The sequence below is a fragment of the Polynucleobacter sp. KF022 genome (genome assembly GCF_027924105.1).
In the GTDB taxonomy this organism is placed as follows: domain Bacteria; phylum Pseudomonadota; class Gammaproteobacteria; order Burkholderiales; family Burkholderiaceae; genus Polynucleobacter.
Genome location: NZ_AP026972.1, coordinates 1,652,374 through 1,709,558, shown reverse-complemented (window position 1 = coordinate 1,709,558; position 57,185 = coordinate 1,652,374). Strand labels below are relative to the sequence as shown.

General features: G+C 45.8%; 56 protein-coding genes, 1 tRNA gene and 1 other RNA gene (2 of these 58 only partly in view). 32 read left to right on the top strand and 26 right to left on the bottom strand.

The genetic code is table 11. The features are described from left to right. The 13 genes from PKF022_RS08780 to rnpB form a co-directional block, all read left to right on the top strand. Positions 1–3,384: the 3' portion of an FAD/FMN-binding oxidoreductase gene (locus tag PKF022_RS08780; protein ID WP_281776640.1), read on the top strand. Its footprint begins 456 nt before the window's first position; only the last 3,384 of its 3,840 coding nucleotides appear in the window; the start codon falls outside the window, past its left edge; the stop codon is at positions 3,382–3,384. Then, positions 3,384–3,782, top strand: a complete 399-nt coding sequence (locus PKF022_RS08775) for a DUF971 domain-containing protein (RefSeq protein WP_281776639.1) — start codon at positions 3,384–3,386, stop codon at positions 3,780–3,782. Before PKF022_RS08780 ends, PKF022_RS08775 begins: the two co-directional genes overlap by 1 nt. Then, the gene (ubiE, locus tag PKF022_RS08770) at positions 3,782–4,525 is read left to right on the top strand and encodes a bifunctional demethylmenaquinone methyltransferase/2-methoxy-6-polyprenyl-1,4-benzoquinol methylase UbiE (RefSeq protein WP_281776638.1); all 744 of its coding nucleotides are present in this window, start codon (positions 3,782–3,784) and stop codon (positions 4,523–4,525) included. Before PKF022_RS08775 ends, ubiE begins: the two co-directional genes overlap by 1 nt. Positions 4,526–4,593: 68 nt before the next feature. Further along, positions 4,594–5,505, top strand: a complete 912-nt coding sequence (locus PKF022_RS08765) for a Tim44-like domain-containing protein (protein ID WP_281776637.1) — start codon at positions 4,594–4,596, stop codon at positions 5,503–5,505. 53 nt (positions 5,506–5,558) lie between these two features. Beyond that, positions 5,559–6,179 (top strand): hypothetical protein, encoded by a 621-nt coding sequence (locus PKF022_RS08760; protein ID WP_281776636.1) that lies wholly within the window; start codon positions 5,559–5,561, stop codon positions 6,177–6,179. A 2-nt stretch (positions 6,180–6,181) separates the two neighbouring features. Continuing rightward, on the top strand, positions 6,182–7,768 hold the full coding sequence (gene ubiB / locus PKF022_RS08755) for a ubiquinone biosynthesis regulatory protein kinase UbiB (protein WP_281776635.1): 1,587 nt from the start codon (positions 6,182–6,184) through the stop codon (positions 7,766–7,768). Between the two features lie 50 nt (positions 7,769–7,818). Continuing rightward, positions 7,819–8,472: a DUF502 domain-containing protein gene (locus PKF022_RS08750; RefSeq protein ID WP_281776634.1), complete on the top strand. Its 654-nt coding sequence runs from the start codon at positions 7,819–7,821 to the stop codon at positions 8,470–8,472. 16 nt (positions 8,473–8,488) lie between these two features. Beyond that, on the top strand, positions 8,489–10,288 hold the full coding sequence (gene aspS, locus PKF022_RS08745) for an aspartate--tRNA ligase (protein ID WP_281776633.1): 1,800 nt from the start codon (positions 8,489–8,491) through the stop codon (positions 10,286–10,288). 21 nt (positions 10,289–10,309) lie between these two features. Further along, the gene (gene nudB, locus PKF022_RS08740) at positions 10,310–10,753 is read left to right on the top strand and encodes a dihydroneopterin triphosphate diphosphatase (RefSeq protein WP_281776632.1); all 444 of its coding nucleotides are present in this window, start codon (positions 10,310–10,312) and stop codon (positions 10,751–10,753) included. 31 nt (positions 10,754–10,784) lie between these two features. Next, positions 10,785–12,608 carry an ABC transporter ATP-binding protein/permease gene (locus PKF022_RS08735; protein WP_281776631.1) on the top strand — a complete coding sequence of 608 codons (1,824 nt, stop codon included), beginning with the start codon at positions 10,785–10,787 and terminating at the stop codon, positions 12,606–12,608. Positions 12,609–12,617: 9 nt separating this feature from the next. Next, on the top strand, positions 12,618–13,970 hold the full coding sequence (locus PKF022_RS08730; RefSeq protein WP_281776630.1) for a glycerate kinase: 1,353 nt from the start codon (positions 12,618–12,620) through the stop codon (positions 13,968–13,970). A gap of 1 nt (position 13,971) precedes the next feature. Further along, positions 13,972–15,030 carry a dihydroorotase gene (gene pyrC / locus PKF022_RS08725; RefSeq protein WP_281776629.1) on the top strand — a complete coding sequence of 353 codons (1,059 nt, stop codon included), beginning with the start codon at positions 13,972–13,974 and terminating at the stop codon, positions 15,028–15,030. A gap of 58 nt (positions 15,031–15,088) precedes the next feature. Next, positions 15,089–15,395, top strand: an RNA gene (gene rnpB, locus PKF022_RS08720) — RNase P RNA component class A. Here the strand turns inward: rnpB and PKF022_RS08715 are convergent. Further along, complete coding sequence (locus tag PKF022_RS08715; protein WP_216230902.1) at positions 15,396–15,818, bottom strand: OsmC family protein; 423 nt, start codon at positions 15,816–15,818, stop codon at positions 15,396–15,398. A gap of 420 nt (positions 15,819–16,238) precedes the next feature. Between PKF022_RS08715 and rplM the strand changes: the two genes are divergently transcribed. The 4 genes from rplM to erpA all read left to right on the top strand — a co-directional run bounded on the left by rplM (position 16,239) and on the right by erpA (position 18,692). Further along, complete coding sequence (gene rplM / locus PKF022_RS08710) at positions 16,239–16,667, top strand: 50S ribosomal protein L13 (protein ID WP_011903721.1); 429 nt, start codon at positions 16,239–16,241, stop codon at positions 16,665–16,667. A 9-nt stretch (positions 16,668–16,676) separates the two neighbouring features. Next, positions 16,677–17,078, top strand: a complete 402-nt coding sequence (gene rpsI / locus PKF022_RS08705) for a 30S ribosomal protein S9 (protein WP_011903720.1) — start codon at positions 16,677–16,679, stop codon at positions 17,076–17,078. Between the two features lie 112 nt (positions 17,079–17,190). After that, a complete protein-coding gene (argC, locus tag PKF022_RS08700) occupies positions 17,191–18,249 on the top strand; it encodes an N-acetyl-gamma-glutamyl-phosphate reductase (protein ID WP_281776628.1) in 1,059 nt (352 codons plus the stop codon). A gap of 68 nt (positions 18,250–18,317) precedes the next feature. Then, the gene (erpA, locus tag PKF022_RS08695; protein WP_088526457.1) at positions 18,318–18,692 is read left to right on the top strand and encodes an iron-sulfur cluster insertion protein ErpA; all 375 of its coding nucleotides are present in this window, start codon (positions 18,318–18,320) and stop codon (positions 18,690–18,692) included. A 17-nt stretch (positions 18,693–18,709) separates the two neighbouring features. Here erpA and PKF022_RS08690 read toward each other — a convergent pair whose 3' ends face one another. Next, a complete protein-coding gene (locus PKF022_RS08690) occupies positions 18,710–19,837 on the bottom strand; it encodes an anhydro-N-acetylmuramic acid kinase (protein WP_281776627.1) in 1,128 nt (375 codons plus the stop codon). Between the two features lie 76 nt (positions 19,838–19,913). On the opposite strand from PKF022_RS08690, the gene tyrS reads away from it, so the two are divergent. Next, the gene (tyrS, locus tag PKF022_RS08685) at positions 19,914–21,146 is read left to right on the top strand and encodes a tyrosine--tRNA ligase (RefSeq protein WP_281776626.1); all 1,233 of its coding nucleotides are present in this window, start codon (positions 19,914–19,916) and stop codon (positions 21,144–21,146) included. Here the strand turns inward: tyrS and ruvB are convergent. The 10 genes from ruvB to PKF022_RS08635 all read right to left on the bottom strand — a co-directional run bounded on the left by ruvB (position 21,143) and on the right by PKF022_RS08635 (position 30,735). Continuing rightward, a complete protein-coding gene (gene ruvB, locus PKF022_RS08680) occupies positions 21,143–22,213 on the bottom strand; it encodes a Holliday junction branch migration DNA helicase RuvB (RefSeq protein WP_281776625.1) in 1,071 nt (356 codons plus the stop codon). The genes tyrS and ruvB overlap by 4 nt on opposite strands. A gap of 25 nt (positions 22,214–22,238) precedes the next feature. Next, positions 22,239–22,820, bottom strand: a complete 582-nt coding sequence (gene ruvA, locus PKF022_RS08675; protein WP_281776624.1) for a Holliday junction branch migration protein RuvA — start codon at positions 22,818–22,820, stop codon at positions 22,239–22,241. Between the two features lie 29 nt (positions 22,821–22,849). Continuing rightward, positions 22,850–23,368, bottom strand: coding sequence for a crossover junction endodeoxyribonuclease RuvC (ruvC, locus tag PKF022_RS08670; protein ID WP_281776623.1), 519 nt, complete (start codon positions 23,366–23,368; stop codon positions 22,850–22,852). 26 nt (positions 23,369–23,394) lie between these two features. Continuing rightward, positions 23,395–24,975, bottom strand: coding sequence for a bifunctional phosphoribosylaminoimidazolecarboxamide formyltransferase/IMP cyclohydrolase (gene purH, locus PKF022_RS08665; protein WP_281776622.1), 1,581 nt, complete (start codon positions 24,973–24,975; stop codon positions 23,395–23,397). 46 nt (positions 24,976–25,021) lie between these two features. Further along, positions 25,022–25,261 carry a helix-turn-helix domain-containing protein gene (locus tag PKF022_RS08660; RefSeq protein WP_281776621.1) on the bottom strand — a complete coding sequence of 80 codons (240 nt, stop codon included), beginning with the start codon at positions 25,259–25,261 and terminating at the stop codon, positions 25,022–25,024. A gap of 66 nt (positions 25,262–25,327) precedes the next feature. Continuing rightward, complete coding sequence (gene dusB / locus PKF022_RS08655) at positions 25,328–26,344, bottom strand: tRNA dihydrouridine synthase DusB (RefSeq protein ID WP_281776620.1); 1,017 nt, start codon at positions 26,342–26,344, stop codon at positions 25,328–25,330. Between the two features lie 128 nt (positions 26,345–26,472). Then, positions 26,473–27,630 carry an FAD-dependent monooxygenase gene (locus PKF022_RS08650; protein WP_281776619.1) on the bottom strand — a complete coding sequence of 386 codons (1,158 nt, stop codon included), beginning with the start codon at positions 27,628–27,630 and terminating at the stop codon, positions 26,473–26,475. Between the two features lie 13 nt (positions 27,631–27,643). Continuing rightward, positions 27,644–29,011 (bottom strand): aminopeptidase P N-terminal domain-containing protein, encoded by a 1,368-nt coding sequence (locus tag PKF022_RS08645; RefSeq protein WP_281776618.1) that lies wholly within the window; start codon positions 29,009–29,011, stop codon positions 27,644–27,646. Next, the gene (gene murU / locus PKF022_RS08640) at positions 29,004–29,720 is read right to left on the bottom strand and encodes an N-acetylmuramate alpha-1-phosphate uridylyltransferase MurU (protein ID WP_281777492.1); all 717 of its coding nucleotides are present in this window, start codon (positions 29,718–29,720) and stop codon (positions 29,004–29,006) included. Before murU ends, PKF022_RS08645 begins: the two co-directional genes overlap by 8 nt. Positions 29,721–29,733: 13 nt before the next feature. Then, a complete protein-coding gene (locus PKF022_RS08635) occupies positions 29,734–30,735 on the bottom strand; it encodes a phosphotransferase (protein WP_281776617.1) in 1,002 nt (333 codons plus the stop codon). Between the two features lie 33 nt (positions 30,736–30,768). On the opposite strand from PKF022_RS08635, the gene lptD reads away from it, so the two are divergent. From lptD to rsmA, 4 genes are read left to right on the top strand one after another with little or no spacing between them, the layout of a single operon-like run. Beyond that, entirely contained in the window at positions 30,769–33,291 is a 2,523-nt protein-coding gene (lptD, locus tag PKF022_RS08630; RefSeq protein ID WP_281776616.1) for an LPS assembly protein LptD, read from the top strand. Positions 33,292–33,299: 8 nt separating this feature from the next. After that, on the top strand, positions 33,300–34,745 hold the full coding sequence (locus PKF022_RS08625) for a peptidylprolyl isomerase (RefSeq protein WP_281776615.1): 1,446 nt from the start codon (positions 33,300–33,302) through the stop codon (positions 34,743–34,745). Next, positions 34,720–35,727 carry a 4-hydroxythreonine-4-phosphate dehydrogenase PdxA gene (gene pdxA, locus PKF022_RS08620; RefSeq protein WP_281776614.1) on the top strand — a complete coding sequence of 336 codons (1,008 nt, stop codon included), beginning with the start codon at positions 34,720–34,722 and terminating at the stop codon, positions 35,725–35,727. Before PKF022_RS08625 ends, pdxA begins: the two co-directional genes overlap by 26 nt. A 3-nt stretch (positions 35,728–35,730) precedes the next feature. Continuing rightward, a complete protein-coding gene (gene rsmA / locus PKF022_RS08615) occupies positions 35,731–36,507 on the top strand; it encodes a 16S rRNA (adenine(1518)-N(6)/adenine(1519)-N(6))-dimethyltransferase RsmA (protein ID WP_281776613.1) in 777 nt (258 codons plus the stop codon). Positions 36,508–36,519: 12 nt separating this feature from the next. On the opposite strand, the gene PKF022_RS08610 is transcribed toward rsmA, so the two are convergent. The 9 genes from PKF022_RS08610 to PKF022_RS08570 all read right to left on the bottom strand — a co-directional run bounded on the left by PKF022_RS08610 (position 36,520) and on the right by PKF022_RS08570 (position 46,497). Further along, on the bottom strand, positions 36,520–37,254 hold the full coding sequence (locus PKF022_RS08610) for a lysophospholipid acyltransferase family protein (protein ID WP_281776612.1): 735 nt from the start codon (positions 37,252–37,254) through the stop codon (positions 36,520–36,522). A 14-nt stretch (positions 37,255–37,268) separates the two neighbouring features. Continuing rightward, positions 37,269–37,835 carry a D-glycero-beta-D-manno-heptose 1,7-bisphosphate 7-phosphatase gene (gmhB, locus tag PKF022_RS08605; RefSeq protein ID WP_281776611.1) on the bottom strand — a complete coding sequence of 189 codons (567 nt, stop codon included), beginning with the start codon at positions 37,833–37,835 and terminating at the stop codon, positions 37,269–37,271. Then, positions 37,832–39,970 (bottom strand): glycine--tRNA ligase subunit beta, encoded by a 2,139-nt coding sequence (glyS, locus tag PKF022_RS08600; RefSeq protein ID WP_281776610.1) that lies wholly within the window; start codon positions 39,968–39,970, stop codon positions 37,832–37,834. The genes gmhB and glyS overlap by 4 nt, the downstream gene beginning before the upstream one ends. 27 nt (positions 39,971–39,997) lie before the next feature. Next, positions 39,998–40,888 (bottom strand): glycine--tRNA ligase subunit alpha, encoded by an 891-nt coding sequence (gene glyQ / locus PKF022_RS08595; RefSeq protein WP_281776609.1) that lies wholly within the window; start codon positions 40,886–40,888, stop codon positions 39,998–40,000. 59 nt (positions 40,889–40,947) lie between these two features. Continuing rightward, entirely contained in the window at positions 40,948–42,480 is a 1,533-nt protein-coding gene (gene lnt, locus PKF022_RS08590) for an apolipoprotein N-acyltransferase (protein ID WP_281776608.1), read from the bottom strand. Between the two features lie 8 nt (positions 42,481–42,488). After that, positions 42,489–43,328 (bottom strand): transporter associated domain-containing protein, encoded by an 840-nt coding sequence (locus tag PKF022_RS08585; RefSeq protein WP_281776607.1) that lies wholly within the window; start codon positions 43,326–43,328, stop codon positions 42,489–42,491. 33 nt (positions 43,329–43,361) lie between these two features. Beyond that, positions 43,362–43,832, bottom strand: a complete 471-nt coding sequence (gene ybeY, locus PKF022_RS08580) for an rRNA maturation RNase YbeY (RefSeq protein ID WP_281776606.1) — start codon at positions 43,830–43,832, stop codon at positions 43,362–43,364. Beyond that, positions 43,822–45,168 (bottom strand): tRNA (N6-isopentenyl adenosine(37)-C2)-methylthiotransferase MiaB, encoded by a 1,347-nt coding sequence (gene miaB, locus PKF022_RS08575; protein ID WP_281776605.1) that lies wholly within the window; start codon positions 45,166–45,168, stop codon positions 43,822–43,824. The genes ybeY and miaB overlap by 11 nt, the downstream gene beginning before the upstream one ends. A gap of 66 nt (positions 45,169–45,234) precedes the next feature. Then, positions 45,235–46,497: a putative Na+/H+ antiporter gene (locus PKF022_RS08570; RefSeq protein WP_281776604.1), complete on the bottom strand. Its 1,263-nt coding sequence runs from the start codon at positions 46,495–46,497 to the stop codon at positions 45,235–45,237. A gap of 57 nt (positions 46,498–46,554) precedes the next feature. Here PKF022_RS08570 and PKF022_RS08565 point away from each other — a divergent pair, with 57 nt between their 5' ends. Further along, positions 46,555–46,965 (top strand): rhodanese-like domain-containing protein, encoded by a 411-nt coding sequence (locus PKF022_RS08565; RefSeq protein WP_281776603.1) that lies wholly within the window; start codon positions 46,555–46,557, stop codon positions 46,963–46,965. 45 nt (positions 46,966–47,010) lie between these two features. Continuing rightward, a complete protein-coding gene (locus PKF022_RS08560; protein WP_281776602.1) occupies positions 47,011–47,400 on the top strand; it encodes an OsmC family protein in 390 nt (129 codons plus the stop codon). A 68-nt stretch (positions 47,401–47,468) separates the two neighbouring features. Here the strand turns inward: PKF022_RS08560 and PKF022_RS08555 are convergent, their stop codons facing one another. Next, positions 47,469–47,756 (bottom strand): glycine zipper domain-containing protein, encoded by a 288-nt coding sequence (locus PKF022_RS08555; RefSeq protein WP_281776601.1) that lies wholly within the window; start codon positions 47,754–47,756, stop codon positions 47,469–47,471. 46 nt (positions 47,757–47,802) lie between these two features. After that, a complete protein-coding gene (locus tag PKF022_RS08550) occupies positions 47,803–48,165 on the bottom strand; it encodes a Rap1a/Tai family immunity protein (protein WP_216230875.1) in 363 nt (120 codons plus the stop codon). A 137-nt stretch (positions 48,166–48,302) separates the two neighbouring features. On the opposite strand from PKF022_RS08550, the gene PKF022_RS08545 reads away from it, so the two are divergent. After that, positions 48,303–49,505, top strand: coding sequence for an ammonium transporter (locus PKF022_RS08545; protein WP_281776600.1), 1,203 nt, complete (start codon positions 48,303–48,305; stop codon positions 49,503–49,505). Between the two features lie 56 nt (positions 49,506–49,561). Next, positions 49,562–50,086, top strand: a complete 525-nt coding sequence (locus PKF022_RS08540) for a gamma carbonic anhydrase family protein (RefSeq protein ID WP_281776599.1) — start codon at positions 49,562–49,564, stop codon at positions 50,084–50,086. Positions 50,087–50,092: 6 nt separating this feature from the next. Here the strand turns inward: PKF022_RS08540 and maiA are convergent, their stop codons facing one another. Then, a complete protein-coding gene (maiA, locus tag PKF022_RS08535; protein WP_348773166.1) occupies positions 50,093–50,773 on the bottom strand; it encodes a maleylacetoacetate isomerase in 681 nt (226 codons plus the stop codon). Positions 50,774–50,863: 90 nt separating this feature from the next. Between maiA and PKF022_RS08530 the strand changes: the two genes are divergently transcribed. Beyond that, positions 50,864–51,493: a trimeric intracellular cation channel family protein gene (locus PKF022_RS08530; RefSeq protein ID WP_281776598.1), complete on the top strand. Its 630-nt coding sequence runs from the start codon at positions 50,864–50,866 to the stop codon at positions 51,491–51,493. Here PKF022_RS08530 and ggt read toward each other — a convergent pair. Beyond that, the gene (gene ggt, locus PKF022_RS08525) at positions 51,480–53,078 is read right to left on the bottom strand and encodes a gamma-glutamyltransferase (protein WP_281776597.1); all 1,599 of its coding nucleotides are present in this window, start codon (positions 53,076–53,078) and stop codon (positions 51,480–51,482) included. The genes PKF022_RS08530 and ggt overlap by 14 nt on opposite strands. A gap of 211 nt (positions 53,079–53,289) precedes the next feature. Between ggt and PKF022_RS08520 the strand changes: the two genes are divergently transcribed. Then, the gene (locus PKF022_RS08520) at positions 53,290–54,960 is read left to right on the top strand and encodes an MFS transporter (protein ID WP_281776596.1); all 1,671 of its coding nucleotides are present in this window, start codon (positions 53,290–53,292) and stop codon (positions 54,958–54,960) included. A gap of 53 nt (positions 54,961–55,013) precedes the next feature. Here PKF022_RS08520 and PKF022_RS08515 read toward each other — a convergent pair whose 3' ends face one another. Next, the gene (locus PKF022_RS08515) at positions 55,014–55,625 is read right to left on the bottom strand and encodes an MOSC domain-containing protein (protein WP_281776595.1); all 612 of its coding nucleotides are present in this window, start codon (positions 55,623–55,625) and stop codon (positions 55,014–55,016) included. Between the two features lie 46 nt (positions 55,626–55,671). Here PKF022_RS08515 and PKF022_RS08510 point away from each other — a divergent pair, with 46 nt between their 5' ends. The 4 genes from PKF022_RS08510 to recA form a co-directional block, all read left to right on the top strand. Continuing rightward, a complete protein-coding gene (locus tag PKF022_RS08510) occupies positions 55,672–56,082 on the top strand; it encodes a hypothetical protein (protein WP_216230866.1) in 411 nt (136 codons plus the stop codon). A 77-nt stretch (positions 56,083–56,159) separates the two neighbouring features. Beyond that, positions 56,160–56,236: transfer RNA gene (locus PKF022_RS08505), tRNA-Met, on the top strand. 52 nt (positions 56,237–56,288) lie between these two features. Next, the gene (locus tag PKF022_RS08500) at positions 56,289–56,831 is read left to right on the top strand and encodes a DUF2878 domain-containing protein (RefSeq protein WP_281776594.1); all 543 of its coding nucleotides are present in this window, start codon (positions 56,289–56,291) and stop codon (positions 56,829–56,831) included. A gap of 108 nt (positions 56,832–56,939) precedes the next feature. After that, positions 56,940–57,185 carry the beginning of a recombinase RecA gene (gene recA, locus PKF022_RS08495; protein WP_281776593.1) on the top strand. 846 nt of this gene lie beyond the right edge of the window, so only the first 246 of its 1,092 coding nucleotides appear in the window; the start codon lies at positions 56,940–56,942; its stop codon lies off the right edge, out of view.

Genomic DNA, 57,185 nt, shown 5'->3' with positions numbered 1-57,185 from the left:
ACTGCGGCAGACAATATTTGTTTTGATGGCGTATCGCGTGCTGCTCACGTTACTGATGCGACCGATTGGCGTGTTGAGTTCCCGCTCGTTGTCTTAAAGCCTGATTACGAATCCGAAATTCCGGGTTTAGTAAAAGCTTGCGTTGAATTAGGCTTGACCATTATTCCTCGTGGGGGTGGCACTGGTTATACCGGCGGCGCTATTCCACTGTATGCAATGTCTGCGGTAATTAACACTGAGAAATTACAAGATATTGGTGGCGTCAAAGCGCAAAAGCTTCCTGGCCTTGACCGTGAAGTATCTACAATCTTTACTGGTGCTGGGGTCGTTACCCGTCGTGTCTCAGATGCTGCAGAGCATGCCGGTCTTGTGTTTGCGGTTGATCCTACCTCTGCGGATGCCAGCTGTATTGGCGGCAATATTGCGATGAATGCCGGCGGTAAAAAAGCAGTTCTCTGGGGCACTGCTTTAGATAACCTCGCTAGCTGGCGCATGGTTGATCCTCAAGGTAACTGGTTGGATGTTGAGCGTCTTGATCACAACATGGGCAAGATTCATGATGTGGCAATGGTGCGTTTCCAATTGACGTGGTCTGATGGAAACAGTGAGCCTGGTCAGCGCATTCTCAAAAAAGAATTATTAGAAGTTGAGGGCAAACGTTTTCGTAAAGAAGGTTTAGGAAAAGACGTTACTGATAAATTTTTATCAGGATTGCCTGGTGTGCAAAAAGAAGGTTGCGATGGTTTAATTACCAGTGCGACTTGGGTATTACATCGCATGCCAAAATTCATGCGAACTGTTTGCTTGGAGTTTTTTGGACAAGCACGCGAAGCAATTCCCAGTATTGTGGAAATCAAAGCTTATTTAGATGGTTTAAGCAAGCAAGGTGGCCCAATTCTGGCTGGTCTTGAGCATTTGGATGACCGCTATTTAAGAGCGGTTGGTTATTCGACCAAATCAAAGCGCAATAGCTTGCCTAAGATGGTATTGATTGGCGACATTGCTGGCGATGACGAAGAGGCTGTTGCCGCTGCAACGAGTGAAGTGGTGCGTATGGCCAACTTAAGGGTTGGCGAGGGCTTTGTTGCCGTTAGCGCAGAAGCACGTAAGAAGTTTTGGCTAGATCGCGCTCGTACAGCTGCGATTGCCCGTCATACCAACGCATTTAAGATTAATGAAGACGTCGTAATTCCTCTGCCACGTATGGGCGAATACACCGATGGCATTGATCGCATCAATATTGAACTCTCACTTAAAAACAAGCTGCAAGTACTCGATGGCCTTGAAGCGTTCTTGAAAAAGAGCGCCTTACCACTTGGTAAGAGTGATGCTGAGTATGAGATTCCAACAGCAGAAATCTTGGGTGATCGAGTTCAGCAAGCTTTGGAGTTAATTGCTAAGGTACGTACCCGTTGGGCTGATTGGCTCACGCAGATGGATGCGCATTTCCCGCAACTACAAAATTACAGCTTGCGTGCTTCCTGGAAAGAGGAAGTCCGTTCAGAGTTACGCATCATCTTTGGTGGTCTGGCGTTTGAGCCTATTCTCACTGAGTTGGAAGCCATTCATAAAAACATTTTGCGCAAGCGCGTGTTTGTGGCTTTGCATATGCATGCTGGTGACGGTAACGTTCACACTAATATTCCCGTGAACTCTGATGACTACGAGATGTTGCAAGATGCACATCGCGCTGTTGATCGCATCATGAAGTTAGCGCGCTCTTTGGACGGTGTGATTTCAGGTGAGCATGGCATTGGTATCACCAAGCTGGAATATTTAACTGAAGCCGAGCTCAAAGACTTTCGCAGTTATAAGAATCGCGTTGATCCAGAAGGCCGCTTTAACAAAGGCAAATTGATGCCACATGCTGATCTGAGCATGGCCTACACACCAAGCTTTGGTTTGATGGGTCATGAGTCAATCATCATGCAGCAAAGCGATATTGGCGCCATTGCGGATAGCGTGAAAGATTGTTTACGTTGCGGCAAGTGCAAGCCCGTGTGCTCTACACATGTGCCGCGTGCAAACCTGCTCTACAGTCCGCGCGATAAGATTCTGGCAACCTCATTATTAATTGAGGCCTTCTTGTATGAAGAGCAGACGCGACGTGGTGTTTCGATTCGTCATTGGGAAATGTTTGATGACGTAGCTGCACATTGCACGGTATGCCATAAATGTTTAACACCTTGCCCAGTGAAGATTGATTTTGGTGATGTAACCATGAATATGCGTAATTTATTGCGCAAGATGGGTCAGCAGCGCTTCAATCCAGGCACCGCTGCATCCATGTTCTTTCTCAATGCTACTAGCCCAGAAAGCATCCATCTTGCCCGTAAGATGATGATTGGCTGGGGTTATAAGTTACAGCGCTTGGGTAATGATCTCTTGCGTAAGTTTGCCAAGCAACAAACAGCCCATCCTCCTGCAACGGTAGGTAAGCCGAGCGTCAAAGAGCAGGTGATCTTCTTTGTCAATAAGAAGATGCCAGGCAATTTGCCCAAGAAAACTGCTCGTGCATTATTGGATATTGAAGACGCTAACTACGTGCCCATTATTCGCGATCCTAAAACGACTTCTGCAGATACTGAGGCTGTGTTTTATTTCCCAGGATGTGGATCTGAACGTTTGTTCTCACAAGTTGGTCTAGCTACTCAGGCTATGTTGTGGAATGTAGGCGTGCAAACGGTTTTACCTCCGGGCTACCTATGTTGTGGTTATCCACAACGTGGCAATGGCGATTTTGATAAAGCCGAGAAGATGATTACGGATAACCGCGTGTTATTCCATCGCGTTGCCAATACTTTGAATTACTTAGATATCAAGACGGTTGTTGTGTCATGTGGTACTTGTTATGACCAGTTGGCCGGCTATCAGTTCGAACAGATTTTCCCGGGCTGCCGAATTATTGATATTCATGAGTTCTTGGCCGAGAAGGGCGTGAAGCTCTCTGGAGTTACTGGTGTGAAGTATATGTATCACGATCCTTGCCACTCTCCAATGAAGTTGCAAGATCCTTTGAAGACAGTAAACGAGCTCATTCAGTTAGAAGATGGCAAAGCCATTGCTAAAAATGATCGTTGCTGCGGTGAGTCCGGAACTTTGGCCGTGACTCGTCCCGATATTTCTACGCAAGTTCGTTTCCGTAAGCAGATTGAAATGGAAAAGGGCGCTAATGATTTACGTAAAGATGATTTCACTGGTGAAGTTAAGGTGTTGACCAGCTGCCCATCCTGTTTGCAAGGCCTAACGCGTTTTGATGCGGATAGCGATACGACAGCGGATTACATCGTAGTAGAAATGGCTCAGAAATTATTGGGTAAAGATTGGATGCAGGATTACGTAACTAAAGCTAATCAAGGCGGTATTGAGAGGGTCCTCGTTTAATGATTCCAAGTAATATTGTTGTGCATCAACAGTCCAAGGTATTAGAGCTCTCGTACGAGAACGGCCAGATCTACAAACTACCTTTTGAGTTTCTAAGAGTGCTATCCCCCTCTGCTGAGGTTCAAGGTCACGGGCCTGGACAAGAAACGTTGCAGACTGGAAAGCGTGACGTATTGATTGCAAACATCGAGCCCGTTGGTCACTACGCCCTCAAGCCGAGTTTTTCTGATGGGCATGACTCAGGTTTGTATTCATGGGATTTTTTATATTTCTTGTGCGAAAACCAAGAGCAATTATGGAAAGAGCATTTAGATAAATTGGCTGCTGCAGGTCTTGATCGTGATGCGCCTATGGCGCAAGCAGGTCAGTCAGGCGGCCATTCTTGTGGAAGTCATTAATGAGTAAAACGCATTTTGGTTATCAAAGCGTTGACGAAGCTGAAAAGGCCGGTAAGGTCGCTGAAGTATTTCATTCGGTAGCTAGTAAATACGATGTGATGAATGACCTCATGTCATTTGGCTTACACCGTGTTTGGAAGAAAATTACGATTGCGCGCGCAAATGTTCGTCCAGGTCAAAAGGTTTTAGATATTGCAGGTGGAACTGGCGACTTAGCTGCAGCATTTGCAAAAGCAGCTGACTGGGGTCGCAACCCCGATGCTCAAGTTTGGCTAAGCGACATTAATGCCTCTATGTTAGGAGTTGGTCGCGATCGACTCCTGGATCGCGGAATGGCTTTGCCTTGTGTGCAGTTTGATGCGGAAAAGATTCCATTTCCCAATAATCATTTTGATGTGGTGACTGTCGCTTTTGGCTTGCGCAACATGACTCATAAAGATGTTGCATTGGGTGAAATGCATCGGGTAATAAAGCCGGGTGGCCGTGTATTGGTATTGGAGTTTTCTAAGCCAGATGCCTTTCTACAGCCGGTATATGACACCTACTCCTTTAAGGTTTTGCCATGGTTGGGCGAGAAGATTGCACAAGATTCAGAGAGCTACCGCTATTTGGCAGAATCCATTCGCATGCATCCAGATGCCCAAACCCTCAAAGAAATGATGTTAGGAGTGGGTTTTGATGAAGTGGAAACCCATAGGATGACTGGGGGTATCGTTGCCCTACATATTGGTATTAAATACTGATGGTTGTATAGTTTTTAAAGTCTTAAAAACTAAAGAAATTTAGCGGTTATAAGAGGGAGCACAAAGTAATGAATAAACATTTTTTTAAAGCAACTCTATTAAGTCTGACTTTAATTTTCGCAACAGTGGGTCATGTGGATGCCGCTCGTTTAGGTGGCGGCAAGAGCGTAGGCAGAGCCCCAAGTGCGCCAATTCAAAAGCAAGCTGCGCCAGTACAAAAGCCTGCACAGCAAGCACAGCCTCCCGCACCTGCTCCAGCTCCACAAGCTCCTGCGCCTAGTCGATTTGGCGGCATGGGTGGCATTTTGGGTGGCTTAGCCGCAGGCTTGGGTATTGGTTACCTTTTGTCACATTTTGGTTTGGGTGAGGCGGCTTCTTCTTTAATCACTGGTTTGCTGATTGCTGTTTTGGCAGGCTTTGCGATTATGTTTGTAATGCGCAAGCTCATGCCAAAAATGTCTAGTGCAGGTCAAAGCCCTAATCTTTCCTCTAATGGAATGCAGCGTACTGGTTTAGATCAGACGCCAAGACAGGAGCCAGCTTTTACTCCTGCTGCAAATGCTTTTGGCGGCGTTAGCGTTGAGCCTGAGCCATTTCAATCAACTTTGCCTCCTGGGTTTGATCAACAAACATTCTTGGAGAATGCAAAACAATATTTTGCAACCTTGCAAAAAGCATGGGATCAAGGTGATCTTGCTTCTTTGCGCGAATTTACTACTCCAGAAATGTTTGCCACTATTCAACAGGATTTAGCGGGCCGCACTGACGCAAGCAATCAAACAGATGTCGTAACGATCAATGCCCAATTGCTGGGAATTGAGACAGCCGACGGTCACTATTTCTGTAGCGTGCAGTTCAGCGGCATGATTCGTGAGCAACAGGGCGCGCCAGCTAGTGACTTCTCGGAAATTTGGAATTTAAGTAAGCCAGTAGAGGGTCCTGGTGGGTGGGTACTAGCGGGCATCTCCCAGTTGGTTTAAGCTTTAGGTGCTCGCCGTCGGAAAACCCGCACTTGTGCGGGTTTTTTACACTTATGAACACACATTTCTCAACTACCCACACGATTGCCTCTGGCGCTGCCTGCCGAGGAATAAACCATGTTTTAGGAAGTGAGCCTTGGGCTAGCGCTGAGTTGGCCCGCCATGCCAATAAAACTATTTTGTTGCAGCTTCCACTGGGTGACCTGTGTTTTGAGATAAAGCCAGATGGATTGCTGACTAGCTTAAAAGAGATTGATGTTCCAGCGCTTACCTTAGAGGTTTCCTCGAAGGCATTGAGCGATTTAGCTGGCAGCACTGGTTCCTTGCGAGAGCAGGCTTTTAAGGCGGTCAAAATTACCGGTGATGCTGACTTAGCCCAATTATTGGGCCGTCTTGCTGGGCAGTTGCGTTGGGAATACGAGGAAGATTTGGCACGTTTGGTGGGTGATGCCCCAGCAAACTTTGCAGTTAGACAAGGCAAAAAGTTTGTTTCTGCCACCCGCTCTGCAGCCGGCGACTTGCTGGACAATATGGTGGAGTATGTTAGTGAAGAAAAAAAAGTGCTTTTAAATAAACGAGATTTTATGGTTCGTAAATCTGAATTAAGCGAATTACGCGAATCTGTAGATCGCATGGAAAAGCGCATTCAACTCTTAGAGCAAAAGGCCAAATAATCGTGCGTCGCATTGCTCGTCTTTACTTCATCTTTTTTACCGCTTGGCGCTATGGCTTATTGCCACTACTCCGTGATCTTTTGCGGCCAGGTATTCGTCGTGGTTTCTTAACCATGCTTTGTTGGATTTCTCCCGGTACGCATTTGCCTAGAGGTGAACGTATCCGATTAACGCTAGAAGCACTAGGCCCAATATTTGTGAAGTTTGGTCAAGTGCTTTCTACACGTCGTGATCTTTTGCCGGAAGATATTGCTAATGAGTTAGCTAAGCTGCAAGATCAAGTTCCACCTTTTTCTAATGAAGAATCTCGTCGCTTAATTGAGAAAGATTTAGGTCAGCCGATTGAGGAAGTATTTATTAGTTTTGATGCAACTCCAGTTGCCAGTGCCTCAGTGGCGCAAGTGCACTTTGGGATATTACGTGGCACAGAAAAACATCCTGAGTGGGAAGGTCGTGCGGTAGCTATTAAAGTACTTCGCCCTGGTATCTTGCCGGTGATTAATGGTGATCTAGCCTTAATGTACGACCTTGCCAAGGTCATTGAAAAAAGTTCTGAAGATGGTCGTCGTTTAAAGCCGCGTGAGAATGTGGCAGAGTTTGATACGTATTTGCATGATGAGCTAGATCTCATGCGTGAGGCGGCCAATGCGAGCCAGTTACGTAGACAGTTTGCAGATTCTCAAAAGCTGATGATTCCTGAGATGTATTGGGATCTTTGTCATACCAATGTCATTGTGATGGAGAGAATGTATGGCATCTCCATTGGAAAGACTGCAGCACTCCAAGAGGCTGGTGTTGACTTTAAAAAGCTGGCGTCCGATGGCGTAGAGATATTCTTTACTCAAGTATTTGAGTATGGATTCTTCCATGCAGATATGCACCCTGGCAATATCATGATTAGCCTAGAGCCAGAAACATTTGGCCGCTTCATTTCGCTTGATTTTGGAATTGTTGGCGCTCTAAGTGAATCCGATAAAAATTATTTAGCTCTTAACTTCTTGGCATTCTTTAATCGCGACTACCGACGTGTTGCTGAGTTGCATATTGAGTCGGGTTGGGTTCCTGCTAATACTCGCGTTGAAGAGTTAGAGGGTGCGGTTCGTTCTGTATGTGAGCCATACTTTGATCGTCCGCTAAAAGAAATTTCCTTGGGCATTGTGTTGATGCGTTTGTTCCAAACATCACGCCGCTTTAAAGTAGAAATTCAGCCGCAACTCACCTTATTGCAAAAAACGCTCTTGAATGTGGAGGGGTTGGCACGCCAACTTGACCCAGACCTAGACCTTTGGAAAACAGCCAAGCCGATTCTGGAGAAATGGGTCAGTAAACAATTGGGATGGCGTGGTTTGTTAGATGGATTGAAGGAAGAAGCGCCTACTTGGGCCAAAATTTTGCCTACATTGCCTCGCTTGATAGCCGATAGCTTGGCTCAGGCTCGGGCTCCAGCAAAAGACCAAAATGGCGAAATTGAGGTTTTAAAGGCCCTTTTGCTTGAAGAAAGGCGCACCCATCGCCTGCTGGCAGGCGCTTTGCTCTTTGCCGGCGGCTTTTTAGCCGGAATTTTGATCATCAGCCTAGGCTTTTATTAGTCTACCCATCATCGGCTGCTAACCCGCTAAAATAGCGGGTTAGGCAGAACATGAAAAAATACTTTATCGCAGGCATCCTCGTTTGGGCACCATTGTCGATCACCATCTGGGTGATTGCTTGGGGCTTGGGTCTGCTCGACGGCGTATTCGGTTCCGTCATGCACGCCATCATTGCCGTCTTCCCACGTCAATTTGCCGGAGATTTGCAGCATTTCCGCGAATTGCCTGGTGTTGGTATTTTGATTGTGATCGCAGTGATTATGGCCACTGGTCTACTGGCAATTAGTTTTGCTGGTCAGTGGTGGATTCGGATGTGGAACAGGCAGATTAACCGCATTCCAATTGTCCGTTCTATTTACTCAAGCGTTCAACAGGTTTCCTCTACTTTGTTTTCAGGAAGTGGCCAGGCCTTTAGTAAGGCGCTCTTAATTCGTTATCCCCATGCAGATTCGTGGGTGATTGCTTTTCAAACAGGCACTCCTGCAAAGGAAGTGACTGCAAAATTAGGTGAAGATTACGTCAACGTATTTTTGCCAACAACCCCTAACCCTACCTCTGGTTTTTTCATGATCGTGCCTCGAGCACAAACGATTGAATTGGAGATGAGTGTGGAAGAGGCATTGAAACATATTGTTTCGATGGGTTCTGTTCCCCCCAATAGTTCAAGTGGCTTAACTGCAACCCAGTTGCCACACCATTTTTGATTTATAGGAAATTGTTATGTCGATGCGAAGCCATACCTGCGGCCAGGTAACCGATTCACTCATTGGTCAAGAAGTCACTCTTTCTGGTTGGGTGAATCGTCGCCGTGACCACGGAGGCGTGATCTTTATTGACTTGCGTGACCGCGAGGGTTTTGTGCAAGTAGTTTGCGATCCAGACCGCCCAGAGATGTTTGCGCTTGCTGAGCAAGTGCGTAGCGAGTTCTGCATTCAAATTAAAGGCCTTGTACGTGCACGTCCTGCAGGTACTGAGAATGTAGATTTGGTAAGTGGAAAAGTAGAAATCCTTTGTCATAGCCTGGTAATTTTGAATGCTTCTGTAACACCACCATTCCAGATCGATGATGAGAATTTATCTGAGACAACCCGATTGACTCATCGTGTATTGGATTTGCGTCGCCCACAAATGCAAAAGAATCTGCGTTTGCGTTACAACGTTGCGATGGAGTGCCGTCGTTATTTGGATGATGCTGGTTTTATCGATATTGAAACCCCGATGCTCACTAAAAGCACTCCAGAAGGCGCGCGTGACTATTTAGTTCCATCACGTGTGCATGATGGTCAGTTCTTTGCATTGCCACAGTCTCCCCAATTGTTTAAGCAGTTGTTAATGGTGGCTGGCTTTGATCGTTACTATCAAATTACTAAGTGCTTCCGTGATGAAGACTTACGAGCAGATCGTCAGCCTGAATTTACGCAGATCGACTGTGAAACTGCTTTCTTGAGCGAGTTAGAAATTCGTGATTTGTTTGAAAACATGATTCGTCATATTTTCAAGAAGACAATGAATGTCGAATTGCCGAACCCATTCCCAACCATGCCTTACTCAGAAGGTATGGCGCGTTTTGGCTCTGATAAGCCAGATTTGCGTGTGAACTTTGAATTCACTGAATTGACTGATTTGATGAAAGACGTTGATTTCAAAGTGTTCTCAGGCGCAGCGAACCAGGTTGGCGGCCGCGTAGTGGGCTTGTGTGTTCCTGGCGGTGCTGAAATTAGCCGTAGTGAAATTGATGACTACACCCAGTTTGTGAGCATCTACGGCGCTAAAGGCTTGGCATGGATTAAGGTCAATTCTGTTGCTGAGGGCCGCAACGGTTTGCAATCTCCAATTGTCAAGAATTTGCACGATGCAGCGATTGAAGGCATCTTGAAGCGCACTGGCGCAAAAGACGGCGATATCATTTTCTTCGGCGCCGATAAAGAAAAAGTAGTAAACGATGCAATCGGTAATTTACGTCTGCGTATTGGGCAATCTGCTTGGGGTAAAGCGCATGGACTATTTACTGAAGGTTGGAAGCCATTGTGGGTAGTGGATTTCCCAATGTTTGATTACGATGAAGGTGAAGCCCGTTGGGTTGCTTGTCACCATCCGTTCACTAGCCCAAAAGACGAACATATGCAGTACTTGGAGTCTGACCCAGGTAAGTGCTTAGCTAAAGCCTATGACATGGTGTTAAACGGTAGCGAAATTGGTGGTGGTTCTGTACGTATTCACCAAGAGGCTGTTCAAAGCCAGGTATTCCGTGCATTGAAGATTGATGCGGAAGAAGCTCAAGCTAAGTTTGGCTTCTTGTTAGATGCTCTCCAGTATGGCGCTCCTCCACACGGCGGTATTGCATTTGGTTTGGATCGTATTGTGACTATGATGACTGGCGCAGAATCCATTCGTGATGTGATTGCTTTCCCTAAGACTCAGCGTGCGCAGTGCTTATTAACCCAAGCCCCTAGTCCAGTTGATGAGCGTCAGTTACGTGAGTTACATATCCGTTTGCGCCAAGCAGCGCCGACTGCTTAAAACAATTTAAGTAGTGCTCTCTTGAAAATCCCTATTTCGGTTTTAGTAGTTATCTATAAATCGAATAGGGATGTTTTGTTGATAGAGCGAGCAGATCGCGTTGGATTTTGGCAATCCGTTACTGGAAGTCTTGATGCGCCTGAAGAGAATCTTGCATTAGCAGCAGCCCGCGAGGTTTTTGAAGAGACGGGCGTTGCTGTAGATCTCTTGCCAAAAGCTGCGTTGCAAAATATGCACCATCAGATTGAATATGAAATCTATCCGGAGTGGCGTTTTCGATATGCTCCCGGTGTCACCCGCAATACTGAACATTGGTTTGCGCTTGAGGTTCCAGAAAATACTGAAATAAAGTTAGCCCCTAGAGAGCATGTGGCCTATGAGTGGCTACCTTACGCAGATGCAGCAAAAAAATGTTTCTCTCGCAGCAATGGAGAGGCCATCCTCAAATTATTTTCAGCAGACTAAAGCCCGCACGAATAAGGAATAAGATAGAGCGATGAGACATTCATCGGGACATCATCACGGTAGCGCAGATTCAAAAACAGCGGGGCGCGGTGACTGGCGCGTTATTCGCGACCTTCTCCCTTATCTTTTGGAATATCGCTTTAGGGTCTTGATTGCCCTTAGCTGTTTGATTGCCGCCAAGGTTACCAATCTTGGCATACCAATTGTGTTGAAAGACTTAATTGATTCTTTAAATATCAATGTCAATTCACCGCAAGTACTTTTGGTCGTTCCCTTGGGAATTATTGTTGCCTATGGCCTTTTACGAATTTTTGCATCTGTATTTACAGAACTTCGCGAAGCATTGTTTGCTAAGGTCACCCAGAACGCAGTTCGTAAAGTAGCGCTTCAAGTTTTTGAGCACTTGCACTCCTTAGCGCTGAGTTTTCATCTTGCCCGTCAGACTGGCGGCGTAAGTCGAGATATAGAGCGCGGCACACGTGGCATACAGTCACTGATTTCTTATTCTCTCTATAGCATTCTGCCCACACTGATCGAATTTTGTTTGGTCTTAGGCTACCTTGCTTACTCCTACGATATTTGGTTTGCTGCGATTACTTTAGTCGCCTTGGTTCTTTACATTGTTTTCACAGTCGTAGTTACTGAGTGGCGCACACATTTTCGTCGCACGATGAATGATATGGATTCGAAAGCCAATCAAAAGGCGATTGATTCCTTATTAAATTTCGAGACAGTGAAGTACTTTGGTAACGAGGCATTTGAAGCCAATCGTTACGATGAAAATCTTCTGCGCTATCAATCGGCTGCTGTGAAGTCACAAAAGACTTTGGCTGTATTGAATCTTGGGCAGCAAATCATTATTGCAGTTGGTCTAATGCTAATTCTATGGCGCGCTACGGTTGGCGTAGTCAATGGCACCATGACTTTGGGCGATTTGGTCTTGGTCAATACCTTAATGATTCAGCTCTATATCCCTCTGAACTTCTTAGGTGTGATTTATCGTGAGATTAAGCAAGCATTGACTGACATGGATCGCATGTTTTCTTTACTCAATACTGACAAAGAGATAGCGGATTCACCGGATGCTAAGACACTCCAAATTGAAAATCATGATCGTGGCCCAGACGTGCGGTTTGAGCACGTATCGTTTCACTATGATGCTAAGCGTGAAATTCTCCGCGATGTGAGCTTCAATATTCCTGCTGGGACGATTACAGCGGTGGTTGGTCAAAGTGGCGCCGGAAAGAGCACTCTCGCAAGATTACTCTTTCGTTTCTATGATGTTCAATCAGGAAAGATTTTGATTGATGGTCAAAATATTCAGGACGTCACTCAGGCTAGTTTGCGCAAAGCTATTGGTATCGTGCCGCAAGATACCGTGCTATTTAATGACACGATTGGATACAACATTGCCTATGGCAATCCCTCTGCATCGATAGAGGAGGTGCAGGAGGCAGCCAGAGCTGCGCAAATTGATAGCTTTATTAAGCGCTTGCCTGAGGGTTATGACACTCAAGTTGGCGAGCGGGGTCTCAAACTATCTGGGGGTGAGAAACAAAGAGTTGCTATTGCAAGAACACTCTTAAAGAAACCTGCCATGCTTATTTTTGATGAAGCTACTTCAGCGCTCGACTCTAAAACCGAACGTGCTTTTCAAGAAGAACTTCTCAGTTTGGCTAAGAACCGCACAACACTCATCATTGCCCATCGCCTTTCAACCATCATTCATGCTGATCAAATTTTAGTAATGGATCATGGGCAAATTGTGGAGCATGGCACTCATGAGGAGTTGCTTGCAGTAAATGGGAAATATGCTGAGATGTGGCAGATGCAAGAGCGCGCCACTCTTGATTAGAATAACTTTATGACTCTAAGCAAATCTTCGACCCCAATCACCAAAAGCACCGAAGCTATTTTGAAAAATGCATTTGCTGCTGCTGTGGCAGTTGCTGATCCACAATTGATTGTTCCGCAGTATTTGGCAAAGATATTTCCTAGGGGGCAAGAACCCAGGGGAAGGTGTTTGGTTGTTGGTGCCGGCAAAGCTAGCGCTTCCATGGCTAGTGCATTAGAAGCTTATGCAAAAGCAAATTGGCCGCAGGTTACATTAGATGGGGTTGTGCTGACGCGTTACGGCCACAACTCACCAACAAGCTACATAAAGATTATTGAGGCTGGACATCCAGTGCCCGATCAGGCTGGTATGGATGGGGCCGTGGAAGTATTGGCGCTAACAAAGCAATTAGAGCAAGGTGATGTATTGATCGCTTTGGTGTCTGGGGGAGGCTCAAGCCTTCTGACTTTGCCTCAAGAAGGCATTTCTATTGATGACATGCGCAAGACCACAGAAGCGCTTTTGCGAAGTGGTGCCCCGATTGAAGAAATGAACGTGGTGCGCAAACACCTATCTGCAATTTTGGGTGGTAACTTGGCCAGGGTTGCGATTGCACGTGGCGCAAGAGTGGAAGCTTTATTGATTTCTGACGTCACAGGCGACTCACCTGCCGATATTGCTAGCGGTCCTTGTGCTGCGGATTACTCCACCTATTTGGATGCACTCAATATTTTGCAAAAATACGATTTAGATACACCTACTATTCCGATATCTGTTCTTGCTCATCTCAAGCGAGGTTTAGCAGGAGAGATCCCTGAGACCTTAAAAGATGCTGATTTAGTGGATGGTCAAGTTTCGAATCATGTCATTGCAACTGCTTATAAAAGTCTAGAAGCTGCTGCAGAGTATGTTTGTCACCAAGGATACGAGCCAATTGTTTTGGGTGACACGATTACTGGCGAAGCTCAAGAAGTTGGTATTGCACAGGCTGCTTTAATGCGTGACTATATAGCCAAGGGGTTTGATCAACCGCTTGCTCTGATTTCTGGCGGTGAATGCACTGTCACTATTCCGGCAGGTGTGAAGGGTCGCGGTGGTCGTTGTAGTGAATATCTACTCTCTCTATTTGCTGCCAGTTCCGATGCGCCGAATATTGCTGCTTTGGCTGCTGATACCGATGGTATTGATGGCAGCGAAAAGAATGCAGGGGCATGGTTTGATGAGAGTATTCGGCAGGCTAGCTTAAGCTCCGGTCTGCAATCAGAAAAATTCCTATTGGCACACGATTGTTATGGCTTCTTTGCAGAATTGGGCGCTTTAGTGGAAACTGGCCCTACACTTACGAATGTGAATGACTTCCGCATCATCTTGCTTAATAAATAATATGTCTAATACTTCAACACAAATTCAATTGATTCAGCCAGATGATTGGCATTTGCATATTCGGGATGGTGAAGTCATGAAGGATGTGTTGGCGGATACTGCGCGTCAATTTGCTCGCGCCATCATCATGCCCAACTTGAAGCCACCGGTCACTACCGTGGATTTAGCAAAAGCGTATCAATCTCGTATTGAATCGAATTTAAAGTCTCTGGGAGTGAGTGATTTCACACCATTGATGACTTTGTACCTGACTGATAACACTTCTGCCGATGAGGTTCGTAAGGCCAAGGCTGCTGGTATTGTGGGATTCAAACTATACCCTGCGGGAGCAACTACCAATAGCGATGCTGGTGTCAGTGACCTTAAGCATTGTCATGCTGCTCTAGAGGCAATGCAGGCAGTTGGTATGCCACTACTAGTGCATGGTGAAGTCACCAGTGCTGACATTGACATCTTTGATCGGGAAGCGGTCTTCATCGATACAGTATTAGAGCCATTACGAAAAAAATTTCCTGATCTCAAGATTGTGTTTGAACACATCACCACCAAGCAAGCTGCTCACTATGTTCGTGATGCAGTCACTGGTGGAAAAAATACGATTGCTGCAACAATCACTCCACAGCATTTATTAATGAACCGCAATGCCATTTTCTCCGGCGGCATTCGTCCACACAATTATTGTTTGCCTGTGCTGAAGCGTGAAGAGCATCGCGTTGCTCTGCTCGAGGTCGCAACGAGTGGAAATCCCCGCTTCTTTTTGGGTACTGATAGTGCGCCACATGCGAAAGGTGCTAAAGAAGCTGCCTGTGGTTGTGCTGGTTGCTACAGTGCCTTTAATGCGTTGGGTTTATATGCCGAAGCTTTTGAAAGTGTCGGGAAGTTGGACAAGTTAGAAGGCTTTGCGAGTTTCTTTGGGCCCGATTTTTATTCTTTGCCGCGTAATAGCAAAACAATTACTTTGGCAAAGCAAGCCCAAAACATCCCTGCTGAATTGCCTTTAGGTGATGACACTATCGTGCCACTACGTGCTGGCGAAACGATTGCTTGGTCACTCGTTTAAAAAACAAGACTTAGTACTTTTTAGCTAAATTGCTCTGACTGCGTTAGACTGCAGGCGCAGAGTCAATTGGGCAATCGCCGCCTCTTAATTGAGGGGGAGGAAAGTCCGGACTCCATAGGGAAGGGTGATGGCTAACGGCCATCCACGGTGACGTGAGGAATAGGGCCACAGAGACGAGCGTATTTAGTTACGGTGAAACGCGGTAACCTCCACCTGGAGCAATCCCAAGTAAGCAGGCGATGAGGCGTCCCGCTGAGTCTGCGGGTAGGGAGCTTGAGCCGTCAGGTAACTGCCGGCCTAGAGGAATGATTGCCCCTAGATGCAAATCTAGGCGACAGAATCCGGCTTATCGATTGACTCTGCACTTATTCTGAAACGATTTCTACGCTATAGGTCAGTTCTGCAGTTTTGGCCAACATGGTGGTGGCTGAACAGTACTTCTCGTGTGATAGCTTGACCGCACGTTCTACTTTGGCCTGATCAAGTTCTTTTCCTTTGACCGTAAAGTGCAAATTGATCCTAGTGAATACTTTAGGGTCTTCTGTAGCGCGCTCTGCCTTGAGGTTCACTTCGCAGCCGCTAATGGCCTGACGGGCCCTTTGTAGGATTAAAACCACATCAAATGCAGAGCAGCCGCCCGCGCCAGCTAAAAGGAGCTCCATTGGCCTTGGAGCTAGGTTTCTGCCACCTGCTTCTGGGGCTCCATCCATGTTGACAAGGTGGCCACTGCCAGTTTCAGCTGAAAAAGCCATGCCACCATTACCCAACCAAGATACTCGACAATCCATCGTAGTGACCCCTAACTTACTAAATTAATCAATATTATCAACAGTTTACCAATTTTTAAGTCATGATGTTTTCTACCAAAAATAGCCTAAAAGCATCATAAAATTGATTTTGGTCAATATTCTTGCGTTGCACCATATTCCTTGTGTAGAATAACCATATTGGTAGTCAGTCTTGTATAAGACTGCGACTTACCTCCCAGTGTCTCCTCCACCCAAACATAGGTGGATTCCAACCCAGGACTCGTTCCTGGGTTTTTTTTAGGTTACAATTCAAGGCTTTACTGAATTACCGAGCCGGTCAGCGGTAATTTGTTGTACCAGTTAAATTGCAGAATCTGCGAGCTTGCAAACATAAGCAGGGCCAAGGTGGACGTAGTTTGGTTGGAGTAATTTTTTTTGACCATAACAATTTGAGAAATCATGAAAACTTTTTCTGCAAAATCCCATGAGGTAGTGCATGAATGGTTCGTGATTGACGCTACGGACAAAGTCCTCGGTCGTGTCGCCAGTGAAGTGGCACTCCGTCTACGCGGCAAGCACAAGCCTGAATACACCCCACACGTTGATACTGGCGACTTTATTGTCGTTATCAATTCTTCTAAGCTCCGTGTCACAGGCACTAAAGGCTTGAACAAAATTTATTACCGTCACAGCGGATACCCAGGTGGTATTAGCTCGACTAACTTCGACAAGATGCAAGACCGTTTCCCAGGTCGCGCTTTGGAGAAGGCTGTGAAGGGTATGTTGCCAAAAGGCCCACTAGGCTATGCCATGATCAAGAAATTAAAAGTCTACGGCGACGCCAATCATCCGCATGCGGCTCAACAGCCAAAAGCGTTAGAGATTTAAGGAAACCAAATGGCTATTAATTACGGAAATTGGAATTACGGTACAGGTCGCCGCAAGAGTTCTGTTGCGCGCGTATTCATTAAATCTGGCAAAGGCGACATCATTGTTAATGGTAAGCCTATTGATGCTTATTTTGCTCGTGAAACATCACGCATGATCGCTCGTCAGCCTTTGGCTCTCACAGCCCACTTAACGACCTTTGATATCAAAGTAAACGTTTCTGGTGGCGGTGAAACTGGCCAAGCTGGTGCAGTTCGTCACGGCGTTACTCGTGCATTGATCGACTACGACAACGCTTTGAAGCCAACTCTGTCTAAAGCAGGTTTGGTAACTCGCGATGCTCGTGAAGTTGAGCGTAAAAAAGTTGGTCTGCACGGCGCGCGTCGTCGTAAGCAGTTCAGCAAGCGCTAATTCTTTCAGTCGCTTAAGTTTTATCGAAAGGGTCGCGCAAGCGGCCCTTTTTGTTTCTACAATCTAGGTATTAAAGAAATAAAATTCATCAGTCGGTATTTTGGAGAATGGCATGATTAAAGTTGGCATCGTAGGTGGCACTGGTTATACCGGAGTGGAATTATTGCGTTTATTAGCGCAGCATCCCGAGGTAAAACTGACTGCAATTACTTCTCGTACAGAAGCGGGTATGCCTGTGGCTGAGATGTTCCCATCTTTACGTGGCCATGTTGATCTGAAATTCACAACACCTGATGAAGCTAAATTAAACGAATGTGATGTTGTGTTCTTTGCAACTCCGCATGGCGTTGCCATGGCGCAAGCAAAAGAATTACTTGCTAACAATGTCAAGGTTTTGGATCTTGCTGCAGACTTTCGTTTGAAGAACGTTAAAGAATTTGCCAAGTGGTACGGCATGGAGCATGGCTGCCCAGAAATTTTGGCTGAAGCCGTTTATGGTTTGCCAGAGATTAATCGTGATGCGATTAAAAAAGCCCGTGTCGTTGGTTTGGCTGGATGCTACCCAACATCTGTCCAGCTTGGTCTCGCGCCTTTGCTGTCACCAAAATCGACAGGTGGGAAACACTTGATCGATGGCACTCATATTATTTCTGATTCCAAGTCGGGCACCTCTGGCGCTGGGCGTAAAGCAGAGATCGGTACATTATTGTCTGAAGCTAGCGATAACTTCAAAGCATATAGCGTAAAAGGCCACCGTCATCTTCCAGAGATCGAGCAAGGCTTAAAAGCGATTGCTGGTCACGATCAAATTGGCCTGACCTTTGTGCCACATTTAACGCCGATGATTAGAGGTATTCATTCAACGCTATATGTGCGTTTGACTGATGCTGGTAAAGATATTGACTACCAAAAGCTGTATGAGACTTTCTATAAAGACGAGCCATTTGTTGATGTGATGCCTGCAAGCAGTCATCCAGAAACACGTTCAGTACGTGGCAGCAACGGCATTCGGATTGCAATCCACCGTCCAGGCGGTGGTGATACTTTGGTGATTTTGGTGGTCGAGGACAACTTGGTGAAGGGCGCTTCAGGTCAGGGCGTGCAATGCATGAACCTCATGTTTGGCTTGCCTGAGACTACGGGGCTCACCCAGATAGCTGTATCCCCGTAATGACCCTTCAGCAAACTGGGCATTAAAAGCCTAAAATAAGACATACCCTTTTGAATTAGGAGTGAATCATGACCGAATTAGCTACGCAAACCGCACAAGATTTAGCTGAACCACCAACCCCTTTGGTGTTCACGGATAGCGCCGCTGCAAAAGTGGCTGACTTGATTGCAGAAGAAGGCAATCCAGAGTTGAAGCTCCGCGTATTCGTGCAAGGCGGTGGTTGCTCAGGCTTTCAGTACGGCTTCACATTTGATGATGCTGTGAATGAAGATGACACCCTCTTTGAAAAGAATGGCGTTACTTTGCTGGTGGATTCAATGAGCTTCCAATATTTAGTTGGCGCTGAGATTGACTACAAAGAAGATATCAACGGATCACAGTTTGTGATTAAGAATCCAAATGCACAAACAACTTGTGGCTGCGGATCTTCTTTCTCTGCTTAAGAAAAAATTTTAGTTATTTAAGCGGGGTAGCAAGCGCCCAGAATTCTAGGACCTTTCGCTCCCGTAACGGCTGGCAAATTTGCTGGCCGTTTTTCTTTGTGTGCCCACGCAAGCCATGCAAAGGCAAGGCCCTCAACTAATTGTGGATCAATCCCAGCAGAATCACTCGTTGTAATTTCTAGGGGTTGTTTGAAGAAATGCAGCGCTTTAACTTTCAGTAAATTCATCAAAGCATTATTTCGGGCGCCACCGCCACAGACAATTAGTTTCTGGGTTTGCGGGGCATAGGAAGCTAGAGACTCTAGGGCAGAGTGCGCTGTTAAATGAAGCAGGGTCGCCTGCACATCTTCGCAAAGAAAATTTTCACCACTCAATTTTTCTTGCAACCAATCCAGATGAAAGTCGTCTCTGCCAGTGCTCTTGGGCGGAGCTTTTTTAAAGAAACCATCTGCTAACATTTTTACGAGAAGCGCTTCGTTGACTTTTCCTTGCAATGCCCAGCTACCATTCTCATCATATGTATTACCTTGGTGCTCTTGTATCCACGCATCCATCAACATATTGCCTGGGCCACAATCAAAGCCAGTCACTTGCCCAATTTTAGGGAGTAGCGTGAGGTTGGCAATACCGCCAATATTGAGAATGGCTAAATTTTTATCTTCTGAAAATTGCTGCGCATGAAACGCTGGGACTAAAGGAGCGCCATACCCACCCGCGGCCATATCTCGGCTTCTAAAATCAGCAATGACATCGATGCCTGTTTTTTCTGCCAAGAGGGCAGGATTGAGCGTTTGGTGGGTATAAGCCATATCACCAAGATGTGGTTGGTGGCGAATGGTCTGGCCATGCGCGCCGATCGCAGTGATATCTGATGGCAGTAGATTCGCTTTTTTAAGCAGTTGCTCCACTGCTTCTGCATAAGCTAAGGCCAAGGCATTGCCTGCCTGTTTCTCGCGATGGAGCTCATTAGGACCGGGGCTCTGGAGTTCAAATAGGGCTTTACGGAGCTCGGGGCTAAAGTGGGTGCTTACAGCATCTTGAGCGCATGCCTCACCGTTAGGCCCAATCTTGGCCAGCACAGCATCTATCCCATCTAGGCTAGTGCCAGACATGAGGCCGATGTAGAGGGATTGAGGTTTGTTCATAGTGCTCTCAGGAATGCGACAATTATGCTTTAGCAATTTAACTACTAATTTAACTGAATCAGCAATCCGAATCAGCATGACGGCCAAACCAGAACAAAAATATCCTTTGACTCCCGAAGTCTATGCGGCACTTGAAGTCACAAAGCGTGGCTGTGATGAGTTATTGGTTGAGGCAGATTGGGTGCAAAAACTGGCACGTAGTCAGGCTACCAAGACCCCGCTCAGAATCAAATTAGGTTTAGATCCAACGGCGCCTGATATTCACCTGGGGCATACGGTTGTTTTGAATAAATTGCGTCAATTACAAGATTTAGGTCATACCGTTATTTTCTTGATCGGTGACTTCACCAGCATGATTGGTGATCCATCTGGACGTAATGCTACTCGCCCACCATTAACTGCAGAAGAAATTGCGGTAAATGCCGAGACTTACTATCGTCAAGCGAGCATGGTGCTTGACCCTGCAAAAACTGAGGTGCGTTACAACAGTGAATGGTGTGACCCGTTAGGCGCCCGCGGCATGATTCAGTTAGCAGCGAGATATACCGTTGCGCAGATGTTAGAGCGCGATGACTTTACAAAGCGCTACCGTAGTGGCGTACCTATCTCTGTACATGAGTTCCTGTATCCATTGATGCAAGGCTACGACTCTGTTGCCTTGAAGAGCGACTTAGAGCTTGGTGGTACTGATCAGAAATTTAATCTCTTAGTTGGGCGCGAGCTCCAGCGTGAATATGGCCAAGAGCCACAATGTATTTTGACGATGCCACTCCTAGTTGGTTTGGATGGCGTGGATAAGATGAGCAAGTCCAAAGGGAATTACATTGGCATCAGCGAGCCGGCGGGAGAAATGTTTGGCAAGCTTTTGAGCATCTCCGATGAATTGATGTGGGATTACTTCACGTTGCTTTCTTTCCGCCCAATGGCTGAAATCGACTTGATGAAGCAAGAAGTTGCTGCTGGTCGAAATCCAAAAGATTGCAAAGTACTACTCGCACAAGAAATCGTGGCACGCTTTCATTCGCAAGCAGCTGCAGAAAAAGCATTAGAAGACTTTAATCACCGCGCTAAAGGCGGTGTACCTGATGACATTCCAGAAGTAAATCTTTCTGGGGCGCCAATGCAAATCGCTAATCTCTTGAAAGCTGCTGGTTTAGCCCCATCCACATCAGAGGCGAATCGCAATATCGAGCAAAACGGTGTGAAGATTGATGGCACAACAATTACTGATAAACAACTTAAAGTTGAAGCTGGAACTTACGTGGTGCAGGTTGGCAAACGGAAGTTTGCAAAAGTAACGCTAGCTTAAATATCTAAGCTGGCACTGCCACTGGGTGGCGTGAGTCCAAAGTGCTCATAAGCCTGACGAGTGGCTACTCGGCCACGCGAGGTTCTCTGTAAGTAGCCTTGCTGTATCAAATAAGGCTCAAGAACATCTTCAATCGTGTCGCGTTCTTCGCCAATAGCGGCAGCAAGGTTATCGATACCGACTGGGCCACCATCAAACTTGTGCAAGATAGCTTCTAGTAATTTTCTATCCATTACGTCAAAGCCGCTCGGATCAACATCAAGCATCTTCAACGCTGCATCGGCCATCGCTTTGGTAATCGTGCCGGTGCCTTTGACTTCAGCATAGTCCCGTACGCGACGTAATAGGCGATTGGCGATACGTGGAGTGCCTCTAGCGCGCTTCGCAATCTCAATTGATCCCTCTGGGTCAATATCGGCTTTGAGTAGGCTGGCAGAGCGCGTAATGATTTTGGTGAGTTCTTCAGTGGTGTAGAACTCCAGTCTTGCCACAATACCAAAGCGATCACGTAGTGGATTGGTCAGCATGCCGGCACGAGTAGTTGCGCCAATCAATGTGAATGGCTTGAGATCAATCTTTACGCTGCGTGCTGCAGGGCCTTCGCCAATCATGATGTCAAGGCTGTAATCTTCTAGTGCTGGGTACAGAATTTCCTCCACCACTGGAGAGAGGCGATGAATCTCATCAATAAAGAGAACATCGTTTTCTTCTAGATTGGTTAGCAGGGCAGCAAGATCACCGGGCCTATCAAGTACGGGGCCGCTGGTTTGGCGCAAGTTAACGCCAAGTTCCCTGGCAATGATGTGGGCCAATGTGGTTTTACCAAGGCCGGGAGGTCCAAATAGGAGAACGTGATCTAAAGCTTCTTGACGTGCTCTTGTAGCGCTGATGAAAATCTCTAGTTGGGCGCGCGCTTTAGTTTGACCAACATACTCATCGAGTTGTTTTGGGCGTAGCGCTCTCTCAAAGACGGCTTCAGCATTGCCGGCTGAGCCGCTCACAATGCGGTCATTGCCTTCCGGTAAATCTTCAGGGATGGAGCTTAGGTCGTCTGTATGAATTGCCATGTTTAGAGTTTAGTTCCGTTTGGCATTAGGCTTTAGATAAATACTTCAAGCCCATACGGATACCATCCGATACATTTGTCTCTGGCGGGATTTGCTTGAGAGCTAAAAGGGCTTCTTTTTCTGAGTAGCCCAATGCCAAGAGTGCTTGCAAGACTTCGCTGCTAGCTTCAATCACCTGTGGTTTGCCACCTGTAATACAGAGATCAGGAGCTAACTTACCTTTGAGCTCCAGGCAAAGACGTTCAGCGGTTTTCTTGCCAATGCCTGGTACTTGAGTGAGGCGTCCAGCTTCTTGAAGAGCAATTGCTTGGGCTAACTCATTGACACTCATGCCAGAGAGAACTGCCAGTGCGGTCCGGGAGCCAACGCCGCTAATCTTAATCAGCTGCCTAAATGCCTCACGCTCTGTCTCGGTAGCAAAGCCAAAAAGTTGCTGCGCATCTTCACGAACTTGAAAGTGCGTAAGGAGCGTAATTTTTTGACCAGTTTGAGGAAGTTGATACAGGGTGCTCATGGGTACATCAACCTCGTAACCAATGCCTTGGCAATCGACCAAGAGGCGAGGAGGATGAACTGAAACGAGAGTACCTTGAATGCGACCAATCATGTAGAGATCTTAACCTGTGATGTGTTTTTTTACTTGCTGCGTTTCTTCGGTATTAATGCCGCTGTAATTGCCTTTGGCATTTGCGCGTGATGGGCAGCGCAGATTGCAACACCTAATGCATCAGAAGCATCCGTCCCTGGGGCGCGATTCAGTCTCAAAAGACGCTTCACCATTTCTTGAACTTGTGGCTTAGCAGCACGACCAGTGCCTACAATGGCTTGCTTGACTCGGAGTGCACTGTACTCAGCTACCGGGAGTTTTTCAGATACGAGGGCGGCAATCACGGCACCCCTTGCTTGACCTAGCATTAGTGTTGAACGAGGATTCACATTTAGAAAGACTTCTTCAATTGCAGCTGACTCTGGGCGATAGGTCTCTAACACTTCTTTAAGGCCAGCATAGAGAGCTCCTAGGCGCTCAGGCAAGCCTTTGGCTGGATCACCGCTTTCAATCGTTCCGGAGGCTACGTAGGTTAGTTTTTGGCCATCAACATCAATGACACCAAAACCAGTGGTACGTAAACCTGGGTCGATTCCTATCCAGCGCATAAGTTTGTTTATTACTTCCCGTTTGCTTAGTGACGGAAGTGACGTGTGCCAGTAAAGATCATGGCAATACCATGTTCATTTGCGGCTGCAATGATTTCATCGTCACGCATGCTGCCACCTGGTTGAATCGCACAGCTTGCGCCACCGTTAACAACGATATCCAAGCCATCACGGAACGGAAAAAAGGCATCGCTTGCTACAGCAGAGCCTTTTAGGCTTAAGCCTGCGTTCTCGGCTTTAATACTGGCCATACGTGCTGAGTCAACACGACTCATTTGGCCTGCACCAATACCGAGAGTCATGCCATTTGCGCAATAGACGATGGCATTGGACTTCACAAATTTAGCAACGCGCCATGCAAACATCATGTCATGCATTTCGCTTGGAGTTGGTAGACGTTTGCTAACAACACGCATTTCATTTTCGAGAACGTTTTTGGCATCAGGTGATTGCACGAGCAAGCCACCACCCACTCGTTTGAAATCAAAGGTATTAAATGCAGCGCCCAATGGGATCTCTAAAAGACGTACATTTTGTTTGGTAGCAAAAATTGCCTTTGCCTCATCACTAAAGCTAGGAGCAATCAACACCTCTACAAATTGCTTGGAGATCGCTTCTGCTGCTGCACCATCGCAAGGAACGTTAAAGGCAATGATACCGCCAAAGGCTGAGCTTGGATCGGTCTTAAATGCTTTTTGATAGGCTTCAAGAGCGCTAGCTCCAACAGCTACGCCACAAGGATTGGCGTGTTTAATAATGACGCAAGCGGCAGCGCCACCGGCGTTACCGGTAAAACTCTTCACGCATTCCCAGGCAGAGTCAGCATCCGCAATGTTGTTGTAGGAAAGTTCTTTGCCTTGTAACTGTTTGTAATTAGCTAGCGCGCCATCAACAGGGTAAATGTCTTTATAGAAGGCTGCAGATTGGTGTGGGTTCTCACCGTAACGCATCTCTTGCACTTTTTCAAAAGCAAGATGCAAAGTTTCTGGGTAAGCAGAACGCGCTTTGTGATCCAAGTCATCACCCAAAGCAGACAGGTAATTGGCAATAGCGCCGTCATACTGAGCAGTATGTGCAAATACTTTTTTGGCTAAAGCTAAATTTGTCTTATAAGAAACAGTATTGTTGTTGGCCTTCATTTCTGCCAATACAGGGGCGTAATCTTCTGGAGAGATCAATACAGTCACATCTTGATGGTTCTTAGCTGCTGCGCGCAACATTGCTGGGCCACCGATATCAATATTTTCTACCGCGTCTTCGAATGAACAGCTGTCTTTAGCTACCGTCTCATTAAATGGATATAGGTTGATGACGAGCATATCGATAGTGTCGATTCCATGCTCTTTTAAGGCAGCCATGTGCTCTGGGAAGTCCCTGCGAGCCAGAAGACCACCATGCACCATCGGGTGCAAAGTTTTTACGCGACCATCTAGCATCTCGGGGAATTTCGTCAAGGAAGAAACTTCAACAACAGGCAGATTATTTTCTGCCAGAAGCTTTGCAGTACCTCCAGTAGAGATGAGCTTAATGCCTTGTTCATGAAGGGATTTTGCAAAGGGCACGATGCCATTTTTATCGGAGACGGAGAGAAGGGCTGTACGGATCATATTTTCGGAGGGTCTAATTGAGGGGTAAAAGTAGAGTGTTATTGGCTTATTTGAGCAGCTGATGTTCAACAAGCTTCTTGTGAAGTGTGTTGCGGTTTATACCAAGGTATTGAGCAGCTAAGGATTGATTATGCTTCGCATGCTGCATGACTAATTCCAACATCGGCTTTTCTACAACAGCCAAAACCATCTGATAGATATCAGTTGGTGCCATTCCTTTAAGGTCATTTAGGTAACCCTGTAATTGGGTTTCAATACATTCGGTAATTGGGTGCTTATTGGTCATAACAGTCTATCAATACAAAAAACAAGAAAATAAAAAACAAAAAATACAGCAGGGATTCGGCAGGAATTAAGCTGCCTCTAAAAATAGTAAGCGTTCAGAATGCAATTTCATCTCATCAAAATAATCATTCACCATTTGTAATTGGGTTTTGCAATCATCTGCAGTATTCATGCGCTGACGGAATGCATGTGAGTCACGTAAACCTTTGCAATACCAGCCGATATGCTTGCGAGCTGTGCGAAGGCCGATATGTTCACCATAGAATTCATAATGATCTAATAGGTGGGCATTCATAATCGCCTGAATCTCATTGATCTCAGGCGTTGGTAACTTGCCACCAGTTTCAAGGTAATGATTGATCTCGCGGAAGATCCAAGGGCGACCTTGTGCCGCACGTCCGATCATGATGGCATCAGCCCCGGTGATCTTTAAAACTTGCTCCGCTTTCTCAGGGCTAGTAATGTCGCCATTTGCAACCACCGGAATGCCTACGTTATTTTTAACTGCAGTAATAGTTTCGTACTCTGCTTCTCCGTGATACAGGTCGGCTCGAGTGCGACCATGAACCGTCAGCATGGAGATGCCTGATTTTTCTGCAAGACGTGCAATTTCAATCGCGTTTTTATTTTGACGATCCCATCCAGTACGAATCTTTAATGTCACTGGTACTGCATCTGGACCCACACCAACCGCATTGACAACTGCCTCTAGAATTTGTTGAACCAAAGGCTCGTCACGCAACAATGCAGAACCTGCTGCTACGTTGCATACTTTCTTTGCTGGACAACCCATATTGATATCAATAATTTGGGCGCCATGATCAACGTTGATTTTTGCAGCCGCCGCCATCATTGCTGGATCGGCACCGGCAATTTGTACTGCGATAGGTTTGAACTCGCCAATGTGATTTGCGCGACGTTGTGTTTTTTCGCTTTTCCAAAGCAGGGCGTTGGAAGCCACCATTTCAGAAACGGCATAACCGGCACCCAATTTTTTACACAGCTGTCTAAAAGGACGGTCTGTTACCCCAGCCATAGGGGCCACAAATAGCTTATTTGCGAGGAGGTGGGGGCCAATATTCATCTAAAGGGGGCTTGGTCGGAAAGCATGACACTTTAGCACATTCGACCCCAAATCTGCCTATTTTTTAGGCAGATTCCTTGTTACAGATCAAATCAGGAATGCTTATATTTGGGGGCGATTTAAGCCCTTTAGCGCCTACCAAACATCATCTGGCGGGCTAAGGCTGTCTTTACTGGCGGAAGCCACTGAAGGGCGCTTAAAGCTAGTCCTCTGGCTAACGCTACTGGAGCAAGATTAGAGGTAAATACCCTGGCCATAAAGTCCGTTAGGCCAATCGTAGTTGTTCTGTCAACTTTGCGGCTTTGAGCATAGCTTTGGAGCGCATTTTGGATATCTGCTGGAGATTGATCTTCTGCTAACCCAGAAAATACGCCAACTAATTTTTCTGCCAATAAAAAAGCATCTCGCAACCCTAAGTTCAAGCCTTGGCCTGCAACTGGGTGCAAGGTTTGTGCAGCGTTACCAATCCATACTTCATTGTCTTTGGCAATCTCTTTGCGATAGTTCAGTCCTAATTCATAAAGACGACGATCTTGAATTTTTAGAAAGCGTCCAATGCGCGACCCAAACACTTTTTGGAGTGCAATTAAAAAATCTTGATCACTAAGTTGTAAGCGATATTGTGAGGATTCTGGCGATCCACACCATACTAGATTCAAAACATTGGAGCCATAGTGACTAGGCAGAACAGCTAGTGGGCCTTCTGCAGTGAAGCGCTCCCATGCGTGATGGGGAGCAGCATTTTCTACTTCAACCAAGCCGACTAAAGCAGACTGACCATAGTCGCGACCAGACTCTATCCAATCCTGAGTTTTAAATAGACCGCCTTCAGCATGCACGGTGCATTTGGCTTGTAGACTGGCTTCTTCAATATCTTTACTAATATGCTTCCAAACAAAGTTATTACTTTTTGCCTGAATGGCTCTCAAGGCTTGACGAAGCGTTATGTGAATATCACGATATCGAATAATATGGCCCAGCGCATCCTGATTGAGTTCTTCACGCGTCATCAGTGCTCGGCCAAAGCGCCCAGCTTGTGAAACGTGTACACGATATATTTGAGCAGACTCTTTTGGCCATGCCTGAATCGTATCTAGTAATAACTTACTACCATGCGATAGGGCTATGCCTCTGCTATCTGCATTTACTAAATCATCATCCTTTTCTGGATTGCGATCTATTAGTGTGAGCTTTGCATCAGGAAATTTTTGTAATACCCAGGCGGCACATGCTAGTCCAACTGGACCACCACCTTGAATCAAAATATCGCAATTAGAAGCACTCATTTGTTGAACATCTTTACGCGTTTTTCATAAGCGATTCAATTTCTTCCGCTTTGACAGGGACGCCACGCGAAATGAGCTCGCAGCCAGAATCATTGAGAACTGCATCGTCTTCGATACGGATGCCAATATTCCAAAACTTCTCATCGAGATCGTCCGCTGGTCTGATATAGAGACCAGGCTCAATCGTAATTACCATGCCGCTTTTCAGGATGCGCCATGGCTTATCTTCACTAGCTGATTCTTGACCCATTTCACGGTATGAACCTACGTCATGCACATCCATTCCTAGCCAGTGTGAGGTACGGTGCATATAGAAGCGGCGATAGGCCCCTACTTCTATAGCATTTTCTAATGATCCAACTTCTGATAGTTTGATGAGCTTTTCATCTAGCAAACCTTGGGTCAGTACTTTTAGCGCCGCCTCATGCGGCTGCATGAATGTATTGCCCGGTTTTGTCATGGCAATTGCAGCTTCTTGTGCTGCCAAGGTAATGTCATAGAGGGCGCGTTGTGGACCGGTGAATTTCCCATTTACCGGGAATGTCCGAGTGATATCAGATGCATAACCATCGAGTTCACAACCAGCATCAATGAGACAAAGCTCACCGCTACGTAATTCAGTTGAGCCTGCACGATAGTGCAGGATGCAAGAGTTGGCGCCACCAGCAACAATGCTGTTGTATGCAACGCTTTGTGCGCCACTATTGCGGAACTCATGAAGCAATTCCGCTTCGAGTTGATATTCACGCATACCCGGCTTACAAATTTGTATAGCGCGGATGTGCGCACGAGCAGAAATAGCTGCGGCACGACGCATAGTATCAATCTCATGCTCATCTTTAAATAAGCGCATCTCATGAAGAGGTACTTCGACATCATGAAATTCAGAAGGAGGATTGATCCCAGAGCGGGCTTGCCCTCGGACCTTTTTCATCCAATGACGCAAGCGTCTATCCGCTTCAGCACTCTCAGCAAGACGAATATAGATTGCATCTTGATCAGCCAGTAATTCACTGAGCACTCGATCTAATTCTTGGTTGCTATGCGCGTATTCAATACCCAAAATTTCAGGTGCTGCTTCAGGACCAAGGCGAATGCCATCCCAAATTTCTCGTTCAAGGTCTTTTGGCCTACAAAATAAGTGGGATTGAAGTTGGAAATTTCCCCCATTTCGATCAACCTTCATCACGAGTGTGGCACCTGGCTCTTCAAAGCCCGTTAGGTAATAAAAGTCACTATCGTGTCGATAAGGAAAGTCACTATCGCGGTTACGGGTCAGTTCAGGTGCAGTAGAAACAACGGCAATACCCCCGCCTGTTTTAGCAAATATGTGTTTTGCTAATTCATTTCTACGCAGTTGATAAATATTCGTTTTATTCATATGCTGCTTTGAGCTCTTGTAAGCGTTGTGGTGTACCTACATCGTGCCACGGACCGCTATATTTTTCACCAGTCACTTTATTGTGCTCCATAGCAGCTCTCAGCAAGGGCGCTAGTTTGGCAGGCGCTCCAAATTCCAGGTCTTTAAAGAGGTCTTTGTGATAAATGCCGATACCCGAGAAGGTGAGCTTTTCTGTGCCAGTAGATTTGGAGTTGCTCACGACGGAGTCTCGAAGGTAAAAGTCACCCTCTGGATGTTGGACTGGATTGGGAACCATGAATAAGTGCGCTAAAGGCTTATTGGGATCCGCGCGCATTTTGGAGGCCGTTGCTAAAAGATGGGCTATAGGTAGATTTGGACTAAATACATCCCCATTGATGACTAAAAAGTAATCGTCGGGCGCGATGATGGGCAATGCTTTGCAAATGCCGCCAGCGGTTTCTAGTGCGCTCCCCTCCGGGGAGTATTGAATGTGGAGCCCAAATTGCTGACCATTGCCAAGTGTCGATTCAATTTGTTCTCCTAACCAGGCGTGGTTAATAACCACCTCTTGAATATTTGCTTTTGCTAATGCTTCAAGGTGCCATACCAGTAACGATTTATTCTGAATCTTCAATAAGGGTTTGGGAAGAGTGTCTGTGAGAGGGCGCATACGCTCACCTCTGCCGGCAGCAAGTAAAAAACAAGGAATGAGATTGCTCTTATTCATCATGTATATCTAGTTAGTCTTTATGAATGCGAGTCGATTCCAGAATGCGAGCCAAAGGCTTTAATTCAATATAACGATTGGCTGTTGCAATTGCATACTCAAGCACGAGTGGAATGTCTTTAAGGTAACCGTCCTTGCCATCACGATGAAATAGCCTTGCAAAAATACCTAAGACTTTGAGGTGGCGCTGCAAACCCATCCACTCAAAATCACGATAGAACTGACCAAAATCATTTGGCATTGGTAAGCTCGCTTTGCGACCCGCTTCCCAAAATTTAATAACCCAATCAATTACACGCTCTTCTGGCCATGCAATGTAGGCATCACGCCAAAGCGAGGATGCATCATAGGTAATTGGGCCATAAACTGCATCCTGAAAATCAATCACTCCAGGATTATTTTTTTCGGTCACCATCAAATTACGAGAGTGATAATCGCGATGAACATACACCTTTGCTTGCGCTAAATTATTTTCAATAATGAGCTCAAAAGATTTTTTTAATTGCTCCGTTTGTTGCGCGTTCAGTTCAATCTTCAGATGTTTTTTTAGATACCATTCTGGAAATAAATCAAGCTCTCGCTGAAGAAGTGCTGCATCATAATCTGGTAATACATCAGGTTTGCTTGCTAACTGCATTAAAACTAGTGCATTAGTTGCGTCTTGGTATAGGTGATCTGCTGTCTCAACATTGAGTTCAGCTAGGTAAGTTTTTGTGCCTAAATCATTTAAGAGTAAGAAGCCTTCTGCGAGATTTTGCTCGAGAATTTTTGGCACATTCAAGCCGGCTCCTGAAAGCAATAAATCAACCTTAATGAAGGCATCCAAAGGCTCGTGTTGGGGTGGCGCATCCATCACGATCAAAGTCCCAAAATTAGGGTTTTTGGACGCAATCCTGAAATAGCGTCGAAAGCTGGCATCAGCCGAGGCTGGCACCAAAGAGTCTAGATCTAATTGCCAGCTAGCTTCTAGGGCTTTTAGCCAGTTTCGGAGGGTGTTTAAGCGTGAGTCAGTCATGGTCGATTCGTATAATAAGGCGGGTCTGGATCTATGAGTCATTATCGCCGTCGCGCCGGCCTTTGCGCCCCTCTTTTTTTGCATGTAACCCTGCGCGTAATGACGGGGGTGACATTGGTTCAATTTGCCCTGCCGGGGCATGCTCAGGCCCCCGCTCCTTTGCCTTCAAATTCTCAGTCTGGCAGCAATACAGTTTTACTGCCAGATCGCGGTAATGTCACTGTCTTAAAGTTGGATGATCAGCTGAGAGTTGGAAAGCCGATTAATGATGGGCAGGCGCTGACCTTTACTTCGAGTGACACGATTTCAGGTGTTGTTGAGCGTGACATGCATTTAATAGGTCGTGCGCAAATCCGTCGTAATGGAGCGGTGATGAAGGCGGATGAAATTACCTATAACCCCGATACTGATATCGCTGATTTAAATGGGAATGTTGAGTTATCAAAAGGGAACGTTACTTTTAAAGGACCCAAGGGGCAATTTAAGGTAGATGTACGTGAAGGCTCAATGGAGTCACCAATATATGAATTACGCGATAACGGTGGCAATGGCAAGGCTAAAAAATTAACGGTACAAAGTGCTGATTTTTTTGTATTTGATAAAGCAACCTACTCTACGTGCACTCCAGAAAATCTAGATTGGTATTTCACAGCTAGCACTATGGAAATAGATAATGAAGAAAAGGAAATGGTTGGTACGCATGGGGTCATGCGCTTCTTCGATGTGCCAATAGCTTATATCCCTTACTTTACCGCTCCGACTGGTGGTCAACGCCGCTCTGGCATTCTTGCGCCAGTTGCTGGTTACAACTCAAATAATGGCCTGGATATTACGCAGCCTTATTACGTGAATATCGCGCCTAATCGTGACTTACTTTTGTTGCCTCGCTATATGAATCACCGGGGTGCAATGTTGGGTGCGCAGTATCGATTCTTAGATACCAAGTATTCCGGCACCGTCATGGGCGAATATATGCCTTACGATAAAAAAACTGGTACTGATCGCTGGAAGTATGATTGGCAACAGCGACAGGCGTTTAGTGGCGGCCTTGCTCCCGGAGGAGTTCCCTTGCCCGGCTCTTGGACGGGGTATGCCAATATGTCTCGGGTTTCAGATAATCTGTACCCTACAGATTTCTCCCAGAGCATTGCTGGAGCAATCACTAGTCAGTTCCGCCAGGAGGTTGGCACTACCAAAGGGTTGACTGGTAGTTTGAGTAATTGGAGTGTCTCTGCAAGAGCGTTGACTTTTCAAACTTTGCAGCCGGATCCTACCAATACAGTTCAGGCGCCATATAACATTCTGCCAAACATTACTGCTTCCTATAACAATCGCTTGACCCCAGCGGTAGCCGATGCAAGTGGAAAATATGTCACCTTGCCAACCGGTCCTGCAACCACTTTTTCTACGGACTACACTAGATTTGCGTACAACATTGGGGGCAATTTGGCTGCTACCGCCCCGGGTGTGTATAGCCAGGCCGATCGAACTGTAGTGAAGGGTGCGCTGGCTTTGCCGCAAGTCACGCCAGGCTATTACATCACTCCAAAAATAAGTTTTCAGTCAAACACTTATAACGCTACTCCGTTTGTAGCTAATGGAGCACCAGTTGCTCAGGGATTTACCATCCCCACTTTTAGTTTAGATTCTGCTTTGGCATTCGAAAGAGATGCCGCAGAATTGAAAGGATTTTTTGGTCGCGATATGTTGCTCACAATGGAGCCACGCGCCTTTTATGTTTATACCCCTTATCAAAGTCAGGCGCAGACCCCGATTTTTGATACTGCTGATGCTGGCTTTGGCGTCTCTCAAATTTTTAATGAAAATACTTTTATTGGTAATGACCGTATTGCTGACAATAATGCAGCCACGCTCGGTCTTACTAGTCGCATGATTGAGGCGAATACTGGTGCAGAACGCGCTAACGTGACAATTGCGCAAAAGCAGCAGTTCACTGGCCAACGTGTGGGCTTGAATGGCAACATTGTTAATCCCACTACCTACTCCGATACCTTGGGATCTGGTTCGGTGCGTTTGCTTGGTAACTTCAGTGCAGACTTATTTGGTCAGTACAACACCCAATTAAATCGTTTTGTACAGACGACGGTGGGTGGTAGTTGGCGTCCCACACAGGGTAGAAGTTTAAATTTTGGATACCGTAACGTTTGGTCTCCGCCGGTGCAGGCATCTATTCAAAATAATCAAGCATTTGTACCCTCATCAACTACTACTGATCAATATAACGTCTCAGGTCAATGGCCAATTACGCGAGAGGTTTCTGTTTTGGGGCGTTGGGGCTATGATGCTTTAAGTACAAAAACATTAAATAGCTTGGTGGCCCTAGAGTGGACTAAAGATTGCTGGACTTTCCGAAGTGCCTATTCTCAGGTTTTGAATACCTCCCAAATAACCACTACCTCAATACTGTTTCAGATTGAATTTAAGGGTTTTGGTAGTGCAGGAAGTAATCCAGTTGATATCATGAAGCTTAACGTTCCTGGATATATGCCTACCTCTAAGCCAATACCCCCCTCAATATACGAGAACTATCAATAATGCTTTTTATGAACCGCTTGAGACAAATTGCTAACGTTGCTACTTTTATTGCTGTGGCCATGTTTACAACTACCTTGTTCGCACAAGACGCCGCTAAGACGAATACTGCTTCAGAAAGCAAGGTTCGAAATATTGATGGTGTCGCCGCAGTAGTAAACACTGGCTACGTAACACGAAAAGAAATCGATGATCGCATTGCGGCACTTAAAAAGCAGGGCGCTAAGTTGCCTGAGGATGGGTCAGCGCGAAAAATGATATTAGATCGACTTATTATTGAAAAAATTCAGATTCAAAATGCTGAGCAAGAGGGCGTGGGAATTAGTAATAAGGAATTAGATAAGTACATCGGTGAGATTGCAGCAAAAAATAAGCTGACGCTCGCCGAATTAAAGGCCAGAGTAAATGCCTCTGGGACCACTTTTGATCGATATAAGCAAATGCTGCGTGATGATATTTCAATGACGCGCTATCGCGAGCGAGAAGTTGAGGCCAAAATCAAAATTTCTGATGCTGAAATTGATAACTTTATTTTGGAGCGAACAAGGGTCATGAAGAGTGGTACGCCCTCCCGGTCTGCACCAGCAGTAAATGGAGGGCCTGAGGAAATCGATGTAGCTCAGATTTTTATTCCTGTAGATGCCGCTGCTGGTGCCGGTGCTCAGGCTGAAGCTAAAAAGAAAGCCGATATCTTGTTACGTGAAGCACGTGGGGATGTTGATTTTATGCAATTGGGTGCTATGGCCGCAAAAGATAATCCCAAGATTAAGTTTCAGGAATTAGGCTACCGCACCCCTGATCGTTTGCCGCAGTTGTTTTATGAAGCAATTCGAAATACTGGTAGTGGTCAGGTGGCTAACGCTGTAGTGAAAAGCCCTGCGGGCTATCATGTTCTTAAAGTATTAGATCGACGTGCACTAATGGCCAATACACCTTCTCAGCAAGCGGTTGCTCCGGAGGCCGCTCCAACCACACCTCAAAATATTCCTATCACTCAAACCTTATCTCGCCATATTTTGTTGCGCAGTCGAGCGGGTTTGACTGACCAAGATGCCGAGAGACGCTTGCAGGGATTTCGTGATCAGATCAGAATTAAGACGGCAGACTTTTCTGAGTTGGCAAAAAAATATTCAGAGGACGGCTCTGCATCTAATGGCGGCGATCTTGGTTGGATGAGTCCTGGAGACTTGGTTCCCGAGTTTGAGCAGGCTATGAATCGTTTGCAAATTGGTGAAGTAAGTAGCCCAGTTAAAACTGAATTCGGTTGGCATTTGATACAAGTATTAGATCGTCGTGAAGGTCAGCTCACTGTCGAGAAACAACGTCAATTTGCACGCGCAGCGATTCGCGAAAGAAAACTAGATCAAGCCTATCAGGAGTGGATACGCGAACTACGTGATAACGCTACTGTCAAAATTTTGAACGTGGAAGATGCGGCAAGTAGCACCCCTCGTTAATCTCGTTGTAAGTACTGGCGAACCAGCTGGTATTGGGCCTGAGGTCTCGCTTATTGCTGCACTAGGGTTCTTGCGTGAGCAAGATAACGTTGCAATTACCTTGCTGGGCGATAGCAAATTATTACCTATTCCTAAGAATATTAGTCCTGAGTTAGTGAGTCGGCTGCGGGTTCAAAATATTGAGCTGAAGGCTCCTGTTTTGCAGGGGACTCTAAATCCTGAGAATGCGCAGTATGTCATTCATCTTTTAGATCAAGCGATTGATGGCTGTCTTCAAGGTCAGTTTGATGCTATGGTAACTGCACCACTTCAAAAAAGTATCATCAATGACGCTGGTACGACATTTACAGGGCATACGGAGTATCTTGCAGAACGTTGTCATGCTTCTCACGTGGTAATGATGTTGTGTGCGTCATTACCTATAGGGTTTTTAGAGCTTCAGTCTTCAAGAAGTTTACGAGTTGCATTGGTGACCACCCATTTGCCTCTAAAAGAGGTGCCACTAGCTTTAAGTTATGAAATAGTTCTAGACACGATTCAAATTGTTAACCAAGATTTGCAGAAAAAATTTGGTATTTCAAAGCCGATTATTCGCATAGCTGGTCTAAATCCTCATGCGGGAGAGTCTGGATATTTAGGACAAGAAGAGATTGAGATAATCTCGCCGGCAATTGAGGCGGCAAAAAAAATGGGTGTTCAGATATCAGGCCCCTATCCAGGCGATACGATGTTTGATGCTGCTTCTATTACGCAGGTTGATGCTTTTATTGCGATGTATCACGATCAGGGCTTGGCCCCTTTTAAATTTGTTACCTTTGGTAATGGGGTGAATGTGACTTTAGGGCTGCCGATCATCCGCACCTCAGTAGATCACGGTACCGCTTTGGATATCGCTGGCAAGGGAATTGCTGATGCCGGTAGCATGCTTGAGGCTATGCGTTTGGCGTATCAATTGGCTGCAAACCAAAGAAAGCAATCCTAAGATATGCATCGCGCACGCAAACGATTTGGACAAAACTTTTTACAAGATAACGGAATTATCTATTCTATTGTCGCGCTAATTAATCCTATTGCAGACATGCATGTGATTGAGATTGGCCCTGGCCTTGGCGCATTAACCTTGCCACTATTGGAAAATCTTGACCATCTGGACCTCTTAGAGATTGATCGAGATTTGGTCGCCTTTTGGAATGAAAAAAATCTTCAGGGTCTAGCGGTCATTGAGGGTGATGCCCTCAAGTTTGATTTTTTAGCATGGGCACAAAGTCGCTCGACTAAACAAGGCTTATGCAAAGTAGTTGGTAATCTGCCGTACAACATCTCCTCGCCTTTATTGTTTCATTTAGTGTCTGCTGCCGACTCAATTGATGAGCAGGTATTTATGTTGCAGGCTGAGGTTGTAGAGCGAATGGTTGCTAAAGAGGGGAGTTCAGACTTCAGCCGTCTTTCGGTCATGCTGCAAGCTCGCTACGATATGGAATTGGTACTAGAGGTGCCACCAGAGGCCTTTGATCCTCAGCCTAAGGTGAATTCTGCTGTGGTGCGAATGATTCCCCGGAGGGATTTTGCTTTAAGTCATGCTCAATGGAGCGCCTTAGAAAAAGTGGTCGCTGCAGCTTTTTCTCAGAGAAGAAAAATGCTGCGTACCAATTTACAAGCTTTTACAGATAGACTCAGTTTGACTGAGATTGAAATGAAGGCAAGAGCACAGGATATTTCGGTTGATCGGTATATCCAGTGGGCTAAGATCCTCGCCTCTTAAGCCCCCACTATTTTATTTATATGCGCTTGGGTCAATGACGCGCATTTCAGCTTCAATCCATCCTTCAACTTCTTGCTGAAGTTGATCAGCGGATTTATTTGCTGAGCTAATTGCGGGGCCAATAGAAAAAATAACTGTCCCAGGATTTTTAATAAAGCTATTTTTTGGCCAGCAGCGTCCAGCATTATGCGCAATGGGAATAACTAAAGCATCAGTTGCACTCGCAAGACGAGTGCCGCCCTTGCGGTAAGGCTTGGTAGATCCAGTGGCAGTTCTGGTACCCTCTGGAAAAAGCATGATCCACTTGCCTTCACTTAGGCGTTTTCGCCCTTGAGTAGCTACAGATAGAGCTGCACCCTGTTTATTGGAGCGATCAATGTGAATCATTTTTAACAAAGCTAACGCCCAGCCAAAAAATGGAATCCAGAGCAACTCCCGTTTAAAGACAAAGCAAAGTTGTTTTGGGAGCAAGGCGATGTAAGCGATAGTTTCGTAAGCCGACTGGTGCTTGCTGAGAATGATGACGCGTTCGTTTAGTACGGCCTGCATATTTTCCATACCGCGGATTTCGTAATGAATGCCACAGAGTGGTTTTAATAAGGCAATAACTACTTTGTTCCAAAGTCCAATAAAAGAGTAGCGATTTTCAGGGCTCAGAAATGGAAAAGTCAGAATGCAAAGCACCGACCAAATTGGCGTGAAAACCAATAAAAATAGGGCAAACAGGGTAGAGCGAATCAATTTCATGCTGTGTGTAAACCTTATTTTTCTAAAAGGACGTTGGCAAATGCCAGGAGATCTGCGTGTATTTGCGTTCCCTCTGGAAGGTTGCCTTTTGCAAGTGTCTTTTCACCCTTGCCGGTGAGCACTAAATGGGGCGATGCGCCCAAAGCAATGCCCGCCTCTAGATCGCGTAAGGAGTCTCCCACAATGGGAGTGCCAGCAAGTGGTGTTGCACTACCCATTTTTTTATAACGCAAAGCTATTTCTTTCATAAGCCCAGGTGCGGGTTTACGGCAATTGCATTGATGTGCATCCTGATGGGGGCAAAAAAAGATGCTATCAATATGCCCGCCTAGCGGTTTGAGTAAGTTCTCCATCTTGCTATGCATTGCATGCAAATCATTGATGGTGAAGTAGCCCCTTGAAAGACCAGATTGATTGGTGGCTATAGCAATTTGATAGCCCGCTTGATTGAGGAGGGCAATTGCCTCTAGACTGCCTGGAAGTGGAACCCACTCATCCACTGACTTCACGTAATCGTCGCGATCTTCATTGATCACGCCATCGCGATCCAAAATAATGAGTTTAGAAGAGCTGGTGCTCATGCTAATTTGCCGAGATCGGCAACGAGATTCATTTTCTGGTGAAGTTGTTGCAGGAGAGCTAAGCGGTTGTCGCGTAGATCTGGATTTGGATCCATAACCATTACATCTGCAAAGAACTGATCAATTGGACCGCTTAAAGCCACGAGTGACCTTAAGACTTCTACAAATTGACGTTGCTCATAAGCTGTATTCAGCTTCGGAGTAGCGGCTTCTAATGCTGCATGTAATGCAGCCTCCGCTGGGATTTGTAGCAATTTTGCTGAGCAGGCCGCCGGAATTGCGGTGGTAGTTTTCTTTAGGATATTGCTGATACGTTTATTGGCGGCTGCGAGTTGAGTAGCTTCTGCAAGAACATTAAATTCGCGCAACGCAGTTAAGCGTTGAATCAGGTCATTAATTTCCGCTGGGTCCTGACTCAAAACGGCATCAATTTCTGCACTAGTAAATGCCTTGCCAGCAACGGACTGGTCGCGCAAATATGCGCGAAGACGATCAATGATGAAAGCATAGATATCGGCAGCTTTAGCTTTTTCTTGTACATCGGCTTGTGGAAATTGCGCACGTGCCAACTCAATGAGTTCAGGTAAATTGAGTGAAAGATTTTTCTCTAAAAGCAAACGGCAAATACCCAGAGCATGGCGGCGCAATGCATAAGGGTCTTTATCGCCCGTTGGCGCTAGTCCTACACCCCATATACCCACTAGAGTTTCTAGTTTGTCAGCAATAGCCAAGATGGTTCCGGTTTGGGTTTGAGGCAATGTATCTCCAGCAAAGCGTGGCATATAGTGCTCGCTACAAGCGCTAGCAACATCAGCATTCTCACCATCATTTGTAGCGTAGTAGCTACCCATAACTCCCTGGAGTTCTGGAAACTCACCAACCATATCGGTTAGCAGATCAGTTTTAGCAATTTCAGCGGCACGGGAGGCGAGCTTTTCATCAGCATCCAGTTTTTTGGCAATGCCTACAGCAAGACCTTGAACGCGCTTGGTACGGTCTAACTGGTTGCCTAATTGATTGTGATAAACCACCTTGCCTAGGTCGGCTACACGGGAAGCTAAAGGACGTTTTTGATCTTGCTGGAAAAAGAAACGAGCATCAGATAAGCGAGGACGCACAACACGTTCGTTGCCAGAAATAATCGCATGAGGCTTATCTGTTTCAATATTAGAAACAATCAAAAAGCGATTGCGTAATTTCCCATACTTGTCGGTTAATGCAAAGTACTTTTGATTGGTTTGCATTGTCAAAATCAAGCATTCTTGTGGCACTTCCAAGAACTCTTGATCAAAATGACACTCGTAAATCGTTGGCCATTCAACCAAGGCTGTTACTTCATCCAAAAGACTGTCTGGCATCAAAACTAAATCATCACCAGCAGCTTTTAATAGTGCAGCCTCAATTTGCGCACGACGCTGATTAAAGCTCGGGATAATCTTTGCCTTGGATTGCAGATCTACTTCATATTGATCTGCGCTAGCAATCGTTACATTGCCGGGTGCCAAGAAGCGATGTCCTTCAGTTTCATTGCTCGCATCAATACCTAACGCACTGATATTCAAAACTGCATTTCCATGCAGTGCAATGATGCGGTGTGCTGGGCGGGCAAATTGCACATCTGCTAACTGACCATCTTTTTGCAGCACTTGATAGTGCATCATTTTAGCAATCGGCAACTTGCTTAATGTTTGCTCAAGTGCAGTTTGAGCGGTTTGCTCAAGCGCAGCACCTTTAGCGACGACATTGAGATAGAGTGCTTCATTTTTGCCTTCGCCAGATTTTTCTAATGTTGCAAGATCAATATCTGCGTATCCAAGTGCACCTAATTTTTTCAGCAAGGGCGCTGTTGCTTTACCTTCAGCATCAAATGCAATGCTCGTAGGCAATAGTTTTTCACGTACTGGATAGTCTGGGGCTTGATTTAGAACGTTAGTAACCTGAACCGCCAAGCGGCGTGGTGTTGCAAAGCCAGTGATCTTAGAGGATTCAGTCGCTAAACCAGCTGACTGAAGTGCCGCAAAGATACCTTCGCTAAATGCATCGCCTAAGCGACGCAAAGATTTGGGTGGAAGTTCTTCAGTAAATACCTCAATCAATAAAGTGGCTGATTGAGGTTTGAAATTTGATGTGCTCATAGATGGAATGCGGAAATCTCGATGCGCTTAAGCTTTAGCTTTAGCTTGACGTTGACACATTGGGAAGCCCAGCTTTTCTCTGGACTCAAAGTAGGCTTGAGCAACAGCGCGTGAAAGATTGCGAATGCGTCCAATATAGGCCGCACGTTCAGTAACAGAGATGGCGCCGCGAGCATCCAGCAAATTAAAGGTATGCGCTGCTTTTAAAACCATTTCATAAGCAGGAAGCGCTAGTGGCACCTCCATCAAACGCTTTGCTTCGCTTTCATAATTTGTGAAGTTGGCAAAGAGTAAATCGGTATTGGAGTGTTCAAAGTTATAACAAGATTGTTCAACTTCATTTTGGTGATACACGTCACCATAAGAGATGCCGTCAGCCCATACTAGGTCGTATACGTTAGAGCAGTTCTGGATATACATTGCCAAACGTTCGATACCATAAGTGATCTCGCCAAGAACAGGTTTGCAATCTAAGCCACCCACTTGCTGGAAATAAGTAAATTGCGTCACTTCCATACCATTGAGCCAAACTTCCCAGCCTAGTCCCCAAGCGCCAAGCGTTGGGTTCTCCCAGTCATCCTCTACAAAGCGAACATCATTCTCTTTAAGATCTAAACCTAGCGCAGCAAGAGAGCCCAAATACAGATCGAGAATATTTTCAGGCGCAGGCTTAAGTACCACTTGGTATTGATAGTAGTGTTGCAGGCGATTCGGGTTCTCACCGTAACGACCATCTTTCGGTCTCCGTGACGGCTGAACGTACGCAGCTTTCCAAGGCTCTGGACCGATAGCCCGTAAGAAGGTTGCAGTATGAGATGTACCGGCACCAACCTCGAGGTCGATGGGTTGCAATAGGGCACAACCTTGTTGGTCCCAATAATCTTGAAGTTTGAGAATGATTTGCTGAAAAGTAAGCATGATTAACCTGGCTAAGCCATTGATTTTACATGGCTAGAGGGCTTAGGAGTTAAAAATACCTAAAAACGCCTATGACTAATCAAGCCCCAGACCAACAGTAGGCAAGAAATACCCAAAATCGGTAAATTGCCCCAAATAACATATGGCGTTTTTCCGGAATAAGCCTGGACTTGAGTAGCCAGAGTGTTTTGGGTAAATTCCGGAAGCGCTTTTAATACTTTGCCATCAGGGCCTAAGACGGCGGTAATGCCCGTATTGGTAGCGCGTAAGGCGGGAAGACCGGTCTCTAAAGAGCGCAACTGCGAGAGTCTAAGTTGCTGAGTGGACGCCTGCGACTCTCCAAACCAAGCAAGATTGGTCATATTGATTAGTAGATTGACTGGCTTATCACTATGTTGAATACGAGAGGCAAGCTCACCACCAAAAACATCTTCATAGCAAATCGTAATCGCCGCATAAATATCTTCTTGACCTTTACGCACAATCGCAAAAGGTGATTGATCTAATTTACCTCTAGCAAAGTCACTCATCGGCACATGAAAAGCATTGACGAACCACTGAAATCCGGGAGGAATAAATTCTCCGAAGGGAACAAGATGAGCTTTATCGTATTGATAGGCTGAAGTATTTGGGGAGAGGCCGGTGGCACGATTCGAATATTGCATGCCATTTGAACCTGGTACCTCGCCAATCAATCCAAGCAGAAGATTGCTATTACTATTATTAGAAAAATCCTGAAGATAATTCACAAGACCGATTGGTAAATTAGGAATTGGCCACGGGAATGCAGTTTCAGGAATGATGATGAGATTAGCCGCTTGCTTGGTTATTTCGCCAGCATAAAAATCAATTTGTCGGCTGATGGCCTGAGGATTAAATTTCAGACTTTGCTCAAAGTTACCCTGAATCAGTCGAATGCTAATGGGTTCTCCAATAGGTTTAGTGAAAGTAAATGCACCAGCGACTTGAGCGATTCCAATTGCAGCCATGATGAGAATTGCACTGGAGATCGAATGTTTGCGAATTTGATAAAGCTCCCAGGAGGCCCAAACCATCAAGAAGGTGCAGGCTAGACCGCCAAAGAGAGGCGCGATAAGAGCGAAGGGGCCATTGAATTGGGTTTCAGCAAGACCCATCCAAGGAAATCCAGTGAAGATATAGCCGCGCAGAAACTCCGCAAGCACCCAGCTTGCCGCAAGAAATAAGCCGGTGAGCCGATTCTTTTTAAATGCAGTAATTGCCAGCGTGGCCATAGCAAAGTAAATAGCTACATAGGCTGATAGTAGAAATACCCCCATACAAGCGAGCAATGCATTCATGCCGCCAATATCATGCAGGCTAATGTAAAGCCACCATAGACCCACAACAAAATAGCCAATTCCAAAAATGAGGCCCAAGGCGAAATGTTTTTTAAATGAGTTATGAGATTGTGGATCTAGTCGCCACCAAAGAATGCTTAAAAGAGGAATCTGAATCCAGCCACCGTAAGGAAGTTCGGCAGCTAGTGCAAGTGCCGCACCTAATAACAACAAAGTAATTGGTGAAAATATTTTGACACTCATGCGCTGTTGATAAGGATACTGATCAAGCAAGGCGAATCTCAGTCAAGTTTTTTATTGGTTTGTCGTGCAAGAAGAATATGAATTTGTCTTGGGTCGGCACGCTGTACTTCAAATTCAATACCATCGATTTCAATGAGCTCACCTATCTTGGGTACCCGGCCAAGATGTTGAATAACCAATCCAGCTACCGTCTCAATATCTTCAAGCTCGAAGTGGGTGCCCAGTGCTTCATTGAATTGCTCAAGCTCAGTAATGCCTTTGACGCGGATGTCGCCGTTATCTAGGGGAATGAGATTATCTGCCTCTTCATCAACATCATGTTCATCTTCAATATCGCCAACGATTTGTTCAAGGACGTCTTCGATCGTAATAATCCCAGCTACGCCACTGTATTCATCCACCACAATTGCTAAATGATTCCGATTGTCTTTAAAGTCTCGTAACAGCACGCTGAGGCGCTTAGATTCCGGAATAAAGACTGCTGGACGCAACCAGTCTCGAACTTGAAAGTCTTTTTCTGTTGCATGACGCAATAAATCTTTAGCGAGCAATATGCCGATAACGTTGTCTCGACTACCTTCAAATACAGGAAAACGTGAGTGAGCTGCTTCGATCACGTTCTTGATAATCTCAGGTAGCGCTTGGTTGATATCGATCCAATCAATTTGGGCGCGGGGTACAAGAATATCGCGTGCGCATAACTGACCAACCTGAAAGACGCCCTCAATCATGGAGAGTGCATCGGCATCGATTAGGCCTTCGACTTGAGCTTCACGCAGAGTTTCGATCAACTCTTGACGACGTTCGCTAGGCTCCGTTGGCTGAGGAGTTAAAAAATCGGCTAAACGGTCTAAAAAGGATTTATTGGGGTCAGGCATATAGCAAGAATAGCGTAGAAATAAGTCAAACCATTAGTAGGGGTTGGCAAAACCCAATTTTTCGAGAATCTGGATTTCTAATGCTTCCATCTTCTTGGCATCCTTCATCACTTCATGATCATGGCCTTGGGCATGGAGGCAGCCATGCACAATCAAATGCGCCAAATGGGCATTCAGCAACTTACCCTGCTCTTTAGCTTCTTTCTGTAAGACGGGAAGACAAAAAATAATATCTGCAACTAGCTCATTTTTTGAAAGATCGTAAGGAAAAGTTAATACATTGGTTGCGTAATCTTTTTGACGAAAAACCATGTTCAACTTTTTACCCTCTGTAGTATTAACAAAGCGAAGAGTGATCAGACCGCCAAGCGGTATTGCGCTTTTAACCCATTTTTTTATCAAAGTAGGTGAAGCAATTTTTCCAAGAGTGGATTCAATTGCTGGGCTAGCGAATTGCAGATCAATTGCCAGCTTGGGTGAAGCAACTTTTTTCTTAACTAACATGCGCTTCCACCAATTCCCCTCTTAGGGTGTAGTTAAGAACTTCGGTAATACGAATGTCTACTATTTGACCAATCAGATTCTCGATGTCTTGATCGGGCGCTGTGAAATGAATTACACGATTATTTTCAGCACGTCCTTGCAAATTGATGCCATCTTTAGCAAGTCCCTCAATTAATACTCGCTCAGTATTGCCCAGCATTTGCTGACTAATTTGATTAGCCTGTCCCTCTACAAGGGCCAACAATGTTTGAAGGCGCTTTAGTTTGACTTCGTAAGGCGTGTCATCGTGCAGGTTGGCGGCTGGTGTGCCTGGGCGTGGACTAAAGATAAAGCAAAAGCTGTTGTCAAAATTTAACTCTTTGACCATCTTGAGTAATTTCTCAAAGTCTGCTTCGGTCTCACCTGGAAACCCCACAATGAAGTCGCTTGATAGCGTGAGGTCAGGGCGAGCGGCTCGCATTTTGCGAATAATGCTTTTGAACTCTAGTGCGGTGTACCCACGTTTCATTGCTGACAACATGGCATCAGATCCATGTTGTACGGGTAGATGCAGGTGACTCACCAGCTTTGGTACTTTTGCATACACATCAATGAGACGTTGTGTAAATTCTTTAGGGTGGCTGGTGGTAAATCGGATCCGCTCAACCCCAGGAATTTCCGCGATGTATTCAATAAGCAGAGCAAAGTCAGCGACTTCTTCGGTATCACCCATCTTGCCTAAATACGCATTGACGTTTTGACCAAGAAGCACAATTTCTTTGACGCCCTTACTGGCAAGTCCAGCTACTTCAGTGAGTACATCATCAAAAGGCCTGGAGACTTCCTCGCCACGTGTATAGGGTACAACGCAGTAGCTGCAATATTTGGAGCAACCCTCCATGATTGATACATAGGCTGAGCCACGAGTTTGGCGTGATGCCGGAAGATGATCAAACTTTTCAATCTCCGGAAAGGAAATGTCTACTTGAGAGATCCCAGTTTTACGGCGCTCTGCAATGAGGTCGGATAGGCGATGCAATGTTTGGGGGCCAAAGACCACATCCACGTAGGGTGCGCGACTAACAATTTGCTGACCTTCTTGGCTTGCCACGCAACCACCAACACCAATCAATAGGTTGGGCTTCGTTTTCTTGAGCTCGCGAAGTCGACCTAAATCTGAAAAGACTTTATCTTCAGCTTTTTCTCGAATGGAGCAAGTATTCAGAAGAACAACATCAGCATCTTCTGGTCGATCTGTCATGACCATGCCTTCATCGGCATGTAATAGGTCGGCCATCTTGCCCGAGTCATACTCGTTCATTTGACAGCCGAAGGTTTTGATATAGAGCTTTTTCATATGCCGTTCTCAGGTTTATAACTGGGGGCGAAGCTCAGATTTTACTGCCTAAGTCTTGTTGAGGCCTTAGATGAGTCGATAAGCCAAGATGGCCACTATTGTGGGTGGAATAGCGGCGATTAATAAATAAAGTGCCGAGACCGCGCCATTTGGGAAATGCTGTCTTAGGATGGCAAGACCAGCTGGATTAGGTGCGTTGGCAATCACAGTTAAACCTCCACCTGCAACTGCGCCGCCAACTAATGCCAGCTTGAACTCAAGAGAAGTCCCAGTGACTAAGGAGCCCAAATAAGTGAGCGCTGCATTATCAGTAAATGCGGTGAGAACCAGGCTACCGTAGAAGACTGCAGTTGGGCTCATTCTTTCAAGAATGGGTTGTAGCCACCAACCTTGTAGGGATCCTAAAACAACAAGGCCTCCTAGGAAAAAGCCAACTAGCAATGCTTCTTTCAGAATCAGTGGGCTTTGATGTTTTGGATAAGCCGTGGTGTAGCCAATAAAGAAAAGCAAAATCCACGTAAAAATAATTGGATCATGCGCAAATACGACTACACCAAATAAAAAGAGCAGATGCATCAAAATTACGGCCAATGGAATTTGGACTGCTTTCTTTTCTGTATCAGGCTCAATGAGTTGGCGATGAAATAAAAGTGTGACTACTAGAGCGTTAATAAAAATGGCAATACAAGACTCTATACCAAAGTTAGCAAACATAAATGCTGAACTCCAACCCCAAGTAGAGGCCACCATCAGTACTGGTGGTGCAGCAAAGTTGGTGAGTGTTCCGCCGATGGAGATATTGACGAAGAGAACGCCAAGCGTTCCAAACAGGAGGGCTGTTGAGCACTTATGGCGATACACCAAATCACGCAGTAAGAAGGCCGCCAGGGTCATAGCAGCTGGCTCGGTGATGACTGAGCCTAGAAGAGGGGTGATCGCCAGAGTTAGAAAATACAAGGCGGGAGCACTTCTGATGCGCAATAGATATTGCAGTGCCATCGCTAAAACATGCAGTATTTTCGTCGCAAAATGCAAAATAGGTTTTGTACCTGCCACAATCATGATGGCAAAAACAAAGAGCGGTTCTGTGAAATTGCGTTTATTTAAAAAATCTTTAGCAGTACTTAAACCGTCATCTAGCGAAATGAAAATAACCAGGATGGCCGCCCAAAAACCAAAGACAATTTCAACTTCACCCAGAAGATGCCAAAGGCCGGCATGACGCTGAGATTTTTTAGCGATAGATTCAAAATAGCCAGTGCAAAAAGTATGCAAAACTGCAATTGCAAAAATAATGCTTGCACCAAGTTCAGTAGGGGTAAAGTTCATAGCAGAATGGTAGCAGGTGCTTGGTATGAATGAGATATTGTTAATTTAGGAGATTTCGTGAAATTAAAGATTGGATATCAAGAGCTCATTCAGAGCGCCATGGCTGAAATCGAGACTCTTTCCTTGGAAAAAGCGCAGCAATTGTTAGTGGACCCTAATGTAGTGTTCATCGATATTCGCGATGTCCGTGAATTAGAACGCGAGGGCATGATCCCCAATGCGTTTCACGCCCCTCGGGGGATGCTGGAGTTTTGGGTTGATCCTGATAGCCCCTATTACAAGCCGATCTTTGGCGAAGGCAAGCAGCTAGTCTTGTATTGCGCCTCTGCTTGGCGTTCTGCTCTATCTACGCAGATGCTGCAGAAAATGGGTGTGCCAAACATTTGTCATTTAGAGGGTGGTTTTAGTGCCTGGAAGAAAGCGCAACTACCGACTGTGGAAAGGGCGAGCAAGCCTCATTCCGGTTAAAGTCACTCTTAATGATGTTTCGACCCATTATTTTTTAGGATCTTTATGAGAAAAGTTATCTCACAGTTTGGCGAAGGCCCTCTGCAGCAAAAATTGACTGCTGGCGAATTGCATTTTTTGTCTGACGCAGAAACCACTAAAGGAGGCTCCGGAACAGGGCCAAGCCCTCACGAATATCTTGGCGCTGCCTTAGCGGCTTGTACATCGATGACTTTAAAAATGTATGCTGGTCGCAAAGCAATGAATTTAGAAAATGCCATTGTGACGGTAGATATCGAACGCGCAAATGATGTTGAAACATTTTCACGTGAGATTCAGTTACAAGGAAACTTAAGCTCAGAAGAAAAAGAGCGCTTAATGGAGATTGCAGATAAGTGCCCTATTCATAAAGCATTGGCTGGGCAGATCCAAATAAAAACCCAGCTGGTAAATTAATACGAGCTGGGTTTGTTTTACTGCGCCCAGGCCTGAATGGGCCGGGCTTTAAAGCTTAGTAGGTCGACTTAATTAGGCGCCTTAGCTGGCTGATTATTTTTACCTGCGTTATAGCCAGAGTTATATTCAGCCGCTTGATCTTTTTTGTAAGCGTCGTATACATAACCAGAAGCTGCACCAACGGCCGCACCACCTACTGCGCCCCAGATAGGATTGCCGTGGAAGATTGCGGTGCCAACAGCACCAGCCGCTGCGCCAATGCTCGCGCCTGAGAGTGTACGTTGCTCAGTATTGCTCATATTTGAGCAACCGGCGATTGCTAAAGTTGCTGCGGTAATCGCGATAATTTTTTTCATATCAACTGATCCTTTAAAAGTGTATTGGTTTGGCTAGTCGCTGGAATTATTTTCTAGCGCAAGGGAAGCGTGAAGCTAAGAAGCCCAAGAAAACACCGGCTGCTGGTTTGTCAGCTACTTGTGGATTGCTTTGCGCAAACTTTACAAAATCACCAATCACTTCATCACGTGATGGAGCTGGTTGCTTAACGCAAATAAATGGCTTTGCACGTTGTGGATGGCGAGTGGCTAAATAAGTTTCATAAACAGAAGTGGTAAAGCCGATACAGAAACTGCGTGATTCTGGGCTTGCAGGGAGTTTGCAAACATTAGCGAGTTCTTGTGTGCTTAATACTTTGATGGTTTCTTGTGCTTGTGCAAAGCCTGAAAAAGCGGCTAAAGCGGCCAATGCAATGAGGAATTTCTTCATGGGTTCTCCCTTAGGTGTATGTAAAAACGATGATAAACCATAAATATGGGTACTTAATGCACTAAATGGGTGCAGCTCGCACTTCTTTGGGTTTTTACATTCCCCATAATGATGCAAAAAATACGAGGGAAAATTTCATGGAAACTTTGAAAACAGGTAGCGATGCTTTATTCATCTTGCTCGGTGCAATCATGGTGCTTGCCATGCATGCAGGCTTTGCGTTCTTGGAGCTGGGAACTGTTCGCAAGAAAAACCAAGTCAATGCGTTGGTAAAAATCTTGGTGGACTTTGCAGTCTCGACTATTGCGTATTTCTTTATTGGTTACAGCATTGCTTATGGTGTGAACTTTTTCTCTGGCGCCGAGTTGCTCGCTGAGAAGAATGGTTACGAATTAGTGAAGTTTTTCTTCTTGCTCACCTTTGCTGCTGCAATCCCTGCCATTATTTCAGGCGGCATAGCAGAGCGTGCAAAATTTAATCCTCAACTTATTGCTACCTTTATCTTGGTGGGTTTTATTTATCCCTTCTTTGAAGGTATTGCCTGGAATCAACATTACGGTATTCAGGCTTGGATTAAAGACTTAACTGGTGAAGAGTTCCATGACTTTGCTGGTTCAGTTGTAGTCCATGCCGTGGGCGGTTGGATTGCTCTACCGGCTGTGATTCTTCTGGGCGCCCGCCGTGGTCGCTATACCAAAGAAGGTCAAATCTCTGCTCATCCACCGTCAAGCATTCCTTTCTTGGCATTGGGTGCATGGATTTTGGCGGTAGGTTGGTTTGGTTTTAATGTGATGAGTGCGCAAACTATCGACAAGATCAGCGGTTTGGTTGCAATGAATTCCTTGATGGCGATGGTTGGTGGCACATTGGCTGCTTGGGTGGTTGGCCGTAATGACCCGGGCTTTACCTATAACGGGCCACTCGCTGGTTTAGTCGCAGTTTGTGCCGGCTCAGATTTAATGCATCCTCTTGGCGCTTTATTTGTTGGTTTAGTTGCTGGCGGACTGTTTGTATATATGTTTACCTTGGTTCAAAACCGCTGGAAATTAGATGATGTTCTCGGTGTTTGGCCACTGCATGGACTATGCGGTCTTTGGGGTGGGCTAGCCGCCGGTATTTTTGGTACCAAAGCTTTTGGTGGTCTCGGCGGCATTACTTTTACTGGTCAACTAATTGGTAGCGCCTTAGGTGTAGGTATCGCACTGATCGGTGGTTTTGTCGTATACGGCGCCCTGAAGGCGACCTTAGGTATTCGCATGTCTCAAGAAGAAGAGTTCGAAGGCGCCGATTTAAGTGTGCATCGCATTTCTTCAACACCTGATCGCGAGCCTAACTGGTAATTCACTTTTAGTGCATAGTCGTTCATCTATAGCCTGATTCATACCTATAATGAGTCATGGCTATATTTGAACTAGACGGAAATGCTCCTCACTTAGCTGAGGGCGCTTGGGTTGCTGAGAGTGCAGAAGTGATCGGCAAAGTAGAGCTTCATCAAGATGCAAGCATCTGGCCTAAAGTCGTGATCCGTGGCGATAACGACCTCATTCAGATTGGCGAAGGTAGTAATGTGCAAGACGCATCTGTTTTGCATACCGACCCCGGTTATCCGCTCATGATTGGTAAGCATGTCACTGTTGGCCATCAAGTGATGCTGCACGGCTGTCAGATTGGCGACGGCAGTTTGATTGGTATTGGTGCAGTGATTTTGAATGGCGCTAAGATTGGTAAAAACTGTTTGGTGGGTGCCGGCGCTTTAGTGACTGAGGGAAAAGAATTTCCGGACGGCTCTATGATCTTGGGAACCCCAGCAAAAGCGGTAAAAGAATTGACTGCTGAGCAAATAGCGGGGATTCACGACATCGCTGGACGTTACGTTAAAAATGCACAGCGTTATGTCAAGACGCTGAAGAAGATTTCCTAGTTCCCCTCATTGCTCCTTTGGAGCAGCTGGGTTTGAGCCTTCGGCATCGATTTGTTTTTCCCAGGATGCATTAATGAAGGCAGGTAACTTCATACACTCATGAAAAATTCTCATGAGTGTAGGGTAGGGCTCCACATCTACTTTTGCGCTTAGTGCATTAAATAGTTGAGGCACTAAGCAGATATCAATTAAGCCCGGATGATCGCCGTAGGCAAACCTCCCAACCCTAGAGTCATTGCTCAATTGTTTTTCAATGCTCTCTAGACCAACTTTGACCCAGTGCTGGTACCACTCATCTTTAGCTTCGGTATTAATGCCGAGTTTTTTGATGAGATAGCGGAGTACGCGAACGTTATTAATTGGATGAATATCGCTGGTGATATCCATTGCAATAGATCGCACCCAGGCTCGATCAATTACAAGCTCAGGGAGAAGGGCTGGCTCAGGCTGAACTTCATCAAGGTACTCAATAATTGCCAAGGATTGATGAATACTTTTCTGCCCATCTTCAAATAAAGGTACTAAGCGATTGGGATTTTTGCTGCTATATACCTCTCCCATTTGCTCGCCACCATTTTTACTGAGGTGGATTGGAATAATTTCGCAGTCCATGCCCTTAAGGTTGAGAGCGATACGTACCCGATAGGCTGCAGAGCTACGCCAAAAGCTGTATAGCTTGGGGATCATATCGATGCCTTATCAGATTTCATGGCTAACAGTATATTCAGAATGGTCATTCAAGTTGGTACGTAAGCAAAGTGCTTTAGACTCTTTGTTATGGAAGAGATTAGTTTCTGGATCGGCATCATTGCAACCATGGCCTTTGCTGTCACGGGGGTTTTGGCTATCGCAGATCGTGGTGTCGATCTCTTTGGTGTCCTAGTGTTAGGTTTGATTACTGCCATTGGCGGAGGCACTATTCGTGACATTATTTTGGAGGTACCCACCTTCTGGTCGGACAATCAAATATATGTATGGCTTGCCTTGGGCGCAAGCGTGCTGACATTTTTCGCAGAATCGTTTTTTACCCAACCGCAAATTTATCGTTGGATGTTGTATATCGATGGCTTTGGCGCTGCTCTATTTGCAATTCAGGGTGCGGATAAAGCGTGGAATATGAATTTTGGTTTGCCTGTTGCACCAGTCATCTTAGGTGTAATTACCGCGATCGGTGGCGGCCTATTGCGTGATGTGCTTGCCGGCAGAAAAACGTTAATCATGTCGCATGAGCTCTATGCGATTCCGGTCACTTTGGGTTGTGTTGCATATGTTTTGGTGCTGAACTTATTGCCACAGTATGTGGTTGAAGGTTCTGTGATTTGTATGCTCGGAATTTTTGGGCTACGCGCAGCCGCTATTTATTGGGATCTGCGCGTGCCTAAAATGTTTATTACTAAAACGCGCTAACCGCACCATCGCTACGAGGATCCCATCCGCCACGCAATGTGCCTGATGGATCACGAATGATGCAGCCAGCATGTCCTACGGTTTCATCAAACGCATCGAGCATCTCTATCTCATGACCTAGGGCATGCAGTTCTTTTGCAACCCAAGGACTAAAGCGAGACTCGAGTTTTAAGCTATCGCTCGTTTGGCCCCAAGTGCGACCGAGTAACCAGCGTGGACGACTAATAGCATCTTGTGGGTCTAAGCCGTAAGTGGCAGTGCGAGTAAAGACTGCGCATTGCGTTTGGGGTTGACCATCACCACCCATCGTTCCATAAACCATCGAGCGCCCATCTTTGAATAAAGCCATCGCTGGATTCAATGTGTGGAATGGTTTGCGATAGGGCTCAAGATGATTCAGTGTATTCGGGTCAAGTGAAAAACTGCAGCCACGGTTTTGCCAGTTCACGCCAGATTTAGGCAGCACAATGCCAGCGCCAAACTCGTGATAAATACTTTGAATGAATGAGACGCAATTGCCATCACCGTCAATGACGCCCATCCAAATCGTATCGGCCGGTCCCTTGCCTTGGCCCCAAGGCAAAGCTTTGTTGGGGTCAATATTCTTAGCAAGTTTTTTTAAGAATGCAGGCGATAAGAAAGACTGTGCATTTTTTGTCATGTACGCAGGATCAGTGACAAATTGATCGCGAATCTTAAACGCCTGTTTAGTAGCCTCAACACAGTGATGTACATACTCAGCACTGTCGACCTTAAAGCGTTTTAAGTTCAGTTGATCTAGGATGCCGATGATCATTAATGACACAACACCTTGAGTAGGTGGAATCATGTTGTACACCTTACCCAGACTATGTTTGAGTTCAAGGGGATCAATGAGTTTGGCGTGATGACGATGCAAATCATCGAGGCGCAATGGACTGCCAATGTTGGTTAGCTCTTTTGCAAGGAGTTCAGCAAGATCGCCGCGGTAATAATCGTCCGTTCCCTTGGTGGCAATTTGACGCAAGGTTTTTGCCAGGCGCTCTTGTTTAAAGATGCTGCCAACCGCAGGTGCTTTGCCATCCACTAAAAAAGTTTTAGCAAATCCAGGGATGGAGTTAAGCTCCTCACGCTTCTTTGCAGTCAAGCTGGATTGACTATAAGTAACTGGTACACCTGCTTCTGCGTAATGAATGGCGTCAGCCAATAAGCGAGACAGGGGAATCTTGCCGCCCAAGCCTTGTTTGGAGAGTTTGTGAGCAGCACCCCAGCCAGAGATAGTTCCGGCAACTGTATTTGCAGCAACGGGCCCTCTAAAAGGAATGGCTTTAGTAATACCTAGCTCTGCATACCATTGCTTAGTTGCTAAACCAGCGGCAGCACCGCAAGCATCGATGCCACCCATAGCCTTGCCAGGTGAGTGAACAACCCAAAATGAGTCGCCACCTATTGAGTTCATATGGGGATAGACAACTGCAATCGTTGCGGCTGCCGCCACCATGGCTTCTAATGCGTTGCCCCCTTCCCGCAGAACTGCTATGGCTGATTCAGAAGCGAGTGAATGTGGCGCTACCGCCATTCCTCGAATTCCCCATTTTTGTTGCATGGTTATTGTGTCTCCAATATATAAACTGCTGCCTATGCATTAGACGCTAGGCTAGTACTTGTTGTGAAATTGCCTCTAGTTTCCTGATTTCTCGGGAAAACCCCGATCCTATTTGATGGGGAATTACCCTAACTAGTGGATTTCTTTGAATTTTTTCAAAGCATAATCGACCCGTTGTTTTTTATTTAATAAAAATAGTTAGGAGCTACTGATGTCAACATCAACTAAAGCAGCCCCAATGACCGCTGAAGAACGCAAAGTTATTTTTGCATCATCTTTAGGTACGGTTTTTGAGTGGTACGACTTTTATCTTTACGGTTCTTTGGCTGCCGTTATCGCCAAGCAGTTCTTCTCAGGCTTAGATGCTGGCTCTGCCTTCATTTTCGCTTTGTTAGCGTTTGCTGCTGGTTTCATCGTGCGTCCATTCGGCGCGTTGGTGTTCGGTCGCTTAGGCGATTTGATCGGACGTAAATATACGTTCTTGGTCACCATTCTGTTAATGGGTGGCGCAACCTTCATCGTAGGTATTCTGCCTAACTACGCAACTATCGGTGTTGCCGCTCCAGTTATCTTGATCGCATTGCGTATGCTTCAAGGTTTGGCTTTGGGCGGTGAGTACGGTGGTGCTGCTACGTATGTTGCAGAACATGCTCCTCACGGTAAGCGTGGTGCCTATACAGCTTGGATTCAAACAACTGCTACTTTAGGTTTGTTCCTCTCCTTGCTAGTGATTTTGTTCACACGTGAATTCACTGGTCCAGACTTTGATGTTTGGGGCTGGCGTATTCCTTTCATCGCTTCTATCGCATTGTTGGCGATCTCTGTATGGATTCGTTTGTCCATGAATGAGTCTCCAGCTTTCAAGAAGATGAAAGAAGAAGGCAAATTGTCAAAAGCTCCTTTGTCCGAGTCATTCGGTCAATGGAAGAACTTGAAGATTGTTATCTTGGCATTGTTTGGTCTGGTTGCAGGTCAAGCGGTGGTTTGGTACACAGGTCAGTTCTACGCTTTGTTCTACCTCACACAAGTGTTGAAAGTAGACGCTAAGACTGCGAACTTGTTGATTGCTGCTTCATTGGTAATCGGCACACCGTTCTTCGTAGTATTTGGTGCATGGTCTGACAAGATTGGCCGTAAAGTAATCATCATGTCTGGTTTGTTACTGGCGATCATTACTTACATTCCAAATACACCGGTTTCCGTATTTAATGCTTTGACTCACTTTGCTAACCCAGCGTTGGAAAAGGCAATGGCAACTTCACCAGCAACTATTACTGCTGACGTGAACGAATGTACATTCCAATTCAACCCAACAGGTACAGCGAAGTTCACAAGTTCTTGCGATATCGCAAAACAAGTGATGGCGTCTAACTCTGCAAGCTATACAACAATTCCTGGCCCAGCCGGTAGTACAGCTGTTGTGAAGATTGGTGATACAGAAATCACTGGCTACACAGCAAAAGGCATGGCTCCAGCAGATTTGAAAGCTAAAGATGCTGAGTTCAAGAAGCAAATTCGTGATGCGTTGAATGCTGCTGGCTACCCAGCTAAAGCTGATTCCTCACAAATTAACTACGTAGCTGTATTGGCGTTGTTGGTGTTCTTGGTGATCTTGGTAACCATGGTTTATGGTCCAATCGCTGCGATGTTGGTTGAGATGTTCCCAACCCGCATTCGTTACACCTCTATGTCATTGCCATACCACATTGGTAACGGTTGGTTCGGCGGCTTGTTGCCAACGATCTCCTTCGCCTTGGTTGCGCAAAACGGTAATATTTACTACGGTCTCTGGTACCCAATCATCATCGCTGCGATGACATTGGTAATCGGTACGCTGTTTGTTAAAGAAACCAAAGACGTAGATATCTACGCACGTGACTAAGATTCTTTAGTTAGCAACAAATAAGAAACCCGATCAGAAATGGTCGGGTTTTTTTATTCCCACAAATCTTGTTGATTGCGATTATTTAAGAGCTTTTGATTTTGTTGAGCGATAGAGGTTTCTCTTGGGCCTGGGATGAGTTCAATGTGAGCGCCAGCAGCAAGTACCCCGGTTTTGATCACCCGCAAATACCAGCCACTAAAGCCAGACTGCAGCATTGCCTTTGCAGCGCCTTTGTAACGCATGGCGGCGTTAAATTTAAAGCAGGGTTCACGTAATTTCACAACTGCAAATTCCAATTCCCCAATCCGCAGTCGGTCGCCAACAAACACCTCAGTTTCTAGCAGGCCTTCAATGGTGAAGTTTTCACCGATAGCACCATGCTGTAAATGCACGGGCTGCTTAGTCTCTCGAGTCAGTAGTTCATTCCAAAACGCGTAGTGTTCTACCGGATAAACATAGATGGCTTTTTCAATACCACCGTGTACTGATAGATCTGCTTGCTCATCACCTTTAATGCCAAGAGTATTAATGTCGACGGTGGCGAGATTATCTAAATCGCTTAACGCTTTTTTACGAATTGCTGAAGCGACGGATTTGTAGTCGGGGTGATGATTGCCAAACAAAGGCATGACTTTGCCGGCGGAGATGGTGAGTAGACGCATAAGTAAAAATGACTGATAAGATCAAGTTATCTATTGAAGAAAGTAAATGATGCACTTTTATAAAGTAGTTTCCACTCTATTTTTGAGTCTATTCATCAGTCAAGCTGCTTTTGCTAAATGGGATGAAGAGCGTGACATGACCGCCAATGGTAAAGAGGAGTTGGTCTACTACTACAAGATGAATGAGCAGGGGCAAAAGCTTGTGTTGGATAAGTATGTAAAGCGCCTGATTTTTATTCGCCCTGACAGGCTCTACAAACGCTCCATTAAACAGATCAAGATTGATGGTGTCGCGGTGGACGTCACCAGCGACCCTTTTTCTCGCTACCCCGAGCAAACAGCCATTGTTTTTGACAATAAGGATGAGGTGCTGAAAAAGCTCTTTTTGGCAAAAAAGATCGAATTTAATGTCTTGTATGGTCGAGACGAGGCTGTGAGCGTGTTTCAGATCAAATAAAGGCTAAATGGGTGCTTGGGGAGTCACCACCACTTCCTTTAGACAGATGAACCCTGATCATTTACAATAGCGAGTTCGGCGAATTAGCTCAGCTGGTTAGAGCGACGGAATCATAATCCGCAGGTCCGGGGTTCAAATCCCTGATTCGCCACCAAATCTAAAGGCCATTGCCCCTCGGCAGTGGCCTTTTTCTTAGGATGCTGGGTATGGCTAAATTTTGGAATTTCGTTATCTTCCAGCTTGGTTGGTTTGCCTGCGTACTAGGTGCGGCCAACAAACAAGTGTTTTGGGCGGTAGTTGCTACCCTGGCTTATATTGCCTTCCATGCTTGGCGTTCACCCTCCCCGAAAACAGAGATACGCCTTCTAGTTAAGGCTTTTATCTTTGGTTTAGTGGCTGACACCCTGATCATGCATTTGGGCTATTTGGATTTTCAGGATGATTGGCCGTCACCGTATTTATCACCTCTTTGGATGTGGGTCTTGTGGGTTTTAGTTGCAACCACCATTAATGGTTCTTTAACCTGGTTGCGGGGTAGACCAATCTTGGGAGCTGTGTTGGGGGGCATTGCGGGCCCAATGTCCTATGAAGCAGGGATTCGGATGGGGGCTGGAGGATGGGGTCCAGGGGGGCAAATCACTGGATTTATCCTGGTTGGGGTGATCTGGGCTGCAGCTATTCCCCTCTTTTTCTACTGGGATCGAGCGAATCATACGCAGCTTAGTAAAAAATCCGTAAATTCGCCTTAAAAGTCGCTTGCAAAGAATACTGTTTTTATATACAGTAACTCCTAAGTTGTTACACAGTAGATAAAACTTCGGGAAAAAGCCCAGTACATAGCGAAAAGGGAATCAAAAATGGCCTTGGATGACAAAAGAAAATCAGCCTCTTCAGAATTTGAAGGAATGAGCGGAGACAAGCAAAAAGCACTAACAGCAGCACTGGCGCAAATTGAAAAACAATTTGGTAAAGGCTCAATCATGCGATTGGGCGATGCTGAAATTAGCGAAGATATTCAGGTAGTTTCTAGCGGCTCACTCGGATTGGATATCGCTCTTGGAGTTGGCGGCCTCGCACGTGGTCGCGTGATTGAAATCTACGGC

Excerpts from the sequence above, each read along its gene's own strand:
- PKF022_RS08570 (WP_281776604.1), bottom strand. The coding sequence starts at position 46,497 with ATGAACTTTACCCCTACTGAACTTGGTGCAAGCATTATTTTTGCAATT.
- ubiE (WP_281776638.1), top strand. The coding sequence starts at position 3,782 with ATGAGTAAAACGCATTTTGGTTATCAAAGCGTTGACGAAGCTGAAAAG.
- ruvA (WP_281776624.1), bottom strand. The coding sequence starts at position 22,820 with ATGATTGGTCGCATTCAAGGTACTCTCGTTTCAGTTCATCCTCCTCGC.
- PKF022_RS08735 (WP_281776631.1), top strand. The coding sequence starts at position 10,785 with ATGAGACATTCATCGGGACATCATCACGGTAGCGCAGATTCAAAAACA.
- PKF022_RS08750 (WP_281776634.1), top strand. The coding sequence starts at position 7,819 with ATGAAAAAATACTTTATCGCAGGCATCCTCGTTTGGGCACCATTGTCG.
- maiA (WP_348773166.1), bottom strand. The coding sequence starts at position 50,773 with ATGATCCCCAAGCTATACAGCTTTTGGCGTAGCTCTGCAGCCTATCGG.
- PKF022_RS08690 (WP_281776627.1), bottom strand. The coding sequence starts at position 19,837 with ATGAACAAACCTCAATCCCTCTACATCGGCCTCATGTCTGGCACTAGC.
- PKF022_RS08635 (WP_281776617.1), bottom strand. The coding sequence starts at position 30,735 with ATGACTGACTCACGCTTAAACACCCTCCGAAACTGGCTAAAAGCCCTA.
- PKF022_RS08650 (WP_281776619.1), bottom strand. The coding sequence starts at position 27,630 with ATGAGTGCTTCTAATTGCGATATTTTGATTCAAGGTGGTGGTCCAGTT.
- PKF022_RS08775 (WP_281776639.1), top strand. The coding sequence starts at position 3,384 with ATGATTCCAAGTAATATTGTTGTGCATCAACAGTCCAAGGTATTAGAG.
- PKF022_RS08645 (WP_281776618.1), bottom strand. The coding sequence starts at position 29,011 with ATGAATAAAACGAATATTTATCAACTGCGTAGAAATGAATTAGCAAAA.
- rsmA (WP_281776613.1), top strand. The coding sequence starts at position 35,731 with ATGCATCGCGCACGCAAACGATTTGGACAAAACTTTTTACAAGATAAC.
- PKF022_RS08760 (WP_281776636.1), top strand. The coding sequence starts at position 5,559 with ATGAACACACATTTCTCAACTACCCACACGATTGCCTCTGGCGCTGCC.
- PKF022_RS08555 (WP_281776601.1), bottom strand. The coding sequence starts at position 47,756 with ATGAAAAAAATTATCGCGATTACCGCAGCAACTTTAGCAATCGCCGGT.
- miaB (WP_281776605.1), bottom strand. The coding sequence starts at position 45,168 with ATGAAAAAGCTCTATATCAAAACCTTCGGCTGTCAAATGAACGAGTAT.
- PKF022_RS08660 (WP_281776621.1), bottom strand. The coding sequence starts at position 25,261 with ATGACCAATAAGCACCCAATTACCGAATGTATTGAAACCCAATTACAG.
- PKF022_RS08545 (WP_281776600.1), top strand. The coding sequence starts at position 48,303 with ATGGAAACTTTGAAAACAGGTAGCGATGCTTTATTCATCTTGCTCGGT.
- tyrS (WP_281776626.1), top strand. The coding sequence starts at position 19,914 with ATGACGGCCAAACCAGAACAAAAATATCCTTTGACTCCCGAAGTCTAT.
- PKF022_RS08560 (WP_281776602.1), top strand. The coding sequence starts at position 47,011 with ATGAGAAAAGTTATCTCACAGTTTGGCGAAGGCCCTCTGCAGCAAAAA.
- PKF022_RS08715 (WP_216230902.1), bottom strand. The coding sequence starts at position 15,818 with ATGGATTGTCGAGTATCTTGGTTGGGTAATGGTGGCATGGCTTTTTCA.
- PKF022_RS08550 (WP_216230875.1), bottom strand. The coding sequence starts at position 48,165 with ATGAAGAAATTCCTCATTGCATTGGCCGCTTTAGCCGCTTTTTCAGGC.
- PKF022_RS08520 (WP_281776596.1), top strand. The coding sequence starts at position 53,290 with ATGTCAACATCAACTAAAGCAGCCCCAATGACCGCTGAAGAACGCAAA.
- lptD (WP_281776616.1), top strand. The coding sequence starts at position 30,769 with ATGAGTCATTATCGCCGTCGCGCCGGCCTTTGCGCCCCTCTTTTTTTG.
- PKF022_RS08585 (WP_281776607.1), bottom strand. The coding sequence starts at position 43,328 with ATGCCTGACCCCAATAAATCCTTTTTAGACCGTTTAGCCGATTTTTTA.
- pyrC (WP_281776629.1), top strand. The coding sequence starts at position 13,972 with ATGTCTAATACTTCAACACAAATTCAATTGATTCAGCCAGATGATTGG.
- PKF022_RS08765 (WP_281776637.1), top strand. The coding sequence starts at position 4,594 with ATGAATAAACATTTTTTTAAAGCAACTCTATTAAGTCTGACTTTAATT.
- PKF022_RS08730 (WP_281776630.1), top strand. The coding sequence starts at position 12,618 with ATGACTCTAAGCAAATCTTCGACCCCAATCACCAAAAGCACCGAAGCT.
- glyQ (WP_281776609.1), bottom strand. The coding sequence starts at position 40,888 with ATGCTTACTTTTCAGCAAATCATTCTCAAACTTCAAGATTATTGGGAC.
- purH (WP_281776622.1), bottom strand. The coding sequence starts at position 24,975 with ATGATCCGTACAGCCCTTCTCTCCGTCTCCGATAAAAATGGCATCGTG.
- ruvB (WP_281776625.1), bottom strand. The coding sequence starts at position 22,213 with ATGGCAATTCATACAGACGACCTAAGCTCCATCCCTGAAGATTTACCG.
- glyS (WP_281776610.1), bottom strand. The coding sequence starts at position 39,970 with ATGAGCACATCAAATTTCAAACCTCAATCAGCCACTTTATTGATTGAG.
- argC (WP_281776628.1), top strand. The coding sequence starts at position 17,191 with ATGATTAAAGTTGGCATCGTAGGTGGCACTGGTTATACCGGAGTGGAA.
- PKF022_RS08510 (WP_216230866.1), top strand. The coding sequence starts at position 55,672 with ATGATGCACTTTTATAAAGTAGTTTCCACTCTATTTTTGAGTCTATTC.
- rpsI (WP_011903720.1), top strand. The coding sequence starts at position 16,677 with ATGGCTATTAATTACGGAAATTGGAATTACGGTACAGGTCGCCGCAAG.
- rplM (WP_011903721.1), top strand. The coding sequence starts at position 16,239 with ATGAAAACTTTTTCTGCAAAATCCCATGAGGTAGTGCATGAATGGTTC.
- dusB (WP_281776620.1), bottom strand. The coding sequence starts at position 26,344 with ATGAATATTGGCCCCCACCTCCTCGCAAATAAGCTATTTGTGGCCCCT.
- erpA (WP_088526457.1), top strand. The coding sequence starts at position 18,318 with ATGACCGAATTAGCTACGCAAACCGCACAAGATTTAGCTGAACCACCA.
- murU (WP_281777492.1), bottom strand. The coding sequence starts at position 29,720 with ATGAATAAGAGCAATCTCATTCCTTGTTTTTTACTTGCTGCCGGCAGA.
- PKF022_RS08515 (WP_281776595.1), bottom strand. The coding sequence starts at position 55,625 with ATGCGTCTACTCACCATCTCCGCCGGCAAAGTCATGCCTTTGTTTGGC.
- gmhB (WP_281776611.1), bottom strand. The coding sequence starts at position 37,835 with ATGAGCACCAGCTCTTCTAAACTCATTATTTTGGATCGCGATGGCGTG.
- ybeY (WP_281776606.1), bottom strand. The coding sequence starts at position 43,832 with ATGTTAGTTAAGAAAAAAGTTGCTTCACCCAAGCTGGCAATTGATCTG.
- PKF022_RS08610 (WP_281776612.1), bottom strand. The coding sequence starts at position 37,254 with ATGAAATTGATTCGCTCTACCCTGTTTGCCCTATTTTTATTGGTTTTC.
- PKF022_RS08625 (WP_281776615.1), top strand. The coding sequence starts at position 33,300 with ATGAACCGCTTGAGACAAATTGCTAACGTTGCTACTTTTATTGCTGTG.
- aspS (WP_281776633.1), top strand. The coding sequence starts at position 8,489 with ATGTCGATGCGAAGCCATACCTGCGGCCAGGTAACCGATTCACTCATT.
- PKF022_RS08530 (WP_281776598.1), top strand. The coding sequence starts at position 50,864 with ATGGAAGAGATTAGTTTCTGGATCGGCATCATTGCAACCATGGCCTTT.
- PKF022_RS08500 (WP_281776594.1), top strand. The coding sequence starts at position 56,289 with ATGGCTAAATTTTGGAATTTCGTTATCTTCCAGCTTGGTTGGTTTGCC.
- PKF022_RS08540 (WP_281776599.1), top strand. The coding sequence starts at position 49,562 with ATGGCTATATTTGAACTAGACGGAAATGCTCCTCACTTAGCTGAGGGC.
- ggt (WP_281776597.1), bottom strand. The coding sequence starts at position 53,078 with ATGCAACAAAAATGGGGAATTCGAGGAATGGCGGTAGCGCCACATTCA.
- ruvC (WP_281776623.1), bottom strand. The coding sequence starts at position 23,368 with ATGCGCTGGATAGGAATCGACCCAGGTTTACGTACCACTGGTTTTGGT.
- pdxA (WP_281776614.1), top strand. The coding sequence starts at position 34,720 with ATGCGGCAAGTAGCACCCCTCGTTAATCTCGTTGTAAGTACTGGCGAA.